Genomic DNA, 56,393 nt, shown 5'->3' on the forward strand with positions numbered 1-56,393 from the left:
CCGCCTGCCGGATTCGCTCGCGCCGTTCGTGCTGGGACACCGCTCCGCTGACCTGGCCCACACCCACCTCACCACCGACGTGTGCCGTCGGTGTGATTATCACACGCGGGACGTGGCGCTCAGGTCGCTCGGCGGTGCCGAGCGGATCACGGCCCGACGTTGCCGCAAGGGCGGGTGCGCAGCTTCGCCACGTAGTCCTCGGGTGCGCCCGCCGCCTCCGCGGCATCGGCCATCACGCCGAGGTAGCGGGCCGACGGCAGACCACCTTCGTAGGCGTCCAGCACGTACAGCCAGGCGAGCACCGGGCCGTCCAGGGTCTGCACCCGAAGCCGCAGCTTCTTGTGCATCGCCAGCTCGGCGCCCTCCCAGCGGTCGAGCTGCCGTTCGTCCTCGGGGCTGACGTCATACAGCACGGTGAAGACCTGCTCGCCGGGGTGCTCGACGATCGTCGCCAGCGCACCTTCCCAGCCGTAGTCCTCACCACCGAAGGTCAGCCGCCAGTCCATCAGCCAGCCCGTTCCCGCCAGCGGGGAGTGCGGGGCTCGCTCGGTCATCTGGGCCGGATCCATGTTGGACCCGTACGCGGCGTACAGCGGCACGCCCCACAGGGTAGCGATCGATGGGCCCGATGTCGGAGTGGACCGCGTCACCGCGGCGGGCGAGTCGCGGGCCGAACGCCGCGAACCGGCGGGTACCGCCCGAATCGCCGCGAGCGGACGAGACATAGGGTGGTGGCGCCCACGAGGCTCGGAGTACGGAGGGACCGCGAAGTGACCCGCATCGTGATCATGGGAGGTGGGCCTGCCGGTTACGAGGCGGCCCTGGTCGCAGCGCAGAACGGCGCCGACGTGACGCTGGTGGAGCCGGACGGGCTCGGCGGCGCGTGCGTGCTCTACGACTGCGTCCCGTCCAAGACCTTCATCGCCTCGGCCGGCGCGCGGTCCGCGGCTCGCGACGTCCGCGAACTGGGCATCCGCAGCGACCCGGACGGCGTCGAGGTGGACACCGCCGTGGTGCACGGCCGGGTGAAGGGCCTCGCGCTGGCGCAGTCCGCCGACATCCGCGCCCGGGTGCGCCGCGAAGGCGTCAAGATCATCGCCGGGCGGGCGCGGTTCACCAACCCCGCGCACGGCATGGCCCAGCACCGCATCGGGGTGGACCGGGCCGACGGCGGCACCGAGGAGCTCGTCGGCGACGTGGTGCTCATCGCCACCGGAGCCACCCCGCGGGTGTTGCCGGGTGCGGTGCCGGACGGGGAGCGGATCCTCAGCTGGCGCCAGCTCTACGACCTCCCCGAACTGCCCGAACACCTGGCCGTGATCGGCTCCGGCGTCACCGGGGTGGAGTTCGCCTCCGCTTACACCGAGATGGGCGTCAAGGTCACGCTGGTCTCCAGCCGGGACCGGGTGCTGCCGCACGAGGACGCGGACGCCGCGGGCGTGCTGGAGGAGGTCTTCGCCGAGCGCGGGACCGAGGTCGTCAAGCACGCCAGGGCCGAACGGGTCGAGCGCACCGAGAAGGGCGTCGTCGTGCACCTCGCCGACGGCAGGCGAGTCGAGGCCAGCCACGCCCTGATGACCGTCGGCTCGGTGCCCAACACCGAGGACATCGGGCTGGACCGGGTCGGCCTGGAGACCGGCCGCGGCGGCTACGTCAAGGTGGACCGGGTGTCCCGCACCCAGGTCCCCGGCGTCTACGCCGCGGGCGACTGCACCGGGCTGCTGCTGCTCGCGTCCGTCGCGGCCATGCAGGGCCGGATCGCCATGTGGCACGCGCTCGGCGAAGGCGTCAGCCCGATCAAGCTCAAGACCGTCGCGGGCAACGTGTTCACCCACCCCGAGATCGCCACCGTCGGCATCAGCGCGCAGGCCATCGACAGCGGCGAAGTGCCCGCGCGGACCGTGACGCTGCCGCTCGCGACCAACCCGCGGGCGAAGATGGAAGGCCTGCGCCGCGGGTTCATCAAGATGTTCTGCCGCCCGCAGACCGGTGTGGTCATCGGTGGCGTGGTCGTCGCGCCGAACGCGAGCGAACTGGTGCTGCCGATCGCGTTGGCGGTGCAGAACCAGGTGACGGTGGAGAACCTGGCGAACACCTTCTCCGTGTACCCGTCGCTGTCCGGATCGCTCACCGAGGCGGGGCGCCAGCTCATGCGCCACGACGATCTGGACTGAGCGGTCGCCCCCGCCCGCTCCCGCGGCCTCGACGGCGGCGGGGCGGGCGCGGACCCTGGGAACGGGAGGCATCGTCATGCGGACACCGGTGCTGGTCTACGACGGGGACTGCGGCTTCTGCACCCGGAGCGTGCGGATCGCCGAGAAGCTGCCGCTGCGCGCGCGGATCGTGCCGTGGCAGGAAGCGGACCTGGCCGCGCTGCGCACCACCGAGCAGCGCGCCCGGCACGAGGTGCTCTGGGTGGGCGAAACCGGCCGGGTCTCCGGCGGCGCGGACGCGGTGGCCGCGCTGCTGCGGCACTGCGGGCTCCCGTGGTCGGTGCCGGGGGTGCTGCTGTCGCTGCCGGTGCTGCGCGCGATCGCCCGCTTCGGCTACCGCCGCATCGCCGCCAACCGGCACCGCCTGCCCGGCTCGACCCCCGCCTGCGCCCTCCCCGCAGACCAACGGCCTGGGACTTGATCGGGGCGGGGGCCGTCCCGTCCCGCGTGGGGGTCGGGTGGCGGAACCGCACTGCCTGTCTCGCTGCTTCTGCCGCGTAGTGCTCGGGTGGCGGAACCGCAGCGACTTCCTCGCTGCGGGATCGATGTCTGATGTGTGTCCGGCATGCGGCGACATCGCTGTCCTCGCGAGGAAGTCGCTGGGAACCCGCGGCGGTGCGAGTTGCTCGGGTGGTGGCTGCTCAGCGGCTGCGCCGCTGACGGGAAACCGACGAGACCCGCCGGGCAGGTTCAGCGATGGGCAGTCAGCGGTTCCCCCGCTGCGGGATCGATTGCGCAGGTGGCTCCCCATGCGATTTCGCTGTCCTCGTGAGGGAACCGCTGAGAACCCGCGGCGGGGCCGGTTGCTCGGGTGGTCCCGGCTCAGCGGCTTCGCCGCTGACAGGAAGACGACACGACTCGCCGCGGGGCCGCGGCTGATCAGGCCTGTCCGAGCCTGGATTCGACGATGTCGGCGGCCGTGCGGGCGCCGCCCGCTTCGTCGATCTCGCGGCGCATCGCCGCGGACCGGGCCAGCACGTCCGGATCGGTGGACACCCGGTGCAGCGCCGCCCGCAGGGCGTCCGGCGTGGCCTCCTCCTTCGGCAGGTGCACGCCGAGGCCGAGCTCGGCGATCCGCGCCGCGTTCGCGAACTGGTCCGCGGCCTGCGGGATCGCGATCATCGGCACCCCCGAGTGCAGTGCCTCCATCGTGCCGCCCATGCCCGCGTGCGTGATGAACGCGTCGGCCTGGGACAGGACGTCGAGCTGCGGTACCCACCGGTGCACCTCGACGTTCGACGGCACTTCGCCGAGCACCGCCGGATCGACGACCTTCCCGATGCTCAGCACCACCTGCCAGTCGAGCCCGCCGAACGCCGCGAGGCAGTCCCGGTACAGCTGCGGCTGGTCGGTGAAGGCCGAGCCCATCGAGATGAGCAGCACCGGGCGCTCGCCGGTCCGCCGCCACGTCCCCTGGAAGTCCCGGCCGGTCAGCATCGGCCCGACGAACGTGTGATTCGCCGCCACCGATTCGGCGTGGTACTGGAACGAGCGCGGAATGGTGACCACGCTGCACTCCCGGTCCATGGTCGCGAACGTCAGCGGCGCACCGTGCTCGGCGAAGAACGCGTCGGCCTTCGCGTGCACCGCCTGCAGCTCGGGGGATTCGTCGAAGCCGAAGAGGTCCTCGATCCCCTCGAACCGCACGTGCGTCGGCGACAGGCAGATCGCCGGGACGCCCCACTCGTGGGCGAGCACCGGTGCCTGCAGGGCCCCGATGTCGTAGACGACCAGGTCCGGGCGGTCCGCGTCGTAGGCGGCGGTCAGCTGCGGGTGCACCGAGACCATCTCGTCGACGAACAGCAGCACGGCGGCCGCCTGGTCCTCCGGCCATTCCTGCTGGGTCGCCGCCGACGGCAGCGTCGAGGTGTAGCGGACCGGTTCGGCACCGGCCTCCGCGACCTGCGGCGCGAAGTCGTCCGTGACCGCGTAGGTGACGCGGTGTCCCCGCGCGGTCAGCTCGGCGACGAGGCCGAGACCGGGGTTGATGTGGCCGTGCGCGGGGACGGCCATGAAGGCGATGTGGGCGGATTCGGACACGGAGGTGCTCCGTTCGAGTTGACCCGGCATTCGAGCAGTCGAGCCCGGGCTCGAGTTGACCCGGGAGTCGAGTCGAGCTGGGAGTCGAGTCGAGCCGGGGAGGCGAGCTCAGCCCCTGGGTGCGAGCTCAGCCGAGGGGCTGAGCCGAGCAGGCCTGGAGCCGAGCCGGGATTCGCGGCCGGACGGGCGCCCGCTGCTGCGAGCGCGTGGGCGCGGGAGCGCGCGGCCGCGCACCACCGGGAACGGTGGTGCGGCGCGCGGCGGCGCGGATCAGAGGTAGTGCTGGTGCCCGAACATGGCGCCACGGTAGCCCGCTACCCGCGGTGCGGTCCTCCCTTTTTTCGCCCGCCCGGCCGACCGCCGCGGCCCGGCAGTCCGCCGCCCCGGTTGACAGCGGCCACTGCTGACTGCGGCTCCGGTGACTGCGGCTCCGGCTGACCGCGGCCGCTGCCGACCGCGGCTCTGGACCCGTCCCGGCGGGACCGCGCCACCCGCCGACCGGCGAGGTCGTGCAGCGGAACGAGTCCCCGGTAACAGCCACCGACCACGGATCGCCACCGAAAGCGCAACGCCTCCGACAGCGGAACGGCCCGCCCGACCGGCGCGAACCGGTCGAGCGGGCCGCGCCCCCTGGCGCTCAGGCGGTGCGTTCCGCGATCGCGTTCTCCACCATCGTGCGGGTCTGCCACAGCTCGTTCCCGTTGACCTCGTCGCGCAGCGCCACGAGGTCCGCCATCGTCGCTTCCGCGGGACGCCCCAGCGCATCGAGGCTCTTGAGCAGCCCCAGCCGGGCGAGCGCCATGCCGCGCGGCTCGCGCAGCGCGCGGAACTTGTCGTGCGCGTCCCGGTAGGTGCGGGCGGCCTCCTGGTGGCGCCCGGCGCGGAACTGGACGTTGCCGCGCATCTTGCGGTTGTAGGCGAGCGCGCTGGACAGGTCCATTCGCCGGCAGGTCCGCTCGGCGGCGGAGAGCAGTTCGAGCGCCTGGTCGGCCTCGCCGCGCAGCGAGAGCACGTCGGCCTGCCCGCGCAGCGCCCACGCGTGGCCGCGGTCGTCGCCGGAGTCCTCGGCGACCTGGGCGGCTTCGGCGAACCGGGCCGCCGCCGAGCCGAGATCACCGGTGTTGCGCTCGATCTGGGCGAGGCCTTCCAGCGCCCACACGATGTGCCGGGACTCCTCGCGCTTGCGGGCCTCGGTGAGCACGTGCTCGTGCAGGCCGCGCGCCTGTTCGAAGTCCCCTTGGATGCGCAGCGTCTCGGCGACCCCGGCGAACGCGTACCCGTAGGCGGTGATGTCCCCGGCCTGCCACGACAGGTCCCGGCCCCAAGCGAGCAGCCGCAGCGCCAGGTTGAGCTCGCCGCGCTGGCGGGCCAGGGTGCCGCCGCTCCACAGCGCCCAGCCGCGGACGCCGTCGTCGCTCGCGGTGCGGGCCGCGCGGTAGGCGGCCTTCCACGACCCGTCGGCCTCTTCCAGGTGGCCGAGCCTGCGGCAGGCTTCGGCGACGGCGAGCTCGGCCTGCGCGAGCTCCAGGGCGGTGCCCTGGGCGGCCGCCCACCGGGACCGGTCGCGCGCCTGCTCCAGGACATCCTCGTACGCCGTGTTCACGGACATGTCCCGCAGCGCGCCCTGGTACTCGGGGGCGAAAGCCTTGTTGCCGTTCATCGAACCTGCCTCACTCGCCGCGCACCGCTGCCCGGCCGTCGTTCCTCGCTGATGCGGGTGGCCGCCGCCCGATGCCCCGTGGCGGTGGCCACCCGCGTTCCCCCGAACCCCCGTACCCCTGACCCGAGATGAATCTAGGTGAGCGAGCGGCTGCTCCGGATCGGCCGATGCGTCGCGGGCCGCTCGATCGATAGGCCGCGGAATCCCCGGCTCCTCGTACTTTCGGCCGGACCCGGCCGACCGGTCGATCGGTCCGCGGGCGCGCCAGATAGGTCTCCGCGGCGCCGGTCAACGTGATGATCCGAATGCCCGAGACGCGTGCTCAGGGCTGTGACCTGCGCGTACGGTCGCGGATCGGGAAGGCGGGGGAGACCCGTCCGCGAGCTGCTGGGGGATGTCATGACGGTGCTGGTGACCGGGGCGACGGGGTCGGTCGGCCGGGAGGTGGTGCGCGGGTTGCTGGCGGCCGGCGCGCCGGTGCGGGCGGTGACCCGTGATCCGCGCCGGGCGGAGCTGCCCGCGCGGGCGGAGGTGGTGGCCGGTGATCTGCAGCGCCCGGCGGAGCTGCGCGCGGCGTTGGACGGCGTGTCGGCGGTGTACCTGTTCCCGGTGCCGGACGGCGCGCGGGAGTTCGCCGAGCTGGCGGTGCGGGCGGGCGTGCGGCGGATCGTGGTGCTGTCCTCGGCCGTGGTTCGTGCGCCGCGGCGAGCAGCCGTCGGCGGCGGCGGACCTGGAGTCGGCGCTGGCCGAGCGCGTCGAGTGGCACCGGCTGCTGTCGGGGGAGGAGCTGCCGTTCGACGCCGCCGAGTTCCGCCGCATCGAGCTGCGGGACGTCGAGCACACCGGCTCCTGGCGCAGCCGGGAACCGCACCCGCACGCGCTCCTGCCGCAGGTCCTCGTCGAGCGCGGCGCGGGCCTGGCGCGGATCAGCACTCCGACGCTGGTGCTGCAGGCGCCGCTGGACCCGATCAACCCGCCGCCGCACGGCAGGCTGCTGGCCGCCGCGATCCCCGGGGCGCGGTGCGCGGAGATCGCGGGCATGGGTCACGCGTTGCCGGGCGCGGTGCACCGGCCGCTGGTGCGGCACCTCCTCGACCAGGTGCGGCGGGTCGAGCAGCGGAGGCCGTCAGATCAGGAGGAACCGGACGAGGGCGGGACGGGGACCTGAAATTCGGTACCGCCGGGGTGCGGAGTGCAGCAGACTCCCGCGCATGGAGCCGAGCGAGCAGTTGCACCACGACGGAGTGGACCTGCGCCGGTGGCGGCTGGAGGACGCGGGCACGGCGCTGCGGGTCGTGACCGAATCCCTCCGGCACCTGGGGCCGTGGATGCCGTGGGCGACACCGGGCTACGGGATGAAGGAAGCCACCGATTTCGTCGGCAAGGCCGACCGCGAGTGGGTGGACGGCAAGGCCTACACCTACGCGGTGCTGGACCCGCTCGGGCAGGTGATCGGTTCGGCGGGCCTGATGGACCGGATCGGCCCGGGCGGCCTGGAGATCGGCTACTGGCTGCACCCGGATTTCGAAGGCCGCGGCATCGCCCGCCGCGCGACGCTGGCGCTGGTCGACGAGGCGTTCCGGCTGGGCGCCGGGCACGTGGAGATCTGGCACGACGAGGCGAACGAGCGCAGCGGCGCCATCCCGAAGGCGTTGGGCTTCGTCGAGGTGGGTCGCTCGCCGGCCGCACCGGAGCAGGTCTGCCCGGCGGGAACCGGGGTCCTCGTCGTCTGGCGCCTCGCCCGGTCATGACGCCATCCGGCTGGTCCGCAACGGGATCCGATCACCGGGTCGGCGTGGGACCGGGCGGTCGGGGCGGTGGTGCCGCAGAATGCCGGAGCCGGTGGGCCGCCGGGGGACGGTGGCCGGGGGCGAAGCCGTCGTCGGGCGGCACCCGCACCGGCCGGGACGAGGGGGACGCATGCCGAAGGTGTCGGCGTCGTGGGCGTTGGCGGTCGCCGCGCTGATCGGGGTGGTGCTGGTGGTGCTCTCCGGCGGGGAACCCATCGAACCCCGCCACGCCGAGTTCACCGGCGTCCCGGCAGCGGAACGAACGGCCCCCTGACCCAACCGCTGACCGCCCGTCTCCGAACCCGCCCGGCGGGTCGTGTCGGTGTCCTGTCAGCGGCGAAGCCGCTGAGCCGACGACCACCTGATCAACCGGCACCGCAGCGGGTTCTCAGCGGCTTCCTCACGAGGACGGCGTTGTCGCCTGTGGCGGAGCCACCGGTGAAAACGGTCCCGCAGCGAGGAAGCCGCTGAGGTCCCGCCACCCGAGCACTAGACGGCAGAAGTAGCGACAGGCAGCGGGATCAAGCCCAGTCGAAGGTCTTGGTGACCGCCTTCTGCCACTGGGCGTACTCGTGCACCCGGCGCTCCTCCGGCATGACGGGGTCCCACTGCTTGTCCTTGGCCCAGTTGGACCGGATGTCGTCCTCGCCGGCCCAGAACCCGACGGCGAGCCCGGCGGCGTAGGCGGCGCCGAGCGCGGTGGTCTCGCTGACGACCGGCCGGATCACCGGGACGCCGAGGATGTCGGCCTGGAACTGCATGAGCAGTTCGTTGCCGACCATGCCGCCGTCGACCTTGAGCGATTTCAGCGGGACGCCGGAGTCGGCGTTCATGGCCTCGATGACCTCGCGGGTCTGGAAGGCGGTGGCTTCGAGCACGGCACGGGCGAGGTGGCCGCGGTTGACGAAGCGGGTGAGCCCGACGATGGCGCCGCGGGCGTCGGACCGCCAGTGCGGGGCGAACAGCCCGGAGAAGGCGGGCACGAAGTAGGCGCCGCCGTTGTCGTCGACGCTGCGCGCGATCTGCTCGATCTCGGGGGCGCTGCCGATGAGCCCGAGGTTGTCCCGCAGCCACTGCACGAGCGAGCCGGTGACGGCGATGGAGCCTTCGAGGCAGTAGACCGTGTCCTTGGACCCGATCTTGTAGCCGACGGTGGTGAGCAGCCCGTTGTCGCTCAGCACGGGCTCGGTGCCGGTGTTGAGCAGCAGGAAGTTGCCGGTGCCGTAGGTGTTCTTGGCTTCACCGGGCGACAGGCAGGCCTGGCCGAAGGTGGCGGCCTGCTGGTCGCCGAGGATGCCCGCGATGGGGAGCCCGCCGAACACGCCGCGCTCGCGGAAGTGCCCGTACACCTCGGAGGAGGAGCGGATCTCCGGCAGCATCGAGGTGGGGACGCCGATCTGGCGGCAGATGTCCTCGTCCCACTCCAGCTTCTCCAGGTCCATCAGCAGGGTCCGGGAGGCGTTGGTGGGGTCGGTGACGTGCAGTCCGCCGTCGGGCCCGCCGGTGCTGTTCCACAGCACCCAGGTGTCCATGTTGCCGAACAGCAGCTCGCCCTTCTCGGCGCGGGCGCGGACCCCGTCGACGTTGTCCAGGATCCAGCGGATCTTGGTGCCGGAGAAGTAGGGGGAGAGGGTGAGGCCGGTCTTGGCGTGGAACCGGTTCTGCCCGCCTTCGTCGGCGAGTTCGCCGACGATGGTGTCGGTGCGGGTGTCCTGCCAGACGATGGCGTTGTAGACGGGTTTGCCGGTGGCCTTGTCCCACACGACGGTCGTCTCGCGCTGGTTGGTGATGCCGACGGCGGCGATCTCGGAGGTCACCAGGTCGGCTTTCGCGAGCGCGCCCGCGCACACCTGGCGGGTGTTGCTCCAGATCTCCTCCGGGTCGTGCTCCACCCAGCCGGCCTTGGGGAAGATCTGCCGGTGCTCGACCTGGTCGACGGCCACCACGCGCCCGCCGTGGTCGAAGATCATGCAGCGGGTGGAGGTGGTGCCCTGGTCGATCGCGGCGACGTAGGAGGCCATGATGTCGTCCTTTTCGATGGGTTCCGAGATGTGCGTGGGCTCGGGGTGAGTGTCGCCCGTCCGGCCCGGCCGGGCAGCCCCCCGGTGCGGGAATCGCGCGGGGGGGGGGCGGGCCGGGGGGGCGGCCCCCCACCGCGGGGGACGTGACCGCGGCTCAGGTGGCGGGCAGCACCAGGGCGACCGCGCCCGCGAGCATTCCGCCGATGATCGGCCCGGCGACGGGGATCCACGAGTAGCCCCAGTCCGCGGAGCCCTTGCCGCGGATCGGCAGCAGCGCGTAGGCGATGCGCGGTCCGAGGTCGCGGGCCGGGTTGATGGCGTACCCGGTGGGCCCGCCGAGGGAGGCGCCGATGCCGATGACGATGAACGCGACGGCGGCGTAGCCGAGCGCGTCGTTGCCGAAGCTGAAGGCGCCGTCGTCGCCGCGGCCGGAGCCGGGCGTCTGGATGATCCACAGCACCAGCACGAAGGTGCCGATGATCTCGGTGACCAGGTTCCACGGCGCGTTGCGCACGGTGGGGGCGGTGCTGAAGATCCCGAGGGTGCCCGCCGGGTCGTCGTGGGTGTCGAACTGCAGCTTGTAGGCCGCCCAGCACAGCGCCGCGCCGAGCGTGCCGCCGATGATCTGGGCGACGATGTAGACGGGCACCTGGCTCCACGGCACCTGGCCGTCCACGGCGAGGCCGAGGGTGACGGCGGGGTTGATGTGCGCCCCGGTGGGTTCGGCGATGCTGGCGCCCGCGAACACGGCGAAGCCCCAGCCGAAGTTCACCAGCAGCCAGCCGCCGTTGTTGCCGAGCGCCTTGCGCAGTGTCACGTTGGCGACGACGCCGCACCCCATCAGGGTCAGCACGGCCGTGCCCATCAATTCCCAGAGGAAGATCTCACCCAGACTCATGTCCCAGGTCCCCTCGTCGCGGCGCCATCGGCGCGGTCGGGTGTGCGTTGCGGGTCCGGCTGGGCGGGTGGTGCCGGTGGCACGCCGCGCTGGTCCGCCTCCGGTGAGCGCGTCGGGCGTCGTCTCGCGGGCCTGCGGGCCGAAGGGCGGCCGCGGGTGTCGCGAGCACGGGCACGTCGATCTCCTCCGTTGGAGCCGCTTCGGTGGCCGGACGCACCGAAGAACACGGTCACATTAGGCATGTGAAAACAAACATTGCAATAGCTATGCGATGGTGTTTTTATCGCGATGTACGGTGAACTCGCTGTGGTCGAGGTTCGTGCGGCGAGGCACGACCGGCGGGCAGGGGTTCGGCTAGGAGGATGGGCACCCAATGGTGGAAGTCCCCGCAGGGGATGTGGCGGTGAGGGGGACGACGATGTCCGCTACGTCGGGTCGGCGCCCGTCCGGCAAGCAGCAGGACCGGCGGCGCAAGATCACCGAGCTGGTGATGGCGGAAGGTTCGCTGCGCATCGACGACCTGGTCTCGACGGTCGGCGCCAGCGCCATGACCGTGTACCGGGACCTGGCCGACCTGGAGTCGCAGGGCCTCGTGCACCGCAACCGCGGTTACGTCTCCGCGGCCTCCTCGCTGCTCTACGAGGCGGCCTCGGAATACCGGATGCAGCAGAACGAGGCGGAGAAGGACGAACTCGCGAGCGCCGCCGCCGAACTGGTCGAACCCGGCCAGGCGCTGGTGCTCGACGACTCCACCACCGGGGTCTACCTGGCTCGGCGGCTGCCGGAGCGCGCGCCGCTGACCGTGGTGACCAACCACCGCGGGGTGTTCGGCGAGCTCGCCGGGCAGCAGGGCGTGCACCTGATCTCCATCGGCGGCGACTACCTGCCGTGGGCCGACGCGTTCGTCGGCGGCATGGCGCTGGACGCGCTGCGGGGCCTGCGGGTGGACCTGGCGATCATGTCCGTCTCCGCGGTGACCGGCGGCATCTGCTGCTACCCGCAGCAGGAGATGGTGCAGATCAAGAAGGCGATGCTGGCCGCGGCCAGCCGCCGGGTGCTCTACGTGGACCACACGAAGTTCCGCAGGCGCGCGCTGCACGCGGTCGCGCCGGCCGAGGACTTCGACATGGTGATCGTCGACTCCGCCACGTCGGACGCCGACATCGAGGTCCTCGTCGAGCGCGGTGCGACGGTCCGGCGCACCGGTGAGATCCAGTCGGAACAGGCCAAGAAGGACCTCGCCACGGCAGGTCAGAGCAGCAACGGCGCGGCAGGCGTGCAAGGCGCAGGCCGGGCATGATGACCACCGCGGAACGCGCCGGCGAGGTGCGGGTCGGCGGTGATCGGGATTCGAGCGAGGAGGACGCCAGGTGTCCCACGACGAGAGAACGACCGCGACGACCGGTGCCACCGATGCCACCCGGGCTTCGGAGGAGGCGCAGGGCAGGCTGGGGCCGGGCGACCGCGAACGCAACTGGAACAGGCTGGGCTCGGAGGAGTTCGACGTCGTCGTGATCGGCGGCGGCGTCACCGGCGCCGGAGCCGCGCTCGACGCGGCCACCCGCGGGCTGCGGGTCGCCCTCGTGGAGGCGCGAGACCTCGCCGCCGGCACGTCGAGCCGCTCCAGCAAGCTCTTCCACGGTGGCCTGCGCTACCTGGAGCAGCTGGAGTTCTCCCTGGTCCGCGAGGCCCTGCGGGAGCGGGAGCTGATGCTGACCCGCCTCGCGCCGCACCTGGTGAAGCCGGTGCCGTTCCTCTACCCGCTCAGCCACCGCGTGTGGGAGCGGCCGTACACCGCGGCCGGGCTGCTGATGTACGACACGATGGGCGGCGCCCGCTCGGTTCCCGGGCAGAAGCACCTGTCCCGGGCGGGTGCGCTGCGGATGGTGCCCGCGCTCAAGCGGAACGCGCTGATCGGCGGCATCCGCTACTACGACGCGCAGTCCGACGACGCGCGCCACACCATGACCGTCGCCCGCACCGCGGCCCGCTACGGCGCCGTCGTCGCGACGTCCACCCAGGTCACCGGGTTCCTGCGGGAGGCCGACCGGGTCGCGGGCGTGCGGCTGCGCGACGTGGAGACCGGCGCCGAGACCGAGGTCCGCGCGCAGACCGTGATCAACGCGACCGGGGTGTGGACCGACGAGCTGCAGCGCCTGTCCGGCAGCCGCGGGCAGTTCCGGGTCCGCGCCAGCAAGGGCGTGCACATCGTCGTCCCGCGGGACCGCATCGTCTCCGAGGTCGGGATGATCCTGCGCACCGAGAAGTCCGTGCTGTTCGTCGTGCCGTGGGGCGGCCACTGGATCGTGGGCACCACCGACACCGACTGGAACCTGGACCTCGCGCACCCGGCGGCGACGAAGAAGGACATCGACTACATCCTGGAGCACGTCAACACGGTGCTGGCCACGCCGCTGACGCACGCCGACATCGAGGGCGTGTACGCGGGGCTGCGCCCGCTGCTGGCGGGGGAGAGCGACGAGAGCTCCAAGCTGTCCCGGGAGCACGCGGTCGCCCGCGTCGCCCCCGGTCTGGTCGCCATCGCCGGTGGCAAGTACACGACCTACCGGGTGATGGCCGCCGACGCGGTGGACGCGGTGGCGCCGGACCTGTCCGGCCGGGTCGCGTCCTCCATCACCGACCGGGTGCCGCTGCTCGGCGCCGACGGTTACCACGCGCTGGTGAACCAGGCCGACCAGATCGCGTCCGCGCACGGCGTGCACCCGTACCGGATCCGGCACCTGCTGGACCGCTACGGCTCGCAGGTCCACGAGGTCCTCGCGCCCACCGCGGACCGGCCGGAGCTGCTCAAGCCCGTCCCCGGTGCTTCGGCCTACCTGCTGGCCGAGGTGGCGTACGCGTGCACCCACGAGGGCGCGCTGCACCTGGAGGACGTGCTGACCCGGCGCACCCGCATCTCCATCGAGTACCCGCACCGCGGGGTGGAGTCGGCGGAGCCGGTGGCGCGGCTGATGGCCGAGGTGCTCGGCTGGGACGAGGAGCGCATCGCCCGCGAGATCGAGGTGTACACCGCCCGCGTCGAGGCCGAGCGGGACTCGCAGACGCAGCCCGACGACGAGGCGGCGGACGCGAAGCGCTCCGCGGCCCCCGAGGTGCGCGACCGCATCGAAGAACCCATCGCCTGATCGCACCGAGCAGGTGACCGCGGGCCGCTCGTCCACTCCGGACGGGCGGCCCGTCCGCGTCAGCGGGCCAGGTCGGTGAGCAGCTCGTCGACGTGGGCGATCAAGCGGCGGCCGTCGGCGGGCGCGACGGTGCTCCACGAATCACCGGACGGCGAGTCCCGGCGCAGCTGCGCGTACCGGCCGTGCGGGGTGTCGAAGAACCCGACGACCCGCGGCGCCCGCACCCGGCGCCCCAGCCGGTCACGCGCGGCGGCGCCGAACTGCCCGCGCGCCCCGGCTTCGCGGACCATCGAGGTGAGCATCTCCGCGTCGTCGCCGCGCACCCCGCGGCGCACCAGCTCGCCCTCCAGGGCTTCGGCGTTCCCGGCGGTCGCGCTCGCGGCTTCGTCCAGGTCGACGCTGCGCACCGTCACCGACCGGCCCGGCCCGGCGCCGAGCGCGGGCAGCACCGAGGTCGCCTCGCGCACCAGCCCGGTGGCCGAGACCGGACGCAGCGTCAGCGCGTCCTCGTTCTTGACCACCAGCACCGCGTCCGCCCCGCTGCCGTCCGGCACGCCGGAGGCGGCGAGCACCCGGACGCTGCGGTCGAACCAGGTCCTCCCGTCCACTTCGGACTCGGGATGGGCGAGCAGCCGCAGCATCCGGTCCAGCGCCGGATCCAGCCGCCGCCGGTCGCCGAGCTGCTTGGCGCCCATCGACCGCCAGGCCGAATCCGCCAGCTCCGCCCGCTCGCTCCAGGTGCGCCCCGGCGACGGGACCCGCAGCACCAGCGGCAGCGTGTCCAGCCCCAAGTGCTCGGCGAGCACGTCGAACTCCAGCGCGGACAGCCGGACCGGGCCTGCCCCCGCCAGGGCGGAACCGCCGATCATCAACCGGGATCTCCGCCGATGACCGGGCGGGACAGGGTCTGCGGCGCGTCGAAGAAGCCGTTGCCGCCGCCGACCTGCTCGGTCACCGAACGGTCCACCGGGTCGTCGTCGCGGCGCCGGGTCCGGCCCCCACCGGAACCGGTCGTGCCGCGGCCGCGTTCCCCGTCGCGGCCCGCCGAACCGCGCGCCTGCTGCCTGCGGGCGCCGCCCGGTCCGGTCGGCGAACCGGCACCGCCGCGCGGCGCGGGCACCGGCGCGCCCGCCCAGCTGATCGTGATGTTCGGCTGCTGCAGGCCCTTCGCCGCGCCCGGCGGGGGGACGTGGGCGTCCACGACCACCTGCGGCGGCGGTGCGAAGGAAGCCAGCGACGTCGTGTTGGCCCGGGTCGAGGACTCGTAGGTGCGCATCACCTCGAACGCGCGCTGCTCGGCGGCGTCCCGGCGGGACTCCTGCACCTCGTAGTCGGTCTGCCCGCCGAACAGGTGCACCAGGCCGGTGATCGCGGTGCCCGGGTCCTCGGTGGTCAGCGGCTGCGGCTGCGGCATGTCGGCGCGGGCCTTGCCGACGAACGCGGCCTGCTGCTCGGTGCGGTCCCGCATCAGCTCGGCGGCCTGCTGCGCCTGCACGGCCCACTCGCCCAGCGGGCGGATGCCGCCGTGGGCGTTGTCGGCGGCGGCGCCCTGCCAGCCGGACATCGCGGAGTTCAGCGCGGCGGCGAGATCACCGTCGATCTCCCCGAGGGTGCGGGTCAGCTCGCTCCAGCGGCGCACCGAATCGGTCGACGCGTCCGCGCCGGGGCCCTGGTGGATCTGCTCGTAGAGCTCCTCGTGGCGGTACCCCTGCCAGCGGTGGTCGCTCATCGGGTCGCGCCTCCCGTCGCACCGGTCACGGTCAGCACCCTCCGCCGAGCCGCACCGCGTTCACGTCGTCGGTGTCCTGGTAGTGCTGGTTGGCCAGCTGCAGGGACTCGGCCGCCGACTGCAGCTGGTCGCGGTAGCCGCACAGCGCGGTCAGCGCGTCCTGGTCGCCGCCGACCGAGCGCTCGTTGAACTGCTCGGCGGCGGTGCTGCTGATCGGGTCACCCGCCCACGGCCGGATGCGCAGCTCGGTGATCGCGTGCTCGATCTCCACGCCCACCTGGTCCAGCGAGGACTGTAAGGCGTTCACGAGGCTCGGGATGGCGGTGGGTTCGACGCGCATGGAGCCACCGGAACCGGAGATTCCCGGTAGATCGGTGGAATCCGGCGCGCCGTCCCCCGACGGTGAGTGCAGCGGCACGGGGTTTCCCTCCCACGGGTAAGACGTCCGCGCTCACTCTAATCACTATTCGTCACGGTGGGGAGTGCTCCAAACGCGGTGAGTATCAACGGGGTTGGGCCGCGAGGCCCAGCCGCACTGCACCGTACGCCGTCGATCACTCCGTCGGACGGGGGCTCATCAACGGCTCCGAGGAGCCGCTCGTGGACTCTTCCGCGGTGGGATCCGCGGACGTGGTGGCGGATTCGGAGGTCTCCGGTGCGGGGTCGGCGAGCGAGGCCACCGCGTTCTCCGCGACCAGCTGCGCCCCTTCGCAGAGGGCGTCCAGCGGCGGTGCGGGCTGCCCGCCGTCGTCGCGGTAGAGCACGTCGAGGTGCTGGCCCTCGGCGACGTCCACCGCCACGTTGCAGGACAGGTCCAGGTCCGGCGTCTTGATCACCAGCGCGGGGAAGCCGTGCACCACCACCGGCGTCGCCTGCACCTGCGCGGTGTCGTCGGTCCACACGCTCATCGATTCGGTGGTGATCAGCGACAACCGGGCGCCGACCTTCGCGGTGGTGTTGCGGAAGCTGCACGTGGGCGCGTCGCCGAAGCCGCCTTCGGTGTCGGCCAGCGGGTCGCGGTCGAAGCCGAGCTGGCCGCGCTGGGCGGCGGTGAGCAGTCCGCACGGTTCCACATCGGACATGCTCAGCTCGTACGGGCGCGGCGGTGGCGGAGGCGGGGTGCTGGTGGTCGGAGGTGCCGGCGGCGGTGGCGCGGGCGTCTCCGCCGCGGGCTCGGAGCGGAGGAAACCGCATCCGGAGAGGGTGAGCAGCGCCGCCGCGCACATCCCGCCCAGCCGCATGGCCGACGTCCGGCCGTTCCGCGCCGAGGCGGTCCGCGAGCTCTGCATGTCCCTCACCGTAACGAAGGCGGCGGCCGGTCCGGGGCAACTCCGGGGCGCGCCGCGCGGTCGTCGCCCGGGTGAACGGCCCATCGGCCCAACTCGCTCGGTCGAACGGGCCCGTCGCCTCGTCCGGAGCCGGGCGGGGGAACGGGGTGCTGCTGTTCGGGTGCCGGGTGCGGGAGACCGGGATCGGGGCGGGAGGTGGCTGGTTCTCGCCATTCGGCGCAGCCGGTCACCGCCGCCGGACCACCCAGGCGATCAGGAAGATCGCGAGGAGGCCGAGCAGCCACAGGTCCCTCGTCACCACGGTCAGCACGAGCAGCAGGACGGCGCCGCCGACCCCGAGCAGCACCTCGGTCCGGGGCCGGGCGCGGGCCGGCCTCCTGCCGGGGGCCCAGGTCGCGCCGCCGGTCTTCGCGGTGTCGGGCAGATCGCTGAACAGCGCGTCCAGGTCGGCTCCGCTGCGGGCCGCGACCACCTCGGCGCACCGCTCGTCGTACTCGACGAGGTCCAGCCTGCCGGAGGTGAGGTGTTCGCCCAGCAGCGCGATCGCGGCTTCGCGTTCGGCATCACCGATCCGCAGCTTCCGTTCCCTCGCGCGCACTCCGCCATCCTAGGACGCGTCCCGCCCGAAGCCGACGTCCCGGACCGGACGGACCGGGCGAACGGCCCATCCGACCGGGCGGACCGGTCGAACGGGCCGTGGGCCTCACGCCCGGGCGGCGAGGAGCGGCGGGTCGGTGGGCGAGTTGAGCTTCTCGTCGTCGATGAGCCCTTCGCCGCGGGCGACGACGGTCGGCACCACGATCTGCCCCGCCACGTTCGTCGCGGTCCGCGCCATGTCCATGATCGGGTCGACGGCGTAGGCGACGGCGATGCCGGTGGCCACCACTTCCGGCGGGAAGCCGAGCGCGCTCACCGTGAGGGTGAGCATGGTGAACCAGCCGGTGACCCCGGCGGTGGCGATGGCGCCGAACACGGCGACCGCGATGATCGTCAGGTACTGCACGATGCCCAGCTGGATGCCGAACAGGTTCGCGATGAAGATCGCGCCGACCGCCGGGTAGATCGCCGCGCAGCCGTCCATCTTGGTCGTGGTGGCCAGCGGCACCGCGAAGTTCGCGTACGAGCTGCTGACGCCCAGGTTCTCCGCGGTCTGCCTGCTCAGCGGCAGGCTGGCGCCGGAGGAGCGGGACACGAACGCGAACTGCAGCACCGTCCACGCCTTCGCGAAGAACGTCGCGGGGCTCACCTTCGCCACGAACCGCAGCAGCACCGGGTACACCACGAACAGCACCAGCGCGCAGCCCAGGTAGGTGGCGCCGATCAGCTTCAGCAGCGGCGCGAAGAACTCGTTGCCGTAGGTGGCGACCGCGTTGCCGATCAGGCCGAGGGTGCCGATGGGGGCGAGCTTGATGATCCAGCCGAGCACCCGCTGGATCACCTCGAACAGCGAGCGGTTGAAGTCCACGAACGGCTGCGCGGTGTCGCCGAGGCTGTAGGCGGCGGCGCCGATGATGAGCGACACGAACACCACCTGCAGCGTCTCGCCCTCGGAGAAGGCCTGCACCAGGTTGCTCGGGATCAGCCCGTTGATCAGGTCCAGCCAGGAGCCCTGCGTCTTCTCCCCGATGGACTTCAGCCGCTCCGGGTCGGGTTCGAGCACCAGGCCCTGCCCGGGCTGCACGAGCCTGCCCACCGCGATGCCGATGACCACCGCGATCAGCGAGGTGATCGCGAACCACAGCGCGGTCTTGCCGCCGAGCCGGGCCGCGGTCCGCCCGCCGCCGACCGAGCGCAGGCTGGTGATGCCCACGACGATCGCCGTGAAGATCAGCGGTAGCACGGTGAACGTGAGCAGGCTGGTGAACGTGGATCCGATCGTGTCCAGCGTCGTGATCAGCCACTGCGCGCCGGTCGCCTTCGCGATCCAGCCCAGCAGCGCGCCGACGACGAGGGAGGCGACGACCGCGACGGCGAACAGCCGCGGGTTGAACACGAACCGTCGCCGAGCGGGTTCGGGGGAGGTGGACACGGGATCTCCTGACTGCGTGGTCCGGGAAGGTGGTCCGGAAGGCGCGGGACGCGGGGAGGCGCGGTCGCGCCGGGGGAGGACCGCTCGCGGGCTGCGCCCGGGCGGGACGTGCGCGGGCGGTGCGGATCGGCCGGGACCGGCGCGGATCAGCGCGGAGCCGGTGCGCGCGGTGCGCGCGGGGCCGGGGTTCGCCGCCCGCTCAGGGACAGGTGCTGCTGGCCTGCCGTCGCAGATCGACGTGCAGGCGTGACGTCAGGTACCGCCGCTGAGCTCCCATCGCGGACAGTTCTAACCCGCGGTTCGGTCCAGACCATCCCGTCTTGACCGAATTGTGTTCGCGTTCACCTGCGCGATCGCGGAATCCGGCGCACGCGGCGGAATTCGGCCACGAAGCGCGCCGGAGCGATCACTCCCGGAGGTCAGGAACGGTTCCACAGCTCCGTCACACCGACACCCACCTCGGCGAGCAGGGTGCGGGTCAGCGGCAGGCTGATGCCGATCACGCTCGACGGGTCGCCGTCCACGCCCTCCACGAACCAGCCGCCGAGGCCGTCCAGGGTGAACCCGCCCGCGACCCGCAGCGGCTCGCCGGAGTCCACGTAGGCCGCCAGCTCCGCCTCGGTCGGTTCGGCGAAGCGCACCACCGTCGTCTTGTGCGCGTGCGCGCGGGCCACCACGTCGCCGTCGCGCAGCCGCAGCACCGCGTGCCCGGTGAGCAGTTCCCCGGTGCCGCCCGCCATCGCGCGCCAGCGCTTCAGCGCGATCTCCGGCTCGTGCGGCTTGCCGACGACCTCGCCGTGGATGGACAGCATCGAGTCGCAGCCGACGACCACCGCGTCGCCGCCGATCTCCGGCAGCACCGCCTCGGCCTTCGCCAGCGCCAGCGCGGTCACCAGCTCGGCGGGGGACGGGTCGGGCAGCGCGGCGGCCACCGCGTCCTCGTCCACTCCGGACACCTGCACGGCGGGATCGATCCCGGCGGCGCGCAGCACGGCGAGTCGGGCGGGGGACGCGGAGGCGAGGACGAAGCGCACGCGGCGACTGTAGCCGCGGCCCGGTGCGGGCCCGGAGGGCGGCCCGTTGCCCTTTTCGGCGTCGCCCGCACGGGCCGAACGGCCGAGCCACAAGCCTGTGCGGTGCGGTTTCGTGCGTTCACAGGGAATGCCATAGCTCTAATGGCGGTGCCTGGTTCAGGTGGAAGATTCCTAATGTCCTTCTCGCGGACACCTCCGGCGACGGCCGGCCGAGACCGCGGGCGAGGGGCTCCTCTCGCCGGTTCCACCCCTTGGCAGTGGATCCACTCCTCTTCCCGGCCCGCGGGCCGGACACCGCTCTCCTCCAGCCCGGACGCCCCCTGTCCGGCTGGCCCCGCGCGTCCCGGAGCGCCGATCACGCCCGGCCGCGCTGCTCGCTCCATTCCGCAAGCACCGGATATCGAGGGAGATCGACAGATGAGCCGGAAGCGAACCCTTCGCCTGGCCAGCGCCGCGCTGCTCGTCGCGGGCACCGCGACCGCCGCGGTGAGCCCCGCGGTCGCGGCCACGCCGCTGGACCCCGACATGCTCGCCGCCGTGCAGCGCGACCTGGGCCTCACCGAGCAGCAGGCCCGCACCCGCCTCGCGCAGGAGGACACCGCCCGGCGGCTCGACGAGACGTTGAGCCGCTCGCTGGGCGACAGCTTCGGCGGCGCCCACTTCGACGCGGCGAGCGGTGCGCTCGTCGTCGGCGTCACCGACGCCGCGAAGCTCGCCGAAGTGGAGGACGCCGGGGCCACCGCCCGGCTGGTGCGGCACAGCAGCGCCGAGCTCGACGCCGCCGTCGCCGCCCTCGACCGCGCCGAGGCGTCCGCCCCGGCGTCCATCACCGGCTGGTACGTGGACGAACGGGCCAACACCGTCGTCGTCGACGTGCAGGCCGCGCTGCGCGACGCCGCCACCGACGGCTACCTCGCCGAGACCACCGGTGACGCGCCGGTGCGGGTCGACGAGGTCACCGAGGCGCCGCGCACGCTCTACGACCTCGTCGGCGGCGACGCCTTCTACATGGGCGGCGGGCGCTGCTCGGTCGGTTTCCCGGTGCGCAGCTCCAGCGGCGCGTCCGGCATGGTCACCGCCGGGCACTGCGGGACCGCGGGCACCTCGGCGTCCGGTTACAACCAGGCCGCGCTCGGTTCGTTCCAGGGATCGTCGTTCCCCGGCAACGACTACGCGTGGGTCTCGGCGAACGGCAACTGGACCCCGCGCGGGCTGGTGAACATGTACAACGGCAGCGGCCGCGCCGTGTCCGGGCACAGCGTCGCGCCGACCGGTTCGTCCGTCTGCCGGTCCGGGTCGACCACCGGCTGGCACTGCGGTTCGGTGCAGGCGCTGAACCAGACCGTCCGCTACGCGGAGGGCACGGTCAGCGGGCTCACCCAGACCAACGTGTGCGCGGAGCCCGGTGACTCCGGTGGGTCGTTCATCAGCGGGAACTCCGCCCAGGGCACGACTTCGGGCGGCTCCGGCAACTGCTCGTCCGGTGGCACCACGTACTTCCAGCCGGTCGGGGAAGCGCTCAGCGCCTACGGCCTGAGCCTCGTCACGAACTGATCCGGCAGGTGCACGGCCCGTTCGTCCGCGTACACCGGACGAACGGGCCGCTCACCAGATCAGGCGCCGTCGCGGTTGAGCAGCACCCGCGGCTCCGCCGGGAGGCGGTCCGGGCGGACGGTGGCCGTGCCGGTCGGGGTGCGGTCGAGGCCCGCGTCCCTTGCCGCGGCGTCCCCGCCGACGACCGGCAGCGACACCGAGGTGCCCGCCAGCCCCAGCTCGACGCGGCCCGGCTCGGCCGGTGGCCGGATGAACGCGGCGTCGGTCCCGCCGATGAGCAGGCCCAGCCGGTGCCCGGCGGGGAGCACGTGATCGGTGGTGGCCAGCCGGAACGTCATCTCGTACGGCGTGCCCGGCGTCAGCGGCGATTCCTGGGACAGCGACTCGTGGTTGGCCAGATCGGCCCAGCCGCGGGACAGCACCTGGTAGTCGACGTCGGTGGTGGTGGCCTCGGTGTCGCGGTAGCAGGCGTCGTCGCCGTCGCGGCTCTCGCCCCAGCAGGACTCCGAGTCCAGGGTGCGGATGCCTTCGCCCGCGCCGAGCGCGTCCCGCGTGGTGGCCGGGCCGTAGTCGACGAGCATCGCGGACAGGTGCGCGGTCGGCGTCGCGGGCGTCGCCGTCACCGAGATCGAACCGGTGCCCGCCAGCCGCAGGTCCTGCTCCAGCGGGGCGCTGGTGAACAGGGTGCGGGCCGAGGATGCCTGGTCGGGTTCGCGCGCCCAGTCGTACTCGTCCTGCGCCGGGTCGTCGGTGAACGCGGCGCGCGCGTCGGCCGGGGCCGGTTCGGCGGTGAGCCCGCCGAGCCCGTCGGTACCGCCCGGCACCGGGTGCAGGGTGGTCGCGGTCGCGGACTCGCCGGACCAGGAGGCCTCGTCGGACCACTCGTCCGGGGCGCGTTCGACGCTGGCGGCCGGTTCGGCGTCGATGCCGTTGTCCATGCCGAGCAGCTCGTGGTCGAACCAGCGCTGCAAGGTGTCCACCCACTCCTCGCGGCGGAAGTCGAACGGGTCGACGTGGCCGGTCTGGCTCAGCCACACCTTGCGCGGCACGTCGTTCGCGGCCAGCGCGTCCCACCACTGCCCGAACTGGACGGTCTTCACGTTGAGGTCGTTGAGGCCGTGCACGGCGAACACGCTGGCCCGCACGTTCGCGGCGTCGGCCACGTGGTCCCGCTCGGTCCACATGCCGGTGACGTCGCCGTTCGCGGGCGAGCCCTCGTCGAGCCGCCGCTTGGCGTCGGCGCACTCCGGGCGGCCGCCCTCCTCGACGGTCTCGGCGAGCCCGCTCGGGTCCGCGCCGAAGGACACGCCGTCGGAGCGGTAGTAGTCGTACCAGGAGCTGATCGCCCCGATCGGCACGATCGTGCGCAGCCCGTCCACCCCGGTCGCGGCGACCCCGTTGGCGATCGTCCCGTCGTAGGACTTGCCGATCATGCCGACGGCACCGGTGGACCAGCCCGCGTCGACCTCGGCGCCGCCGGTGGCCGCGTCGTAGCCCTTGGCGCGGCCGTTCAACCAGTCGATCACGGCCTTGGCCGAGCCCACGTCGGACGGCCCGCCCACGTCCACGCAGCCCTGCGAGCGGTTCGTGCCCGCCAGGTCCACCAGCACCGTCGCGTAACCGCGCGGCACGAAGTAGTTGTCGTAGAACAGCGGGAAGCCGACCGGCCGGCCCTCGTCGTCGTAGGTCTTGAGCTCGTTCTCGTTGCCGCGGCCGCAGCACGAGTAGTACGGGCTCGCATCCATGATCACCGGGACGGGCCCGTCGGCCCGCGGTCGCGCGATGTCCACCGCGACCCGGTCGGTGGCGCCGTCGCCGTCGCCGTCCAGGCCGGTGTCCACCCACGTGGTCTCGCGCACGGGTTCGGCGGCGAACACCGGCTCGCTGCGCGGTGCCGCGGCCGGGTCCGCTGCTGCTGGTGGCGGGGCCGCGACGGCGGGCGTGGCGGCCAGCGCGGGCAGCGCAGCGCAGAGCACGGCCGCCAGGGCGCGCCACCCGCGGATTCCGCGGTGCAGGGAACGGGAAGTCGGCACGGTCACCTCCGATGATCTCGCGGAACCCTAAGCGCCGAGATCAACGCCGTGCCACGGCCGAAAGTGTGGCGCCGCGAGGACCGTCCGGCGGGACGCCGCCCGGGTCCGCCGGAGGCCGGGTGGGCTCACCGGGAGGCACGTCGTCCCGCCGCCCGCCGCGGGCCGGGGTTCGGCCGGTCCTCTCGCGCGGTGCCGTTCGACGCGGCTGCGGCGCACTCCGCCGCGGCTCCACCGGTGTGCGCTCGTAACCTGGGGTCATGGTTGCTCTGCTCGACGCGGCGGAGCTGCGCAGGCGGCTCGTCGACGACGGTCCGTACGCGAAGCTCGACGTGGTCACCGTGACCGGCTCCACCAACACCGACCTGTCCGCGGCCGCCGCGGCCGGTGCGCCGGACCGCACCGTGCTGTTCGCCGAGGAGCAGCAGTCCGGGCGCGGCCGGATGCGGCGCACCTGGATCTCGCCGCGCGGCTACGGCCTGCACGTGAGCACCGTGCTGCGGCCGGGGCCGGTGCCGCAGGAGGCGCTGGGCTGGTTGCCGCTGCTGGCCGGGATCGCGCTCGCCGAGACGGTCCGCGACGCGTGCGGGGTGCCCGCCGCGCTGAAGTGGCCGAACGACCTGCTGCTCGGCGACGGCGACACCTGGCGCAAGGGCGCGGGCATCCTCGCCGAGGCCGTCAGCACCGCCGACGGGTTGGCGATCGTCGTCGGCATCGGCGTGAACGTGCACCACGGCCCCGGTGAGCTGCCCACCGGCGCGGGCGGGCTGCCCGCCACCTCGCTCGCCGAGCAGGGGGCGGACGTGGACCGGCAGGATTTCGCGGTGCGGCTGCTGACCGCGCTCGCCGCCGTCGACGACCTGTGGCGGGAGCACGGCGGCGACGTGCTGGCCAGCGGCCTGCTGGACCGCTACCAGCGGCTGTGCGGCACCGTCGGCCGGCAGGTCCGGGTGGAGCTCGGCGGGAACGACCTGCTGGGCACCGCCACCGGCGTCGACGCGGACGGCAGGCTGGTGGTGCGCGGCGCCGACGGCGCGGGAACCCCGGTCTCGGCGGGCGACGTGGTGCACCTGCGCCCGCGCTGAACCGCGGCTCGCCTGATCGAGGGACGCTCGGCGGGGTGGTCGGGCGGGTAGCGTGATCAGCGCCTGGTGATCGAGGGAGGGATTCTCCGGTGGCGTATCCGGACGGTTTGCTGAGCGAGGACGAGTACGTGGTGGTGCACACCCACCCGCACTGGAAGATGCTCGTCCTGCCGGTGGTGCTGTTCCTCGTGGTGGTCGGCGCCGGTTCGTACGCCGCCGCGCTGGCCGCCCCGCTGGCCTGGAACGTGCCGGTGTGGATCGCACTCGCCGCCGTCGGCGCGGTGCTGGTCATCTGGTGGACGCTGGCCCCGCTGATCCGCTGGCGCACCACCCACTTCGTGGTCACCTCGCGGCGGCTGATGGTCCGCGAGGGCGTGTTCACCCGCACCGGCGTGGACATCCCGATGTGGCGGATCAACAGCGTGCGGTTCAGCCACGGCCTGGTGGACCGGTTCTTCGGCTGCGGGACGCTGATCGTCGAGTCCGCCTCCGACGAGCCGCTGGAGTTCGACGACATCCCCAAGGTCGAGCGGGTGCACACCATGCTCTACCGCGAGGTCAACGACGAATCCGAGCACGACGACCAGGACCGGTGGGAGCGGGGATGAGCGCGCTGGAGGTCGGCCTGCCGGACCGGGTGCCGTCGCCGGAACCCGGAGAGCTGCCGGCCGCGGTCACCATCTGGGAGGTCGGGCCGCGCGACGGGCTGCAGAACGAGCAGGCCGTGGTGCCGGTCGAGGTGAAGCTGGAGTTCCTGCGCAGGCTCGCCGACGCCGGGCTGCGGATCGTGGAGACCACCAGCTTCGTCCGCCCGGAGTGGGTGCCGCAGCTGGCCGACGCAGCCGAGGTGCTCGCCGGGCTGGACCGGCGGGACGGCGTGCGCTACCCGGTGCTGGTGCCGAACGCCCGCGGCCTCGACCGGGCCCTCGACGCGGGGGTCGCCGACATCGCCGTGTTCGCCGCCGCCACCGAGTCGTTCACCCGCCGCAACCTCAACCGCGGGCTGGACGAGCAGTTCGCCATGTTCGAGCCGGTGGTGCGCCGCGCCACCGACGAGGGCCTCGCCGTGCGCGGGTACCTGTCGATGGTCTTCGGCGACCCGTGGGAAGGCCCGGTGCCGGTCGAGCAGGTCGTGGCGGCCGGGCGCAGGCTGCTGGAGATGGGCTGCGGGCAGCTCTCGCTCGGCGACACGATCGGCGTGGCGACGCCCGGCCAGGTGGAGTCGGTGCTGCGCGCGTTCACCGCGGCCGGGGTGCCGGTGGAGTCGCTGGCGGTGCACTTCCACGACACCTACGGGCAGGCGCTGGCCAACACCTGGACGGCCCTGCGGCACGGAGTGTCCACTGTGGATTCCTCGGCAGGCGGGCTGGGCGGCTGCCCCTACGCGAAGTCCGCCACCGGGAACCTCGCCACCGAAGACCTCGTGTGGATGCTGGACGGGCTCGGCGTCGACCACGGCGTGGACCTCGCGGCGCTCGCCGAGACCAGCGCCTGGATGGCCGAACGGCTCGGCCGCCCCAGCCCCTCCCGCGTGGTCAAGGCGCTGACCGGCGCCTAGGACTGCTCGCGGGTGCCGAACATGGCCAGGAACGTGAAGCGCATGATGCGGTCGGCATCGCGGTCCGCGGTACCGGTGATCTCCACCAGGCCCAGGTTCGGCCTGCTCTTCGACAGCCGCCTGCTGTTGACCGTCATGCCGAACCGGAGCTCGTCGTCCGGGAACACCGGCGCCGCCCAGGACAGCTCGTTGCCGCCGGGCGAACCCTGCGACGTGGAACCGGACAGCACGCCGTCCACGTAGGCCCGCATCCACAGCGACGAGGTGTACCAGCCCGACGCGCACAACCCGCCGAGCACCGACCGCGCCCCGGCCTCCTCGTCCAGGTGGAACGGCTGCGGGTCGAAGCGGCGCGCGAACTCCACCATCTCGTCCCGGTCGATCCGCACCGAACCCAGGTCGAACACCCGGCCCGGTTCGAGGTCCTCGTACGCGATCCCCACCATGCCCGGATCATCGCAGGCCGTCCCCGCCGGACGACGGGCGGTGCCCGGTCCGCCTCGGGTGCGGCAGGATCGACGTGGAACCATCGAACACCGGAGCGCGTCCCGGGGAGCGGGACGCGCCGACGCGTCCGCCGATGCCTCGACCGCGGAAGGGGGAGTGGCGGTGGCCACCGAAAGCCGCGCGCACGCCGAGGAGCTCGCCGCTCGACATCGGCGCCTGCGAGGACGGCCCGAACTCCCCGGAACGGCGAGGCGGAACCGGCTATGAGCGCAGACCACGACGACGCCCGGGACCACGACTCCCCGGCGCAGGACGAGCACGCGGGCTCCCGCGACCGCGCGCCGTGGCGCGGCGACGCCGAGCACACCGGTCCGGTCACGGTCGAGACGACCGGAACCGGCGGCGCCGCGAGCTGGGTCCCGGACGGGGTCGACCCCGCCTCGGTGACCGCGCCGCACCCGGTGCGCCAGGCCTGGTCCGCCACGACCGCTCGGCCGCAGAGCCCGGCGCGCGGCGAGCCGTTCGCCCGCGGCCCGCGGTCCGACGGGTTCCGCGCGCACCCCGGCCAGGCCGGTGGCTCCCACCCGGAGACCACCCGGCACGGGCAGCAGCCGGGCCGGCCGGGGCCCGCGCAGCAGGGCCAGGAGGCGCGCGCGGGACGGCCGGAGCAGCGGTCGCAGCAGGGCGGGCAGGCGCAGCACGGGCCCGCGCCGCAGCACGGCCAGAACCAGCAGGCGCCGCAAGGCCAGCAGGGCCAGCAGGGCAAGCAACCTCAGCAGGGCCAGCAAGCTCAACAAGGCCAGCAGGCCCAGCAAAACCAGCACGGGCAGCAAAACCAGCAGGGCCAGCAACACCAGCAAGGCCAGCAACACCAGCAAGGCCAGCAGGCTCGCCAGGGCCAGCAGGGCCAGCAGGCCCAGCAGAGTCGGCAACCCCGGCAGGGCCACCCGAACCACCGGCCCGATCAGCGAGGCCCGCAGCAACCCCAGCAGGGCAGGCGCGGCACCCCGCCGGACGGCGGTCACCGCCCGCACCAGCAAGGCGAGCCGGGCGCTCGGCAGGCCCGCCGACCCGCCGATCCCGTCCGCCCGCGCCAGGGCGACCGCAAGGAAGCGGTCGCGTTCATGCTCCACCAGTTCCCGATCGGCTACCTCCCGGTGGCCGCGGCCAGCGCCAGCCGCCAGCTGCCGATGCCCGCGGACGGCGTGGATCCGCTGGCCGGACGCCGGTTCCCGCCGCTCGACCACCCCCGTGCGGATCTCGTCGACGACCGGGACGCCCTCGCCAGGGCGCGCTCCGGCGAGCCGGTGGCCGATCCGGCCGACTCCGACGGGGTGGAGCGGCCCGCCGAGTTCGCCGTCGGGCACGACCCGCTCGCCGAGCTCAGCGAGCTCGAATGGGAACGCCGCTACACCGGGCCCGCCGGGCACCGCTGGCCCGCCGCCGAAGCGGTGCCGGAGGGCTGCGCGGACCCGGGCGAGCCGATCGTGCTGGAACCGGACGTGGTGCTCGACGCGCTCGGCTCCGACGCGGGCCGGGTCGCCGCGCCCGACGGCACCGCGTTCACCCGCCGCAGCCTGCCGCCGGAGTACCTGGAGCTGCCGTACCACCGGTACCGGGTGCTGCGGCCGCTGCCGGTGTGGCGGGCGGTGTCCGCACCGTGGTTCGCGGGCAGCGGCGGTGGCGTGCGCTACCGGCTCACGCACTCGCTGGCGGAACTGGTGGCGCTGGGCCACCTCGTGGAGCTCACCGCGGTCCGGGTCGCCGCCGAAGCGGGCACCCTGCGGCTGGATCCCGCGGTGATCGAGGCGGCCGACCGGGCGTCCCGGCGAGCGGCGGACGAGGACGCGGACCAGGACGGCACCACCGGCGACGCCGCACCGGAACCCCGCCGCACCGACCGGCCCGAGGCCACGGAGGAGATCGCGAAGTGAACACCGAATCGATGCTCGGCTGGCTCGCGGCGCTCGGGGTCCCCGCCGAGCTGGTGTCGATCGGGAGCGAGGCCGACCACACCTGGTGCCTCGTCCGCGAGGAGCTCGACGGCGCGGCGGGCTGGGAGGTGTTCTGGCGCGAGCAGGGCAACCGCTACGACTGGGCGCGGTTCAGCAGCGAGCAGGTCGCCTGCTTCTACCTGTTCGGCAGGCTCAGCTGGACGCAGGCGTTGCGCGGCGCCATTGGCCCCGTCGACCAGGAGCGCCCGCGCACCCCGCAGGCGCCCGCCGAGCCCGCGACCCCGCCGCACGGGACCCCGGCACCGTGACCGCCTGAACGTCGAACTCGGTTCGCGCAGTGCTCGGGTGGCGGAACCTCAGCGGTTCCCTCGCTGCGGGATCGATTTCTCAGGTACCGAGCCTGTGCGCAGCGACATCGCCGTCCTCGCGAGGGAACCGCTGAGAACCCGCCGGTGGTCGTTCCGCGTGCGTGGTCGGTGGCTCAGCGGCTCCGCCGCTGACCGGAAACCGACACGACCCGCCGGGCAGGTTCGACGACAGACGGTCAGCGGGTCCCGCGCGATCAGCGCCGCAGCAGGTCCAGCGCGGTCGCGTGCAGGTGGCCGTTGGTGCTCAGCGCCGAGCCGCCCTGGAAACCGCGCTGCCCGCCCAGATCGGTGAACTCGCCCCCGGCTTCGCGCACGATCACCTGCACCGCGGCCACGTCCCACGGGTTCACGATCGCCTCGGCCGCCACGTCGATGGCGCCCTCCGCGACCAGGCAGTGCTGCCAGAAGTCGCCGAACGCCCGGTTCTCCCAGCACGCGTCCACCAGCCGCAGGTATGACTCCCGCGAGTGGTGCTCCACCCAGCTGCCCAGGTGCGTGGTGGACAGGTAGGCGTCGGAGATCTCCCGCACCCCGGACACCGAGATCCGCTCGGCCGCGCCCCCGGAACCGGCCCACGCGCCGCGTCCCGCGGCCGCCCACCAGCGGCGGCCCAGCGCCGGTGCGCTGATCACGCCGACCGTCGGCGTGCCGTCCTCCACCAGCGCGATCAGCGTCGCCCAGGCGGGCACGCCGCGCAGGAAGTTCTTCGTGCCGTCGATGGGGTCCAGCACCCAGGTGCGGGCGGCGGTGACCTCGCCACCGCGCTCCTCGCCGGCGATCTCGTCGGCGGGGCGCTGCTCGGCGAGCACCGCGCGCACCCCGTCCTCCACGGCCAGGTCGGCATCGGTGACGGGAGTGCGGTCCGGCTTGCGGTCCACCGCGAGGTCCAGCGCGCGGAACCGGTCCGCGGTGATCCCGTCCGCGGTGTCCGCGAGGTGCAGGGCCAGGTCCAGGTCATCGGCGATCGTCACGGCCGCGACTCTACTTCCGCGCCCCGGGAAGCCCTGCCGAGGTGCGGCTACCAGATCGGTCGGGCGGGCCTAACCGCCTCGGAGCCGGACCTGATCATCTCGGACCTCTAGGGTGGAGGCGTGAGCGTAGTGCTGCTGGCCGAGGACGACCCAGCCATTGCTGTGCCGTTGTCGAGGGCATTGCAGCGGGAGGGCTACTCGGTCCGAGTCATCGACGACGGCCCTTCGGCGTTGCAGGAGGCGTCCTCCGGCGGAATCGACCTGATGGTGCTGGACCTCGGCCTGCCCGGGATGGACGGGCTGGAAGTGTGCAGGCGGCTGCGCGCGCAGGGCCGCGGCATCCCCGTGCTGATGCTCACCGCGCGCACCGACGAGGTGGACTTCGTGGTGGGCCTCGATGCGGGAGCCGACGACTACGTGGCGAAGCCGTTCCGGCTCGCGGAGCTGATGGCCCGCATCCGGGCGCTGCTGCGCCGCGGCTCCCCGGAGACGCTGGAGGCGTCCGGGGTGCGGCTGGAGTTGACCGCCCGCCGCGTCCTCGTCGACGAGCACGAGGTGGGGCTGGCGAACAAGGAGTTCGAGCTGCTGCGGGTGCTCATGCAGCACGCCGGCCAGGTCGTCACCCGCGAAGAGATCCTCGACGAGGTGTGGCCCGAAGCCAGCCGCAAGGGCAGCAAGACGCTGGACATGCACATCTCCTGGCTGCGCCGGAAGCTCGGCGACGGCAACGGCCGGGCCGACGAGCAGCGGATCGCGACGGTCCGCGGCGTCGGCTTCCGGTTCAACGCGGACTGACGGGGCGGCCCGGTGCACAGGCGGATCCTGGTCGCGACGCTGCTGGCGGTGGCGGTGACGGCGGTCGTGCTGGGCCTGCCGCTGGGCGTGACCGCGCTGAAGCTGGTGGAGGACTTCACCCGCACCGACCTGTCCACCCGCTCCCAGCAGATCGCGACCTCGCTGGACGAGCAGGTCGCGTCCCGCCACCCGATCGACGTGGAATCGGTGCTGCTGGCGGTGCCGCGGGACGCGCGGCTCGTCGTGCGCACCAGGGACCACGAGTACGTGTACGGCACCGACCCCGGCAAGTCGCCGCTGACCGAGAGCGTGCCGATGGTGCAGAGCGGCACGGTGACGCTGTCCGCGCCGAGCGCCCCGGTCCGCACCCAGCAGTTCCAGGTCGCGGGGCTGGTGCTGCTGCTGGTGGTGCTCTCCGCGGGCACCGGCATGGTGGTGGCGGGGCTGACCGCGCGGCGGCTGGCCGATCCGCTGCGGCACGTGGCGGCCCGCGCGGCCCGGCTCGGCGCCGGTGACTTCCGGGCCGATCCGCGGCGGCACGAGGTGCCCGAGCTGGACCGGGTCGCCGACGCGCTCGACGCCTCCGGGGCGGCGCTGTCCCAGCTGGTGCAGCGGGAGCGGGAACTCGTCGGGGACGTCTCGCACCAGCTGCGCAGCAGGCTCACCGCGCTGCAGCTGCGGCTGGAGGCGCTCTCCGACGTGCCCGACCCGGAGGTCGCCGAGGAGGCCACCGCGGCGCTGGAGCAGGCCGAACGGCTCTCCAGCGTGCTCGACGACCTGCTGGCCGCCGCGACCGCCGCCCGAGCCAGGGACGCCGAACCGCTCGACGTGTCCGAAGCGCTCGCCGAAGCCGCCGCCGAATGGCGCGAACCGCTGCGCAACCAGGGCCGGACGCTGCGCCAGCGGGTGCCGGACGGCCTGCTCGCCAGGGCCACGCCCGGCCGGTTGCGGGAGGCCATCGGGGTGCTGCTGGACAACGCGGTCCGCCACGGCAAGGGAACGGTGACGCTGACCGCGCGCAACGGCGGCGGCACCGTCGTCGTCGAGGTCGGCGACGCGGGGCCCGGGGTGCCGGACCAGCTGGTGCCCTACGTGTTCGAGCGCGGGTTCTCCGCGGGCGGCTCCACCGGGGTGGGCCTGGCCTTGGCGCGGGCGCTGGTGGAGGCCGACGGCGGGCGCCTGGAGCTCAGCAAGGCGCGGCCCGCGCTGTTCGAGATCTTCCTGCCGGTGGCGCGGGCCGACGACGTGCTCGGCGTGCCGTGGAAGATCGAGTCCCGGCCGCGCTGAGCAGGCTCCGGGGCCTCGTCCGGGTCTCCGCCGGGGGGCTCGTCGTCCGAGTCGTCGGCCGGGAACACCCACTTCCGGAACGCCCACCAGCGGAACACCATGCCCAGCACCAGTCCCACCACCTGCGCGGCGGTGAAGTCGGCGATCTCCTCGACGAACCTGCTGGTGTACGGCGTCTGCAGGTGCAGCGCGTACCGGGAGAACCACAGCGGCGCCACGTACAGCGCCACCCCGATGCCGCTGAACAGGAAGTACAGCGTGGCCTCGTGGTGGCGTTCCCGGCCGCCCCGGGTGCGGAACGACCACTCCCGGTTCAGCACGTAGGACACGATCGTCGCCACCAGCACCGCGATCACCTTCGCGGTGACCGGCTTCGGCACCAGGATCGTCAGCTTCAGCGCGTAGAAGATCGCCGAGTCGATGAAGAACGTGCTGGCGCCGACGATCGCGAACTTCACCAGTTCGCGATGGCGCACCGCGCGGTCCCGCAGCAGGCGCGGGACGCGGGCCAGCACGGCTTCCACGACGGACACCCCAACGATGTTAACCGCCCCGATCCGGGCGTCCGGACCTCGTGCGCCCGGGACGGTTCCGGGACCGGCCGGGGCGGTCCTCCATCAGCGCGGGAGCCACCACCACGGCGGTGGGGTGGCGGGCGGCAACAGCGGTTCGAGGATCGGCAGCCGCCGCTCGCTCGGGACCGGTTCCGCGGACTCCGGTGGCCGGGTCGGGTCGGACGGGTCCGGCGGCGCGGAGGTGCCCGGCTCGGTCGGCGTCGGGCTGGGCGTCGGTTCCGGGCTCGGCGCGGGGGTCGTGCTCGGCGGCCTCGGGAGGTCGGGCAGGCCCGGCACGTCGGGCGGACCGGGCATCTCCGGCCCACCCGGTTCACCGGGCTCGTCGGGACGGCCGGGCACGTCCGGCAGGCCGGGCACATCCGGGAAGTCGGGCACGTCGGGGAAGCCGGGCAGGCCCGGCACCTCCGGCAACCAGCACGGCCGCTCCGCGCCGTCCAGCGGGCGCAGCGGCCACAGCGGCGGCAGCGGGCAGTCCGGCTCCGGCCGCGGCTGCCACGGGAACCAGAGCAGGGTGGTCACCGCGGCGCTGTCGCTCGCGGTGCCCAGCCGGGCGTGCACCGGGATGGTCACGCGGCGGTCCTCGCCGTCCGAGCCGTCGCGCGGCTCCACCGGCAGCCCGGCCAGCCACAGGTGGCCCCGGTAGGACTCGCCGGGATCCAGTTCCGCCGAGCAGCGCAGCCGGTCGTCCGTCGGCAGCACGTCGCATTCCGGCGGGATGCCCACCGCGTGCGAACCGGCGGGCAGCTCGGTGACCGCCTCGGCCCGGCCCCGGGTCACGCCGGTGTTGCGCACGTCCAGGTTCAGCCGCAGCGGCGGGCCCGCCGGGATCTGCTCCCCGAGCAGCAGGTCGTGCACCGGGCGCGGCGCCGCCTGCACCGACACGTCCACTCCGTCCCCGGAGCGCATCCGCACCTGGATGCGGGACAGCGGCAGGTCCAGGTCGGTGCCCGCCACGATGCGCGCCCCGATCTCGCCGCCGATGGCGGCCGCCCCGGCGGCCACGTGCAGGTCGAAGGTCAGCTGCTCACCCGGTTCGAGGCCCCGTTCCGAGGAGCACTGCAGCCCGCCGCCCCAGCTCTGGCAGCGCACCCCCGGACTCCCGGCGGCCCGCGCGGTCCCGGCGGCCTGCGCGGTGCGGGCGGACGCGGGCGCGGTGCCCGCGGGGCCCGACGGCTGCTGGGAGGTCGACCCGGGGATCTCGGCGGAGACGTGCGGCGGCAGCGACAGGATCGCGGTCACCGGATCGGACGGCCCGGTGCCGTCGTTGCGGACCGTGATCGGCAGGCTCGCCGGATCGCCGCCCGGCACCAGCGTCAACGGGTCCGTCGGGCCGTGCGCGTCCAGCTTCGGCGCGGGAGCGGGCGGGGCGGGCGCGGGCGCCGGGGCGGGGGCCTGCGGCGCGGGCCGCTGCGGAGCCTGCGGGCTCGGCGCGGGCGGGTTCGGTGCCGGTGGCGGCGCGACCGCGGGCTCCGGCGCGGGCGGGGGCGCGGACGCCGACGGCAGCGGCGCCGTGCCCGACGTCAGGGCCAGCGCCAGTGCCAGGCACAGCGCGGCGGAGGCGGCGACCCCGGACACCGCCTGGCGCGGCACCGAACTCGCCGCACCCGTCGCCGAACCGGCGCTCGCGCCCGCCGACGCGGCCGCCGCCGTCGCCGTGGCACCTCCGCCGGAGAGCAGGTAGGCCGCGGCACCGGTACCGATCACCAGCGGTGCGATCACCGCGCGCAGGCCGCCGTTGACGTCGGCGAGCTCAGCCGCCAGCCCGCGGCACCGGTCGCAGCCGTCGAGGTGGTTGTCCACCTGCGCGGTCTCCCGCTTCGACAGCCCGCCGCGGGTCCACGCGCCCAGCCGGTCGGCCGCCGCCCGGCAGGAGGCGATCCCCGGTTCGTCGTCGGACAGCGAACTCAGGTGCACCTGCAGGTACGCCTGGCGCAGGCCTTCCCGCGCCCGGTACGCCAGCGCCGACACCCCGTTCGGGGTGAGCCCTAACAGCGGCCCGACCTGGGCGGGCGTCTCGCCCTCCACCTCGATGTGCCACAGCACGGTCTTCCAGCGCTCCGGCAGCCGCGCGAACGCCCGCGCCGCCAGCGACCGCTCCAGCCCGGCGACCGCGGTGTCGGTGAACGGCACGCTCGCCTCGGCGCCGGAGACCTCGGTGACGTCCTCGGCCAGCTGCAGCTTCCGGTCCCGGCGCGTCCGGTCGTAGGCGACGTGGCGCAGCGCCGTCAGCAGGTAGGCGCGGAACGCGGTCGTCGGGCCGCGGCCGCCGCGCAACGTGGCGAGCACCTTCGCGAACGCCTCGGACACCAGGTCGTCGGCCTCGGCCTGGGATCTGGAGACCTGCCGGGCCATGTTCTGCGCGGCGGCGACGTGGCGTTCGTAGAGCGTCCCGTAGGCCTCCGTCGAACCGTGCCGGACGGCCTCGATCAGTTCGCCGTCGCTGGGGCCCTGCGCTTCGGCCGGGGCTGTGGCCACGCCGCACCTTCCTCTGTGTGGTCCGCTGTCCGGGGTGTGCCGTTGGTCGGGATCCGGGGTCCCGGGGTTCCGGCGCGACCGACCGACCGGGTGCGTCCGGATGCCGCCGATCGGAGCAGATCCGCTTCATGGAACCATCCGCGCGATCGCCAGTCGATCCGCCAACGTGATGCGAATTCGCGTCGAACACCATTGTGATCGACGACTCCCCGCGCCCTGCACGCAGTCTTCCGTCATGGTCGAACGCGCAGGTCGTCTCCACGGTGAAAGGGGGTCGGGATGAGCAACTGGATTCAGGGGTGCACGGGGATCGACCGCTCGTTGCGGAGGCGGTGGCGCACCGCGAGCCTCGCGGCGGGATGGCCGTTCCCCAGCGACTGGGGAGTGCGGGCGGTCGACGCGGTGTGCCGGGCGGTCGCGAACGAGGCGGACCTCGCCGAACCGCTGGGCAGGCTCGGCGCGGCCCGCGCGGAAGCCGGGGTCGGGCTGGCCGAGGCGCTGCTGGACGTGGCCGCGCTGCACGCGGCGCACACCGGTACCGGCGACGGGCTCGTCTCGCCGGACCAGGACTCGGTGCCCGCGTGGATGCTGCGGCCGCTGGTGCTCGGCTGGGCCGAGGTGCAGGCCGAGTACGCCGTGGGCCGCGAGGTGCAGGACCCGCTCACCGGGCTCACCACCGCGTCCTACCTGCGGACCCGGCTGCACGAGGTGTACCGCGGCGCGCTGGCGGCCGGCCGCACCGCGGACGAGGACCACGCGCTGATCACCGTGTCGCTGGACATCCCGCCGGACACCGGCGGATATCCGATGATGATGGCGATGGTGCTGGCCGCCGACGTGCTGCGGGAGGTGTTCGACGCGGGCGAGACGGTGTCGCTGCTGCGGCCGGACACCGCCGCGGTGCTCGCGACCCGGCGCCCCTGCCTGGAGGAGCGGTGCGAGCGGGTGCGCGCGCAGGTGCGGAGCAGCATCGCGGGCGACCCGGCGCTGCGGCCGGTCGGCCCGGTGCGGATCAGGCAGGAACCGCTGCCCGGCGACCCGGCCGCGGCCTGCGCGATGCTCGGCGCGCTGGACTGAGCGTTCCCGGTGGTCCGGGAGCCGGAGGGCGGGAAGTAGGCTCTCCTGCTCGTGGACCACCGCACACGCATCCCCGTCGTTGGCATGATCGGTGGTGGGCAGCTCGCACGGATGACCCACCAGGCCGCGATCCCGCTGGGCCAGTCCCTCAAGGTGCTGGCCGTCTCACCGCAGGACCCGGCGGCGCTGGTCGCGCCGGACGTGCAGCTCGGCGAGCACACCGACCTCGAGGCGCTGCGCACCTTCGCCGAAGGCTGCGACGCCGTCACCTTCGACCACGAGCACGTCCCGGGCGAGCACCTGCGCGCCCTCGTCGCCGCCGGGGTCGCCGTGCACCCCGGCCCGGACGCGCTGTCGCACGCCCAGGACAAGCTGGTGATGCGCCGCAAGCTCGCCGAGCTCGGCCTGCCGGTGCCGCCGTACGCCGAGGTCACCGAGGTCGCCCAGGCGCTGGAGTTCGGCGCCGAGCACGGCTGGCCCTGCGTGCTCAAGACCGCCCGCGGTGGCTACGACGGCCGCGGCGTGTGGATGCTGAACACGCCGGAGAGCGCGGAGCGCGTCGTCGGCGAACTCCTCGACGGCGGCGCCCCGCTGCTCGTCGAGCAGCGGGTGCCGCTGCGCCGCGAGCTCGCCGCGCTCGTCGCGCGCTCCCCGTTCGGCCAGGGCGCCGCGTGGCCGCTGGTGGAGACCGTCCAGCAGGACGGCATCTGCGTGCAGGTGCTCGCCCCCGCCCCGGACGCCTCCGAGGCGCTGCGGAACGAGGCGCAGAACATGGCGCTGCACATCGCCGAGGCGCTCGGCGTCGTCGGCGTGCTCGCGGTGGAGCTGTTCGAGACCGAGGACGGGCTCGTGATCAACGAGCTGGCGATGCGGCCGCACAACTCCGGGCACTTCAGCATCGAAGGCGCCCGCACCTCGCAGTTCGAGCAGCACCTGCGCGCCGTGCTGGACTACCCGCTGGGCAGCACCGAGCTCACCGCGCCCGCCGTGGTGATGGCGAACGTGCTCGGCGCGCCCACCGAACCGGCGATGGGCGTGGACGAGCGGATGCACCACCTGTTCGCGCGGTTCCCGCACGCCAAGGTGCACCTCTACGGCAAGGCGGAGCGGCCCGGCCGCAAGGTCGGCCACGTCACCGTCCTCGGCGACGACATGGCCCCCACCCGCCGCGAGGCGGAGCTGGCCGCGCACTTCCTGTCCACCGGCGAATGGGCCGACGGGCACCCCGTGCACTGACCGCACCGCAGGTGGACGGCCCGCTGGACCGGGTACGCCGGTCTGGTGGGCCGCTCACCTGGACGGATGATGGGATGGGCGGGTCGCGCCGCGGGCGCGGCGGCGGGCGGGCGCCCGCGGAGGACGAGCAGCGACACCGGGCGCGGACGCCCGGCGGGGAGGAACCGGAGATGGCGCAGGAACGGCCGCTGGTCGGCGTGGTCATGGGCAGCGACTCGGACTGGCCGGTGATGGAGGCCGCGGGACAGGCCCTCGCCGAGTTCGACGTGCCGTTCGAGGCGGGCGTGTACTCCGCGCACCGCACTCCGCAGCGGATGCTGGACTACGCCCGCGACGCCGCGGACCGCGGCCTGCGCGTGATCATCGCCGGGGCCGGGGGAGCGGCGCACCTGCCCGGCATGGTGGCCTCCGCGACGGTGCTGCCGGTGATCGGCGTGCCGGTGCCGCTGAAGTACCTGGACGGCATGGACTCGCTGCTGTCGATCGTGCAGATGCCCGCGGGCGTGCCGGTCGCGACCGTCTCGGTCGGCGGGGCGCGCAACGCGGGGCTGCTCGCGGTGCGCACCCTCGCCGCGGACTCCGGTGAGCTGGGCACCCGGCTGCGCGCCGCGATGGCGAGCTTCCAGGAAGGCCTGGAGTCGATGGTCCACGACAAGCACGAGGCGCTGCAGGCGCGCCTCTGACGTCAGCCGGAGGATTCGAGCAGCGCCGCGCCGCGCAGCCGCTCGACGATGGTGGTCACGTCGTGCCGGGCCACCGCCGCCGGGATCCGGTGGCGGTCGGCGAGCTCGCCCGCGATCCGGTCCGCGTCCTGCCCGATCAGCAGGCCGCGCAGCACCTGGGTGCCGGTGCGGTTGAGCAGCCAGCGCCGCCCGGTGCGCTCGTCGCGCAGCACGGTCTCCTCGCCGACGTCGGTCGGGTCGACGTCAGGACGCAGTCGCAGGGGCATCGGTCCTCCCGGTGGAACCTCGGGTCACGCCGCGCAGCCACGCCTCGCAGCCCAGCAGGTGCTCCAGCGCGACCAGGGTGCGCGGTTCCACGTGCGGCGCGAGCAGGTGCCTGCGCAGCACGCCGGTGTCGACGAGCCCGTGCGCGGCGAGCTCCGAGTCGGTGAACAGCGCCAGGACCGCGCCGCGGTTGCGGCGGAACCCGATGTGCGCGTGCGCCCCGATCCCGGCGTCCGGCCGGGCCGCGGGAACGGGCCGGTGCAGCACCGCGTCCGGTGCGGCGCCGCGGACGGCCTCGGCCAGCAGCGGTTTGTACCGCCAGGGTGACGCCCGTTCGGCCGGGCGTACCGCGATCGCGGCCTCCACCACCCGGTCGTCGTAGTAGGGCAGCTCCAGCCGCACCCCGGCCGCCGCGTACCGCCGGACCAGCCGCCGGTATCCGGGGGCGGCGGTGCGCAGCGCGGTGAGTAGCTGGTGCTGCCCGCGGTCGGCGGCCAGCGGTTCGGCGTCGGCGGCCGCGGTGCGCAGCGCGGTGCGGGCGGCGGCCACCGCGTCCGCGCTCGCCCACGGCGCCGCGCGCAGCGGGGCGATGCCCCAGTCCAGCGGGTTCCAGCCCGGCCCGGCCCGGTCCAGCCCGGTCCAGCCCGGCGCCGCCCCGTCCGGCGCGATCCCGCCCGGGAGGTTCCGGCCCAGCACCGAGGTGGCCGGCGCGGGCTCGGTGAGCCGGTCGGACTGCTCCCGCCACCAGTGCGCCACGTCGTGCGCGGCGAGCAGCGCCGAGACCGTCGGCAGCAGCGGCCAGTGGTGCAGCGCGCGATATCCGCGCAGCTGCCGGATCGCTTTCACCGGGCTCCTGCGCAGCAGCGAATGCAGATATCCCGGTGGCCCGCCGAATACCGCGTCCCCGCCGAATCCGGCGAGGTGCCGGCGCACTCCGCGTTCGCCGAGCAGTTCCGCGCACCGTCCCGCCGCCGCCATCCCGCGAAAGAGCGGAATGGGTTCTTCGTGGTCGGTGAGCCTGCCCGGATCGTCGAATGCGGCGGGAAGTTCGCGTGGGTCGAGCGCGATGTGCGCGCCGTCCGGAAATTGTCGCAGGTATTCGTCGACGAACCGGTTCGGCGATTTCTCGTCCGCGCTTTCCACGCGGGTCAGCGTGAGCAGTTCCGGTTCGTCCCGCGCGGCGAGGAAGCACAGCGCGGTCGAATCCATCCCGCCGGAGAGGTCCGCGCCGGTGCGCCCGTCCCCGGTGCGGACCGCGCCGTCGAGCGCCTCCCGGGTGCCGCGGGCGCCGCGGCGCAGCGCCACGTCCGGTTCCGGTGGCCGCCACCACCGCACCTCGCGGGCCCGGTCGGCATCGATCCGCAGGTACGAGTCCGGGGGCAGGGCCCGCACCCCGGACCACGCGGTGCGCCGGTCCAGCGGCGGCCCGGTCGGACCGACCGCCACCCGCAGCGCCAGCGCCCGCTCGTCGATGCCCGTGCCGGCCAGCTCGGCGAGCAGGTCGGCACGGTCACCGGCGATCGGGACGCCGCCGATCCGGGTGTGGAACACCTGGCGCAGCCCGGAGATCCCGCCCTGCACCCGCACCTCGCCGCGCACCGAGGCGGCCAGGTGCACCCCGCCGGGCAGCCGGTGCAGCACGGCGTCCAGGTCGGCGACGGAGCGCAGCCCGTGCACGATCGACGCGAGCCGGGTGGCGTCGATCGGGCAGGATCCCAGCAGCGCCACCCGGACCGGCCCGAGCGCCACCGGCACCAGGTCGTCGGTGCGGAAGCGGCCGACCAGCCACGGGTTCCCGGAGTCGTGCCGGAGCACGATCCGGCCTTGTGCGGGGAATCGGTCCACGACGTTCTTCAGGGCCGGTACGTCGGGCAGCACGACCCAGCCGGAGTGGTGTGCGAACATGCTCATTCCGCTCTCGAATCGGCCCGGGATGCGGCGTAGGGGGAAAACGGCGCCGTGGCCGGTTCCGGTAATTCCACGATTTCCACGAGCGCGGGGGTTTCGTAGCCGTCGGCAGTCGTCTGCTCGTCCATGAATTCCTCCACGGTGCGGTGCAGGCATGGATTCATGCCGATGATCACACTGCTAGGCGATCAGGTGAGGCACAATGCTTCCGGGGGGATGATGACCCCATTCGGTGAAATAAGTACTAGTCACGTAACGAATGCGCCGCGAAAAACTGCGTCGGGACCGTCTCGGCGGTGTCGCGACCGCGCTGCGCGGTCTCAGCCCAGCCGGTGCGCCAGCACCGCTTCGTGGGCCGTCCCGACCGGCCCGCGCTCGTCGAAGAGCCGGGCGCGGGCCACGCCGAGACCGGTGGGTTCGACGTCGCGCGCCATCTCCATGCCGAGCCACTCGCCCGCGGGCTCCCGGTGCAGGTACAGCGTGATGTCGCTGTTGATCCACGGGCCGAACAGCGAGCCGACGGGGCTGCCCGCGCTGATGCAGTCGACGAGGACGGCGACCTGGCTGAGCCTGCTGGTCGGTTCGTCGGGCAGCAGCGGCAGCGGCATCCGCATCCAGGCCTGGGTGGGGCCGCCCGCGAGCTGGTCGCGGACCCAGCGGACCTGCACGACGTCGTGCACTCCCCAGCGCAGCCCGAGCTCGGCGGGCAGCAGCGAGGAGTCCGGCACGCCCTGCGGTCCCGGGAACGGGGTGGGTTCGGCGGCCGGGTCGCCGTCGACCTCGCTGCGGCGCAGCACCTGCGCGGTGGCGCGGGTGACCTCGGTGCCGTGCTGGCTGAGGGTGACTTCGAGGACGCGCAGCCGCTTGCCGGCCCGCACGGTGCGGGTGCCGACGGCGATCCCGGTGCGGGGGACGGGCCGGTGCAGGTCGACGGTGAGCCGGGCGACGAACAGCTCGGGTTCGTCGAGGGCTTCTTCGACGGCGCGGGCGACGAGCCCGGCGACGGGGCCGCCGCCGGTGAGCTCGCCCCACGGGTTGCCTGCGGCTTCGGTGGGCACGAACAGGTCGCCTTCGCGGCGGAAGAGGCTCTCGTCTCGGCGCACGCCCGGATATTACTTGCCGGTATCTTACTTTGGGTAGGCCCGGTGGCCCGTCCCGTGGTGGCGCGGCGGCTGCGGCGTTCGGGTGCGTTCGGGCCGAGGCGTTCGGGGTGAAACCGGTGCGGGATCCGTGACCAGTTTCCCAGTTGAACTTTATTTGAAGGTTCACGTATATGCTGGGCGGCCGGAACCTCCCGAGCCCCCGAAAGGTGAGCCGATGCAGCACCGTCTCCGCGACCTCACGATCCTGCTGGCCAGGCTGGTGGTCGGCGTGACCTTCGTCTTGCACGCCTACCAGAAGTTCGTGCTCAACGGCATCTCCGGCGTCGGCGCCGGTTTCGAGCAGATGGGCATCCCGATGCCCGTCGTCGCCGCCGGGTTCACCGCCACCGTCGAACTGCTCGGCGGGCTCGCGCTCATCCTCGGCGTGCTGATGCCGGTGGCCGGTGTGCTGCTCGCCGCCGTGATGCTCGGCGCGCTCGTCACCGCGCACGCCAGCGCGGGCTTCTTCGCCACCGACGGCGGCTTCGAGTACGTGCTGGTGCTCGCCGCGACGGCCCTCGCGCTCGGCTTCAGCGGACCGAAGTACACCGTGCAGGCCCTGTTCACCGGCGGCGCGCAGGCCGAACGCGCCAAGGTCGACGCCTGACCGGTGCGCACCACCGCGCGGGCCGGTCGCCCGGCCCGCGCGGAGAGCTCCGGCGGGGGAGGCCGGACGGATCGTGCTCCGCGGCCGGGGCGGCACCGCTCGGTGGTGGCGCCGCCCGGGAGGGCCGCGGAGCACGGCCGGTCAGCCCGCCAGCTCGACCGTGACCTTCTCGTCCGCGCGCCGCCGCTCCGCCTTCGCCGGGTCCGGATTGCTCACCTGCACCAGGGAGCCCTGCGCGGACAGCACCGACAGCAGGCCGTCCAGCACCCCCTGCGGCAGCGTCCAGTTCCGCGCCGACAGCACCCGGGCCCCGCGGTCCACCCCCTGCTCGGCGGCGCGCCGCGACGCCAGCCCCAGCACCTCGTCCACGCTGAACTCCAGCAGCGCGGGCGCACCGCCCGGCACCGGGTCGCGCGGCACGAAGTCGTCGCCGTGCACCCGCACGTCCGTGGCGTAGTCCACGACCTCCGCGGGCAGCCCGCGCACCGGACCGCCCATCGCGTCCAGGCCGACCGCGGCCACCACGTGCGCGCCCGCGCCCGCATCCAGGGCCGAGCCCGGCACGAACGCCACCTCGGCGCCCTTCGGATCGGCGACCACGTGCGCCCCGCACCACCAGGCGCCCAGCAGCACCCCCAGCGTCTGCCAGTGCGCGGGCAGCGCCACCGCCACCGGGGCGCCCGGTTCCAGGTCGATCTCGTCGACCAGCCAGTTCGCCGTCTTCGCCGCCCAGTTCGCGGTGGTGGCCCTGGACAGCTCCACCCGCGCGCCGGTCGCGTCGTCGTAGTGCGTGATCAGCGGCCGCGGTGATCCGGCGGCCACCATCGGGGCCAGCAACGCCTGCGTGATGCTCATGCCGGGACCCTAGAACCCGCCGCGGCGGCCCGGCGAAGCGAGGTGAGCGGGCCCGTGCTCCGGGCTCAGTTGACGCAGGGGACGCCCGCGGAGCTGATCGCGGGCGACGGCGGGCCCTGCCGCCGCGCCGAACCGTCCAGGTCCAGCGCGGGACCCGCGCCGAAACCGGCGGTGGGCACCAGGTCCGCGACGAACCCCCGCACCTGCGCCGGATCCACCGTCACCACGCTCTGCCCGTGCTCGTCGCGGTCGCCGACCGAGCGCACCGGCAGCGTCACGAACCGCACGCTGCCGGAGGCCAGGCCCTGCATCCGCGCGGCGAACTCGGTGACGTCCCAGCTCTGGTCCAGCACCACCGAGCGCCGCGCCGCCTCCTGCAGCTCGCCGAGCTTCACCGGATCGGTGAGCGTCCCGGTGGACAGCAGCTTGTCCGTCACCGCCGCCAGGAACGCCTGCTGCCGCACGATCCGGTCCAGGTCGCCGCGCGGCAGCCCGTGCCGCTGGCGGACGAACGCGAGCGCGTCGCCGCCGGAGACGGTCTGGCGGCCCGCCGCGAAGTCCGCGCCCGAATCCTTGTCGCTGGTGGCGTGCCGCAGGCACACCTCGACGCCGCCGAGCGCGTCGGTCACCTCGTAGAACCCCAGCAGGTTCACCTCGGCGTAGCGGTCCACCCGGATCCCGGCGAGGCCCTGCACGCTCTGCACCAGCGCGCGCTGCCCGGCCAGCTGCGCGCGCCGCTCGGCGGCGGCGCCCGATCCGGGGTCCTGCCGGGACGCGGCCGCCTTCGCCAGCCCGTACACCGCGTTGATCTTCTGGGTGCCGCCGCCGGGCACCGGCACCGAGGTGTCCCTGGGCAGCGATACCGCCGTCGGCTGCGCGCCGTCGTGCGGGATCCGCAGCAGGATCAGCGTGTCCGTGTTGAGCCCGCTGGTGCTCTCGGTGCGCAGCTCGCGCAGCACGCTCAGCGGCAGCGGATCGCCCTGCGCGTCGGTGCGGCTGTCGTTGCCGACCAGCAGCACGTCGGTGGCGCCGTCGTCGGCGGGCGGCGCGTCGGGCGTCTCGGTGAGCACCTGGGAACCGCCGACCTCGTCGCTGAGCCGGTCCAGCGCGGTCCACCCGGCCGCGACGACCGCGAGCACGCACGCCGACAGCAGCGCGATCGCCGCCCGGCCGAAGATCCGCAGCGCGCGGCCCCCGCGCCTCCCCGGCGTCCCGGGGGAGTCCTGTTCGCCGGCCACGGTTCCTCCCCGATACTGCGGCCTGCCCGGCGGTCCGCCCCGACAGCGGCCCGATCCCGGAATTGATCCACTCTAACCGGATCACCCCGCCGGACGGGCCCGTTCCGGGCGCGTGGCGGGGTGATCGGCGGTGCGAGGAGGGATCAGTTCACGCAGGGCACTCCGCCCGCGTTGATCGGGCCGTCCGGTCCGTTCGGGTTCTGCTGGGCGGGCAGCGGCCGGGCCTGCGCGGGCCCGTCGAGCCGGATCTGCTTGCCACCGGCGAAGTTCTGCGTGCCCGGGCCCGCGTAGTCCGAGCCCAGGTAGACCTCCACCGCACCGGCGCTCAGGTTGCTGCTCTCCTTCAGCGGCAGCCCGCCGAGGGAGTCGGCGACCTGCTGCGCGGCGGCCTCGTCGCCGGACGCGTGGTAGACCAGCGAGGACGGCATCGAGTCCGCGTTGGAGCTGCCGCCCTGGGTGAAGCCCTCCTGGCTGAGGGTGCTGAGCACGTCGGCGGCCAGCCCCGTCTTGCCGGAGGCGTTGAAGACGCTGACCGTGGTGCCGCTGCGCTGCTCCTCGGCGGCCTTCTCCTCCTGCTCCTTCGCCTGGCGTTCCGCGGGCGGCAGCAGCAGGTTGTCCACGAACTGCTTGACCTCGCGCGGGTTCGCCTCGACGTCCTCGGCGCCGGATTCGCCGACCAGCTCGATCGGGATGGTCTGGAAGTCGATGTCGCCACCGGCGATGCCGGACATCTGCTGGGCGAAGTCCACCACGTCCCAGCCCTGGTCCAGCACCACGGACTTCTCCAGCGCCTGCATCAGCGCGCCGAGCTTGCTCGGGTTGCTCAGGGTGCCGGAGGACAGCATCTTGCCCGCGAGCCCGGACATGAACACCTGCTGGCGCACCACGCGGTCCAGGTCGCCCCGCGGCAGGCCGTGCCGCTGGCGGACGAAGGCCAGCGCGTCGGCGCCGGCGATCGTCTGCGGACCGGCGTTGAACACCGCGCCGGAGTAGGAGCTGTCGTCGACGTCGTCGAGCAGGCACACGTCCACGCCGCCGACGGCCTTGGTGATGTCGTGGAAGCCCAGCAGGTTCACTTCGGCGTAGTGGTCGATGCTGGCACCGGAGAGCTCTTCGATCGTTTTGATCAGGAACTTCTGGCCCTCGGCCTTGGACTGCAGCTCCAGCTGCCTGGGGTCGGTGACGCCCTCCTGCTCCAGCCGGTGGTGGGCCTCGCTCTTCGCGCGGCCGAGGGCGGAGTTGAGCTTCTGCTCTCCGAATCCGTTGCCGAGCTGGACCATGGTGTCGCGGGGGAAGGAGACCGCGCTGGCGCGTTGTCCGCCGTTGGGGATGCGCACCAGGATCATGGTGTCGGTGAGGTCGCCGCCCTCGTCGTCGGTGGTGCGCAGTTCCTTGAGCACTTCTTCGGGCAGCGGGTTCCCGTCGGCGTCGGTGCGGCTGTCGTTGCCGACCAGCAGCACGTCGGTGGCCCCGTCGGGCGAGTTCAGCCCGCTGCCGATCACATCGCTGCCGGAGAGGCCGTTGTTCAGGTTGCGCAGCGTTCCCCACGCGTAGCCGGTGGTGCCGAGCACCAGCACCGACAGCAGCGCGGCCACGGTGCGGCCGATGTTCCCGCCGGTGCGGCGCGCGGGGCGCGCGTGCTCGTCGGGTGGCGGGGGTGCGGGCGGTGCCGCGGGGTTGCGGTGACCGGCGGCGGCCGCCGCGGCCCGGCGGCTCGATCGGGACGGCCGGTCGGGTGCCGCGTGATCGCCGCGGGGGCGATCGGGCTTGGCGCGGTCCTTGGCCCGATCCGACTTGGCGCGATCGGGTGTGGCCCGCTCGGGCTTGGGACGGTCGGCCGGGGTCGGTCGACCGGGCTCGCCGCCTGCGGGTCGTCCGGCCGGTGCGCCGCCGGGGCGGGGCCTGCCGGGAGTGCCGCCGGCCGGGCCGCCCTTCGGCCCGCGCGGGGGGACGGGCCTGCCCGGCTGCCCTGGTGGGCCACCTGGCCGTCGCGACCGGTCGTCCACGCCGAATCCTCCTTGGGGCCTGCCTTGCGAGCGTTGCTCCTCGCCGGGGTGATGTCGGCGGGGTCACCGTGCAGGCTAACGGTGATCTGTCGCCGGGGTTGCGCGCGGGCGGGACCATCGACGTCACTCGAACGATGGACAGGGCTGATCACGCAGAGCACTGTCCGACCTCATTCTGCGTGGCGATCCGCGGCGCCCCACGAGCCCCTCCCGGCACTCCGGTAGCGGCCGGGAAACCCCCCACAACCGGTGCGCACGAGATCCGCGCCGGTACCGTGATCCGGCCGGTCGCGCGCGTGGCAGACTGCGGGCGACGCCAGCCCGGCCCGGATCATCGTCCGGTCCGGTCGCCTCTTTCGGGAAGGTGCCATGCGAGTTCTGATCACCGGCGGTGCCGGTTTCATCGGGTCGCACTTCGTGCGGCAATCGCTCGGCGGTGCCTATCCGGACCTCGCGGACGCCGAAGTCGTGGTGCTCGACAAGCTCACCTACGCGGGGAACAGGGAGAACCTGCGCCCCGTCGCGGAAGACCCGCGGCTGCGGTTCGTGCAGGGCGACATCTGCGATCCGGAGCTCGTCGCCGACCTGATGCGCGGGGTCGACCTGGTGGTGCACTTCGCCGCCGAGTCCCACGTGGACAGGTCGATCCTCGGCGCCTCCGACTTCGTGCGCACCAACGTCCTCGGCACCGACGTGCTGCTGCAGGCCGCGCTCGCCGCCGAGGTCGGCAAGTTCGTGCACGTCTCCACCGACGAGGTGTACGGCTCCATCGACGAGGGCTCCTGGCCCGAAGCGGATCCGCTCGAACCGAACTCGCCGTACTCCGCCGCGAAGGCGGGCTCGGACCTGCTGGCCCGCGCCTACTTCCGGACCCACGGCCTGCCGGTGTGCGTGACCCGGTGCTCCAACAACTACGGGCCGTACCAGTTCCCGGAGAAGATGCTGCCGCTGTTCATCACGAACCTGCTGGACGGGCGGCAGGTGCCGCTCTACGGCGACGGCGGCAACGTGCGGGACTGGCTGCACGTCACCGACCACTGCCGCGGCATCCGGCTCGTGGCCGAATCCGGGCGGCCGGGCGAGGTGTACAACATCGGCGGCGGCACCGAGCTGACCAACCGACGGCTCACCGACCGGCTGCTGGCCGAACTCGGCGCCGACGAGTCGATGGTGCGGCCCGTCGAGGACCGCAAGGGCCACGACCGCCGCTACTCGGTGGACCACACCAAGATCAGCACCGAGCTGGGCTACCGGCCCGTCGTCGACTTCGACGAGGGCCTCGCCGACACCATCCGCTGGTACCGGGAGAACCGGGCCTGGTGGGAACCGCTGAAGCAGGCGGCGACGATCAGCCGATGACGGAACGGGAAGCGGGCCCGATCACCGGCCCGGACGAGATCGCGCTGCTGATCCCCGGCGGCCGCGGCCAGCTGGGCCGCGAACTGCGCCGCCGCGCGCAGGGCAGGCTCGGCCTCGTGCACGCGCCCGGCTCCGGCGAGCTCGACGTCCGCGACGAGCAGGACGTCACCGACGAGGTGGACGCGTTCGCCGAGACCGCGCGGGACAACGACCTGCGGCCCGTCGTCATCAACGCCGCCGCGCACACCGCGGTCGACGCGGCCGAAGGCGAACCGGACCGGGCCGCGGCGATCAACGAGGCCGGGGCCGCGGCGCTGGCCCGCGCCTGCGCGGTGCGCCGGGTGCCGCTGGTGCACCTGTCCACCGACTACGTCTTCGACGGCACCGCGGACGCGCCCTACGAACCGTCGGACGAGACCGGGCCGCGCACGGTGTACGGGCGCACCAAGCTCGCCGGGGAGCGCGCGGTCCTCGCCGCCGCCGAGCGGGCCTGGGTGGTGCGCACCTCCTGGGTGTACGGCGCCGGGGGCGGGAACTTCGTCAAGACGATGGTGCGGCTCGCCGGCGAGCGCGAGCAGGTGACCGTGGTCGAGGACCAGATCGGCGGACCCACCTGGACCGGTGACCTGGCCGCGGGCCTGCTGGAGCTGGCCGGGCTGCTCGTCGAGCGGCGCGACCCGGCGGATCGGGTGCTGCACTGCACGAACTCCGGGCAGGCCAGCTGGTACGAGTTCGCCCGCGCCGTGTTCGCCGAGATCGGCGCCGACCCGGACCGGGTGCTGCCGTGCGGCACCGCCGACTTCCCGCGGCCGGCGCCGCGGCCCGCCTACTCGGTGCTGTCCCCGCGCGCGTGGCGCGCGGCCGGGCTGGGCCCGCTGCGGGATTGGCGTTCGGCGCTGGCGGCGGCGTTCGAGGTGGACGGCGCGGCGCTGCGCGGCGAGGACTGACGCGGGCTCGGTGCCCGTTCCCGGCCCGCCCACCGTTCTCCTGGTCCGCCCACCGTTCTCCCGGTCCGGCCGCGGTTCTCCCGGTTCGGCCCTTCGTCCCGGCTCGAATCCGGTCCGGGCTTGCGGCCGACGGCCTCGCGCGCCGCGTTCGCGCATTCGCCCGGCCGTTTCGTTGCTCCTGCATTCGATTCGAGCCGTTCGGTTTCCGATTCACCATTACCGCTGCCAGCGACCGTGTTACAGGCGAACGGGTGATCGTTGCTCCGGATCGGCGCGAGAACCGCTGCGGTACTTAGCGGTAACGATACCGAAGTAGTCACTCTTCGAGCCTAGTGCGATCACTTGTTCGGCGGGTTGGCAGCGAGTTCCCGGCATGAGGAAATTTCACCGCGGCCGGTGAAGTATCGGGCCGACTGGAATGTCGCGGAAATCGCATGATCTGCGCTCGGAGAAAGGTATGCCATGGACTTCCGGTACGAAGCATTCTGCTTCGCCGATCCGCTGTTCTTCGACGAGCAGAACGGCGCTTCCGGTGGTCCCGGCGAATACGCGCGGCTGCTCGAACTCCCGGAGGTCCCCAGCTGGTCGGACGCCACCGCGGGCGGGTGGCGGATGCTGCGGCCGCGCGGCGTCGACCTGCCGTCCCAGGGCTGGAAGGTGCACGTGTCGGCGACCCTGGAGAACGCGGAACGCGTGCTGCGCATCGTCGGCGGACATTGCCTGCGCAATCGGATCGCGTTCAAGCACCTGACCGGTCGCGAAGTGCTCCTCGCCCGCAACTCCAAATACGCGTCGCGCTCGTCGAGCGGGAAGTTCATGACGCTCTACCCGGTCGACGACAATCATCTCGAACGCATTCTGCTCGAACTGTCCGGGCCGCTGGGCGGTGAATCCGGGCCCTACGTGCTGAGCGATCTCCGCTGCGGTGCGGGCCCGCTGTACGTGCGCTACGGCGGATTCGAACAGCGCTGGGTGGAAGTCGACGGAACCCGGGTGCTCGCCGTCGAACGACCCGATGGCGCCCTCGTTCCCGATGCGCGCGGACCCGGGTTCTCGGTGCCCGACTGGGTGCGGCTGCCCGCATTCCTCGAACCGCACCTGGCCGCCCGCCGGGGCGACGGATCGACCCGGTTCCCGTACCGGGTGACGTCCTCGATGCACTTCTCCAACGGCGGCGGCGTGTACCGCGCCACCCGGGAATCCGACGGGCTCGACGTGGTGCTCAAGGAGGCCCGGCCGCACGCCGGGCTGGACCGCGACGGCACCGACGCCGAAGTCCGGCTGCGCCGGGAGCACCAGGTGCTGCGGCACCTCGACGGCGTTCCCGGCGTGCCCGCGGTGCACGAGCTGTTCACCGCGTGGGAACACACCTTCCTCGCGCTCGAACCGGTCCCCGGTCGCAACCTCGGCTCCTGGCTGGCCCGGAACTACCCGCTGACCCGCAGCGGCACCACCGCGGAAGACCTCGCCGACTACGCCGACCGCGCGCTCGCCCTGCTCGACCGGGTGCGCGACCTGATCGACCGGGTGCACGCGCGGGGCGTCGTGTTCGGCGACCTGCACCCGCTGAACGTGCTGGTCGACGAGGACGATTCGGTGGCGCTCGTCGACTTCGAGATGGCCGAGCCGGACCCGGACGCGCCGCGGCCCGCGCTCGGTGCGCCCGGCTTCCGCGCCCCGCCCGGCTGCAGCGGCACCGAGGTGGACGGGCACGCGCTCGCCGCCCTCGCGCTGTGGATGTTCCTGCCGCTGAACGCGCTGCTGGAACTGGCGCCCGGCAAGCTCGACGCGCTCGTCGACGTGGCGCGGCGCCGCTTCCGGCTGCCCGCCGAGTACGGCGGGGCGCTGCGGGACCGCCTGCTGCCCGCCGGCGCCGCACCCGCCACCACCGAACTGGACCAGCCCGCGCCGGACTGGGGCATCGTCCGCAAAGGACTCGCCGAAGGCGTGCTCGGCAGCGCCACCCCGGCACGCGCGGACCGGCTGTTCCCCGGCGACATCGAGCAGTTCCGGGTCGGGGGCACCGGCATCGCCCACGGCGCCGCGGGCGTGCTGCTCGCGCTGGACGTCGCAGGCGCGGGCCGCTACCCGGAGCACGAGCAGTGGCTGCTCGACGCGGTGCGCCGCACCCCGCCGCAGCGGCCCGGCCTGCTCGACGGCGCGCACGGCACCGCGCACGTCCTCGACCACTTCGGGCACCGCGAAGCCGCGCGAGAACTGGTCGACTCCGCCGCCGGGCTCACCGCGCAGACCACCGGCCACGGCTACGGCGCCGGACGGGCGGGCATCGCGCTGAACCTGCTGCACCTGGCGCACCGCTGGGACGACGGGGAGCTGCTGCGGCGCGCGGTGCACCTGGGCAGCAGGCTCGCCGACGAACTTCCCGCCGCCGCACCACCCGGCGAGGTGGGCCGGGCCGGGCTGCTCGACGGCTGGTCCGGGCCCGCGCTGCTGTTCGCGCACCTGCACGACGTCACCGGGGAGCGCGCCTGGTTGGACCTGGCCGACCGGGCGCTGCTGCGCGACCTCGACGAGTGCACCCACCTCGACGGCGGCGGCCTCCAGGTGCGCGACGGCGGCGCCCGAACCCTGCCGTACGCGGGAGTCGGCAGCGCGGGCATCGCGCTCGTCGCCGAAGAGCTCGCGCTGCGCCACCCCGATGCCGAATGCCTGCGGCGGCAACCGGAACTGCTGACCGCCTGCCTCGGCGAATTCGTCATCCACCCGGGACTGCTGCACGGCCGCTGCGGGTTGCTCGCGGCGCTGGCCGCGGCGAACCGGCGGCTCCCCGACCCGGAGCGGACCGCGGCGATCGGCACCCACCTCGCCGCGCTCGGCTGGCACGCGCTGCCGATCGGTGACGGCGGCATCGCCATGCCCGGCAACCAGCTGCTGCGGCTGTCGATGGACGTCGCCACCGGCGGCGCCGGAGTGCTCGCCACCGTCGCCGCCGTCCTCGACGGGCACGGCAGGGTCCTGCCGTTCCTCGGCACCGCGCCGTGAGCACCGCCGTGAACAGCGCGGCGAACACCGCTGTGAACCGCGCCGTGAGCACCGCCGTGAGCACCGCGCACCGGCCGGGCGACCGGCACCACGAACTCCGGGCGGAATCCCGCCCGGTCAACGAAGGAAACGACGGAAGGAACGACCATGGAGATGGTCCTGCAGCTCCAGGAGCTCGAAGCCCAGCACGACGCCTCGTTCGGCGGTGGCGGCGGTGGCGGCGACAACGGCAGCAACCTGAGCCTGCTCGCGAGCTGTGCCAACAGCACGGTGAGCCTGCTCACCTGCCACTGATCGCGGCGTCGCCCGCCTCGTACCGCGCGGGGGTCAGGTGGCGGAGCTCCGACGACCCGCTCGAACCAGTGCGGCGAGCCCACGTCCGGCGGCCCACCCGCCGGACGGCGGGACCGCCTCCGGGAGCAGGTCGTCGCGGAACCGCGACGGTGCCGGTCGCGACCGGTGGGCACCGGTCGGCGCACGCGCCGGCCGAGCGACGGCACCACGCGGAGCACGATCCCGAGGCAGGCGACGGGTGAGGAGCAGCCCCGGCACCCCACACGGTGCCGGGGCTTTTCCCTGCTGTGCCGGGGGTTCTTCTTCCTCGGTGGTCGGGTGGTGGAACCTCGGCGGTTCCCTCGCTGCGGGATCGCCGACGGGTGCTGGGACGTCGCGGGTGATCGGGGGTGTTCGCCGCGGTGGTGGGGATCGGGATGGAGGAGGACGGCGGATGGTGGACGACGAGCGGGTGCTGCGGGACGCGGTGCGCGCGCAGCGGGGGCCGGTGCTGCTGCTGGTGCTGACCGCGCTGGCGGCGGCGGGCTGCGCGCTGCTGGTGCCCGCGGCACTGGCGCGGACCGTCGACGCGGCCGTCGCCGCCGCGGGGAGCGGTACCGCCGGACCGCTGCTGGTCCTGCTGCTGCTCGGCTGCGGCGGGATCGCCGCCCAGGTGCTGGCCGTGCTGCTGTCGGCGCGGATCACCGCCGCCACCACGGCCCGGCTGCGCACCGGCCTGGCCGAGCGGCTGGTGCTCCTCGGGCACCGCGGCGGGTTCGCCGCCGGGGACGCGGTCAGCAGGCTCACCGGGGACTGCGCGGGCGCGGGCGCGATCACCGCGACGTTGGTGGAGCTCACGACCTCGGTGCTGCTGTCCGCGGGAGCGCTCGGCGCGCTGGTGCTGCTGGACTGGCGGGTGGCGCTGGTGTTCGTGGTGCTGCTGCCGCTCGTGGTCCTGCTGGCCCGGTCGCACCTGCGCAGCACGGCCGCGGACCTGCTCGACTACCAGGAGGCGTCCGGCGAGCTGGGCGCCCGGCTGCTCGACGCGGTCACCGGGCTGCGCACCATCGCCGCCGCCGGGGTCGCCGAGCAGGAGGCGCAGCGGGTGCTGCGGCCGCTGGCGCGGCTCGGCGCGGCGGGCGCGGGCACTTGGCGCACCCAGGCCCGGTTGATGTGGCGGGCCGGGTTGTTGCTGCCGCTGGTGCAGATCGCGGTGCTGGGCGCGGCCGGGATCGGCGTGTTCGCGGGCAGGCTCAGCGTCGGCGAGGTGCTCGCCGCGTTCGGCTACGCCACCGCGGGCATGGCGGTCGTGCGGCAGTCGGCGCTGTTCACCGCCCTGTCGCGCGCCCGCTCCTGCGCGCGGCGGATCGCGGAGGTGCGCGGGAGCGCACCGGATCCGACCGGCACCCGGGTGCTGCCGCCGGGGCCGGGGGAGCTGCGCGTCCGCGGTGCCGCGGTCGACGAGGTGCTCGACGGGCTCGACCTGGTGGTGCCCGCGGGCACGATCGTCGCCGTCGTCGGGCGTTCCGGTGCGGGCAAGTCCACCTTCGCCGAACTGCTCGCCGGGCTGCGCCCGCCGGACCGGGGCCGGGTGCTGCTGGACGGGGTGCCGGTGGCGGAGCTGGACCCGGCGGCGGCGCACGTCGGGGTGGCCTTCGCCCGGCCGGCGCTGCTCGGGAGCACGGTGGCGACCGCGGTGTCCTACGGGGCCGTCGAAGCCGACGTGGCCGCCGCCTGCCGCGCCGCCCAGGTGCACGACCTGGTGACGCGGCTGCCCGACGGCTACCTCACCCCGCTCGCCGACGTCCCGCTCTCCGGCGGGGAGGCGCAGCGGCTCGGGCTGGCCCGCGCGCTGGCCAGGACGCCGCGGCTGCTGGTGCTCGACGACGCCACCGCCAGCCTGGACACCATCACCGAGGACCGCGTGGAGCGCGCCATCACCACCGCGCTGCCCGGCCGCACCCGCGTCGTGGTCACCCACCGCGCGGGCACCGCGCGCCGCGCCGACCTCGTGGTGTGGCTCGACGAGGGCCGGATCCGGCGCGCCGCCCCGCACGCGGAGCTGTGGGCCGACCCGGACTACCGCGCCCTGTTCACCGAGGAGGCGCCGTGCTGATCGGCGAATACCGGCGGGCCCTGACCGGGCACCGGCGCGGCTGGGCGGTGCTGCTGGCCTGCTCCGCGCTGGAGGCCGCGCCCGCGCTGCTGTCCGGGACGTTCGTGCGCAACGCCGTCGACCGCGGGTTCGCCGCCGGCCGGTTCGACGTCGGCGCGGCCTGGCTGCTCGCGTTCGCCGCCGCCGCGGTGCTCGGCGCGACCGGGGTCCGGTTCGTGTGGCGGCGCATCGGCGCCATCGTGGAACCGCTGCGGGACGTGCTGGTGCGCCGCGTCGTGCGCGACGTGCTCGCCGACACCGTCCCGCCGCGCGGCGGACCGGACGCGGCGGGCGTCGCCCGGATCACCCAGCACGTGGAGGTGGTGCGGGACGCGACGGCGGGACTGCTCGTGCAGGCCAGAGGACTGCTGGTGTCGGTGGTCGCCGCGCTCGCCGGGGTGGCGGCGCTGGACCCGCTGCTGCTGTGGCCGGTGGCGCCGCCGGTGCTGCTGGCGATCGCGCTGTTCGGGTGCTCGCTGCCCGCGCTGGCCCGCAGGCAGCGCGGCCTCGCCCTCGCCGACGAGCGGGCCGCCACCCGGGCCGGGGCGGTGCTCACCGGGCTGCGCGACGTGGCGGCCTGCGGCGCGCAGCGGCAGGCGATCGGCGCGGTGCGCGCCGCGGTGGACGAGCAGGCCGCGGCCGCGGTGCGGATGTCCACCGCCGCCGCGCTGCGCACCCTGATCATCGGCGCCGGGGGACTGCTGCCGGTGCTGCTGGTGCTGGCCATCGCACCGTGGGCCGTCGACGCGGGACGGCTCACCGCGGGCGCGGTGCTCGGCGCGCTGGTGTACGTCACCGGCACCGTGCAGCCTGCGCTGCACGGGCTGGCCGCCACCACCGGATCGGTGCTGCTGCGGCTGCTGGTGGCGCTGCACCGGCTCGCCGAGATCGGCCGCGAGGAACCCGCGGACCGGCCGCGCGGCGTGCCGAACGGACCGGAGGTGCGGGCGCGCGGGCTCACCCACCGGTGGGGCGACCACGCCGAACCCGTGCTGTCCGAACTGGACCTGGACCTGGCCCCCGGCGATCACCTGGCGGTCGTCGGACCCAGCGGCATCGGCAAGTCCACCTTCGCCGGGCTGCTCACCGGCACCACCGCGCCCACCGGCGGCTCGGTGCGCATCGGGGGAGTGGAAGTCGCCGAGCTCGACCCGGCGCTGCGGCACCGGCTCATCGCGTTCACCCCGCAGGAGACGTACCTGTTCGCCGGTACGGTGCGGGAGAACCTGGCGCTGCTGGCGGCCGGGAGCACCGACGAGCACCTGCTGGCCGCGGCAGGCGAAGTCGGAGCCGCCGACCTGGTCGGCGCGCTCGGCGGGCTGGACGGCGCCGTGCGGCACGGCGGCACCGGCCTGTCGGCGGGGCAGCGGCAACTGCTCGCGCTGGCCAGGGTGCACGCGAGCGCGGCGCCGATCGTCGTGCTCGACGAGGCCACCGCGCACCTCGACGGCCCCGCCGAAGCCCGCGCCGAACGCGCCTTCGCCGCCCGCGGCGGGGTGCTGGTGGTGATCGCGCACCGGCTCGGCTCGGCGCGGCGCGCGAACCGCGTGCTGCTGCTCGACGGCGGCGGCGCCCGGCTCGGCGCACCCGACGAACTGCTCGCCGGCTCCGCGACCTACGCCGAGCTGGTGCGCGCCTGGGACGGCGTCCCGCCCGACCTCAGCGGACGGTGAGCAGGCAGTCCCGCAACCGGATCAGCCCGTCCCGCAACCGCGTCTTCACCGTCGCGGCCGGGGCGGCCAGCCGGTGCGCCGCCGCCCGGTAGTCGAGCCCGCAGTAGTAGGTCAGCGCCACCGCCTCCCGCTGCAACGCGGTCAACCCGGCCAGGCAGCCCCGCACCTCGCAGTGCTCGCCGCGGATCAGCACCGCCTCCACCACCGAGTCGTGCGCGATCTGGTGCGAGCGCGCCGCGAACCGCAGCTCCCGCGCCCGCGCCGCCCGCACCGAGCGCAGCCGGTCCACGGCCCGCCGGTGCGCGACGGTGAGGACCCAGCCGATCGCGCCGCCGCGCTCCGGCCGGTACCGGGCTGCGGTGCGCCACACCTCCACGAGCGCCTCCTGGGCGACCTCCTCCGCCTGCGCGTCGTCGTCGAGCACGTCGCGGGCCGCCGCGTGCACGAGCACCACGACCCGGTCGTAGAGCAGCTCGAACGCGCGCTGGTCGCCCGCGGCCACCCGGAGCAGCAGTGCGTCCGGTCCGTCCCGCGCCCCCGCGCCCTGGGGCTGCCGCATCCGATCTCCCGTCCCGTCGTCCGCCCGTACTCCCGGTGTTCGGTGCCGACCGGGGCGGCGACGGGCCGAAACGGTGATCCGGCCAGGAACGGCGCGAATCGGGCGCCCGCGAAGAAGGCCACCGGGCACTGCCCGGTGGCCTTCCCGCTGCGTCGGCCGGATCAGATGCCGAGGCCGCCGGTCAGGTCCTCGACGGTGCCCTCGACGCCGCCGACGGGGCCGTCGGCACCGGTCAGCGGGGCCGTCAGGTCCGCCATCGGGGCGACGCCGCCGACCACGTCGTCGACCGGCAGCTCACCGGTGACGTCCTGCACCGAACCCATGACGCCGCCGCCGTCGACGCCGCCGAGGTCCAGCCCGCCGGTCAGGTCACCGGCGCCGGTGAGGTCCGAGAGCTGACCGGTCAGGTCGCCGCCCTGGACGCCGCCGACGGTGTCCTCCAGGCCGCCGACCACGTCG

Annotated in this window: 52 protein-coding genes and 2 pseudogenes (2 of these 54 only partly in view); 26 read left to right on the forward strand and 28 right to left on the reverse strand. The window is 74.0% G+C overall.

Features of this window, described 5'->3' with window-relative positions; translation table 11 throughout:
- Positions 1-61: the 5' portion of a DeoR/GlpR family DNA-binding transcription regulator gene (locus AC29IT_RS25500; RefSeq protein WP_488220359.1), read on the reverse strand. It extends 725 nt beyond the left edge of the window; 61 of the gene's 786 nt are visible here — the first part of the coding sequence; it begins with the start codon at positions 59-61; the stop codon falls past the left edge of the window.
- 85 nt (positions 62-146) lie between these two features.
- Positions 147-599 carry a gamma-glutamylcyclotransferase gene (locus AC29IT_RS25505; protein ID WP_358439127.1) on the reverse strand — a complete coding sequence of 151 codons (453 nt, stop codon included), beginning with the start codon at positions 597-599 and terminating at the stop codon, positions 147-149.
- A 171-nt stretch (positions 600-770) separates the two neighbouring features.
- Here AC29IT_RS25505 and AC29IT_RS25510 point away from each other — a divergent pair, with 171 nt between their 5' ends.
- Together AC29IT_RS25510 and AC29IT_RS25515 are read left to right on the forward strand one after the other, a co-directional pair.
- The gene (locus AC29IT_RS25510) at positions 771-2,174 is read left to right on the forward strand and encodes an NAD(P)H-quinone dehydrogenase (RefSeq protein ID WP_358439124.1); all 1,404 of its coding nucleotides are present in this window, start codon (positions 771-773) and stop codon (positions 2,172-2,174) included.
- 76 nt (positions 2,175-2,250) lie between these two features.
- Positions 2,251-2,634: a thiol-disulfide oxidoreductase DCC family protein gene (locus AC29IT_RS25515; RefSeq protein ID WP_488220360.1), complete on the forward strand. Its 384-nt coding sequence runs from the start codon at positions 2,251-2,253 to the stop codon at positions 2,632-2,634.
- 458 nt (positions 2,635-3,092) lie between these two features.
- On the opposite strand, the gene AC29IT_RS25520 is transcribed toward AC29IT_RS25515, so the two are convergent.
- Entirely contained in the window at positions 3,093-4,283 is a 1,191-nt protein-coding gene (locus AC29IT_RS25520; protein WP_488220361.1) for a macrolide family glycosyltransferase, read from the reverse strand.
- A 607-nt stretch (positions 4,284-4,890) separates the two neighbouring features.
- Complete coding sequence (locus AC29IT_RS25525; RefSeq protein WP_358439114.1) at positions 4,891-5,913, reverse strand: tetratricopeptide repeat protein; 1,023 nt, start codon at positions 5,911-5,913, stop codon at positions 4,891-4,893.
- A gap of 399 nt (positions 5,914-6,312) precedes the next feature.
- Between AC29IT_RS25525 and AC29IT_RS25530 the strand changes: the two are divergent.
- From AC29IT_RS25530 to AC29IT_RS25545, 4 genes and pseudogenes are all read left to right on the forward strand, one after another.
- Positions 6,313-6,573: pseudogene (locus AC29IT_RS25530) on the forward strand (SDR family oxidoreductase); the annotation flags it as partial.
- Positions 6,574-6,607: 34 nt separating this feature from the next.
- Complete coding sequence (locus tag AC29IT_RS25535) at positions 6,608-7,081, forward strand: alpha/beta fold hydrolase (RefSeq protein WP_488220362.1); 474 nt, start codon at positions 6,608-6,610, stop codon at positions 7,079-7,081.
- Between the two features lie 43 nt (positions 7,082-7,124).
- The gene (locus AC29IT_RS25540; RefSeq protein WP_488220363.1) at positions 7,125-7,664 is read left to right on the forward strand and encodes a GNAT family N-acetyltransferase; all 540 of its coding nucleotides are present in this window, start codon (positions 7,125-7,127) and stop codon (positions 7,662-7,664) included.
- A 169-nt stretch (positions 7,665-7,833) separates the two neighbouring features.
- A complete protein-coding gene (locus AC29IT_RS25545; RefSeq protein WP_358439102.1) occupies positions 7,834-7,977 on the forward strand; it encodes a hypothetical protein in 144 nt (47 codons plus the stop codon).
- Between the two features lie 247 nt (positions 7,978-8,224).
- On the opposite strand, the gene glpK is transcribed toward AC29IT_RS25545, so the two are convergent.
- Entirely contained in the window at positions 8,225-9,724 is a 1,500-nt protein-coding gene (gene glpK / locus AC29IT_RS25550) for a glycerol kinase GlpK (protein ID WP_358439099.1), read from the reverse strand.
- A 154-nt stretch (positions 9,725-9,878) separates the two neighbouring features.
- The gene (locus tag AC29IT_RS25555) at positions 9,879-10,622 is read right to left on the reverse strand and encodes an MIP/aquaporin family protein (RefSeq protein WP_358447035.1); all 744 of its coding nucleotides are present in this window, start codon (positions 10,620-10,622) and stop codon (positions 9,879-9,881) included.
- Between the two features lie 418 nt (positions 10,623-11,040).
- Between AC29IT_RS25555 and AC29IT_RS25560 the strand changes: the two genes are divergently transcribed.
- Both AC29IT_RS25560 and AC29IT_RS25565 read left to right on the forward strand, forming a co-directional pair.
- Positions 11,041-11,922 carry a DeoR/GlpR family DNA-binding transcription regulator gene (locus AC29IT_RS25560; RefSeq protein ID WP_488220364.1) on the forward strand — a complete coding sequence of 294 codons (882 nt, stop codon included), beginning with the start codon at positions 11,041-11,043 and terminating at the stop codon, positions 11,920-11,922.
- 148 nt (positions 11,923-12,070) lie between these two features.
- Entirely contained in the window at positions 12,071-13,768 is a 1,698-nt protein-coding gene (locus AC29IT_RS25565; protein ID WP_358447043.1) for a glycerol-3-phosphate dehydrogenase/oxidase, read from the forward strand.
- Positions 13,769-13,827: 59 nt separating this feature from the next.
- Here the strand turns inward: AC29IT_RS25565 and AC29IT_RS25570 are convergent, their stop codons facing one another.
- From AC29IT_RS25570 to AC29IT_RS25605, 8 genes are all read right to left on the reverse strand, one after another.
- Positions 13,828-14,637 carry an ESX secretion-associated protein EspG gene (locus AC29IT_RS25570; protein WP_488220365.1) on the reverse strand — a complete coding sequence of 270 codons (810 nt, stop codon included), beginning with the start codon at positions 14,635-14,637 and terminating at the stop codon, positions 13,828-13,830.
- The gene (locus tag AC29IT_RS25575) at positions 14,637-15,497 is read right to left on the reverse strand and encodes a PPE domain-containing protein (RefSeq protein WP_488220366.1); all 861 of its coding nucleotides are present in this window, start codon (positions 15,495-15,497) and stop codon (positions 14,637-14,639) included. Before AC29IT_RS25575 ends, AC29IT_RS25570 begins: the two co-directional genes overlap by 1 nt.
- Positions 15,498-15,528: 31 nt before the next feature.
- Positions 15,529-15,837 (reverse strand): hypothetical protein, encoded by a 309-nt coding sequence (locus AC29IT_RS25580; RefSeq protein ID WP_358442958.1) that lies wholly within the window; start codon positions 15,835-15,837, stop codon positions 15,529-15,531.
- A gap of 214 nt (positions 15,838-16,051) precedes the next feature.
- Entirely contained in the window at positions 16,052-16,786 is a 735-nt protein-coding gene (locus AC29IT_RS25585) for a DUF3558 domain-containing protein (protein WP_358442955.1), read from the reverse strand.
- Positions 16,787-17,012: 226 nt separating this feature from the next.
- The gene (locus tag AC29IT_RS25590) at positions 17,013-17,384 is read right to left on the reverse strand and encodes a DUF1707 SHOCT-like domain-containing protein (RefSeq protein ID WP_488220367.1); all 372 of its coding nucleotides are present in this window, start codon (positions 17,382-17,384) and stop codon (positions 17,013-17,015) included.
- Positions 17,385-17,489: 105 nt separating this feature from the next.
- The gene (locus AC29IT_RS25595) at positions 17,490-18,815 is read right to left on the reverse strand and encodes a dicarboxylate/amino acid:cation symporter (protein ID WP_488220368.1); all 1,326 of its coding nucleotides are present in this window, start codon (positions 18,813-18,815) and stop codon (positions 17,490-17,492) included.
- Positions 18,816-19,014: 199 nt separating this feature from the next.
- Positions 19,015-19,092, reverse strand: coding sequence for a putative leader peptide (locus AC29IT_RS25600; protein WP_358442968.1), 78 nt, complete (start codon positions 19,090-19,092; stop codon positions 19,015-19,017).
- Positions 19,093-19,234: 142 nt separating this feature from the next.
- On the reverse strand, positions 19,235-19,849 hold the full coding sequence (locus tag AC29IT_RS25605) for a Maf family protein (RefSeq protein WP_488220369.1): 615 nt from the start codon (positions 19,847-19,849) through the stop codon (positions 19,235-19,237).
- A gap of 417 nt (positions 19,850-20,266) precedes the next feature.
- On the opposite strand from AC29IT_RS25605, the gene AC29IT_RS25610 reads away from it, so the two are divergent.
- Positions 20,267-21,403 (forward strand): S1 family peptidase, encoded by a 1,137-nt coding sequence (locus AC29IT_RS25610; RefSeq protein ID WP_358442944.1) that lies wholly within the window; start codon positions 20,267-20,269, stop codon positions 21,401-21,403.
- Between the two features lie 59 nt (positions 21,404-21,462).
- Here AC29IT_RS25610 and AC29IT_RS25615 read toward each other — a convergent pair whose 3' ends face one another.
- Positions 21,463-23,379 carry a Xaa-Pro dipeptidyl-peptidase gene (locus AC29IT_RS25615; protein ID WP_488220411.1) on the reverse strand — a complete coding sequence of 639 codons (1,917 nt, stop codon included), beginning with the start codon at positions 23,377-23,379 and terminating at the stop codon, positions 21,463-21,465.
- 314 nt (positions 23,380-23,693) lie between these two features.
- Here AC29IT_RS25615 and AC29IT_RS25620 point away from each other — a divergent pair, with 314 nt between their 5' ends.
- The 3 genes from AC29IT_RS25620 (at position 23,694) to AC29IT_RS25630 (ending at position 26,076) form a co-directional block, all read left to right on the forward strand.
- Positions 23,694-24,518: a biotin--[acetyl-CoA-carboxylase] ligase gene (locus tag AC29IT_RS25620; protein WP_358442942.1), complete on the forward strand. Its 825-nt coding sequence runs from the start codon at positions 23,694-23,696 to the stop codon at positions 24,516-24,518.
- Between the two features lie 89 nt (positions 24,519-24,607).
- Entirely contained in the window at positions 24,608-25,126 is a 519-nt protein-coding gene (locus AC29IT_RS25625; RefSeq protein ID WP_488220370.1) for a PH domain-containing protein, read from the forward strand.
- Complete coding sequence (locus AC29IT_RS25630; RefSeq protein ID WP_488220371.1) at positions 25,123-26,076, forward strand: hydroxymethylglutaryl-CoA lyase; 954 nt, start codon at positions 25,123-25,125, stop codon at positions 26,074-26,076. The genes AC29IT_RS25625 and AC29IT_RS25630 overlap by 4 nt, the downstream gene beginning before the upstream one ends.
- Here AC29IT_RS25630 and AC29IT_RS25635 read toward each other — a convergent pair.
- Positions 26,073-26,522, reverse strand: a complete 450-nt coding sequence (locus AC29IT_RS25635; RefSeq protein ID WP_358442934.1) for a MaoC family dehydratase — start codon at positions 26,520-26,522, stop codon at positions 26,073-26,075. The two genes, AC29IT_RS25630 and AC29IT_RS25635, sit on opposite strands and share 4 nt — an antisense overlap.
- Positions 26,523-26,786: 264 nt before the next feature.
- Here AC29IT_RS25635 and AC29IT_RS25640 point away from each other — a divergent pair, with 264 nt between their 5' ends.
- On the forward strand, positions 26,787-28,457 hold the full coding sequence (locus AC29IT_RS25640; protein WP_488220372.1) for a TNT domain-containing protein: 1,671 nt from the start codon (positions 26,787-26,789) through the stop codon (positions 28,455-28,457).
- The gene (locus tag AC29IT_RS25645; protein WP_358442930.1) at positions 28,454-28,786 is read left to right on the forward strand and encodes a hypothetical protein; all 333 of its coding nucleotides are present in this window, start codon (positions 28,454-28,456) and stop codon (positions 28,784-28,786) included. Before AC29IT_RS25640 ends, AC29IT_RS25645 begins: the two co-directional genes overlap by 4 nt.
- Before the next feature lie 254 nt (positions 28,787-29,040).
- Here AC29IT_RS25645 and hisN read toward each other — a convergent pair whose 3' ends face one another.
- Positions 29,041-29,811, reverse strand: coding sequence for a histidinol-phosphatase (gene hisN, locus AC29IT_RS25650; protein ID WP_358442963.1), 771 nt, complete (start codon positions 29,809-29,811; stop codon positions 29,041-29,043).
- A gap of 126 nt (positions 29,812-29,937) precedes the next feature.
- On the opposite strand from hisN, the gene AC29IT_RS25655 reads away from it, so the two are divergent.
- The gene (locus AC29IT_RS25655; RefSeq protein WP_224961839.1) at positions 29,938-30,612 is read left to right on the forward strand and encodes a response regulator transcription factor; all 675 of its coding nucleotides are present in this window, start codon (positions 29,938-29,940) and stop codon (positions 30,610-30,612) included.
- 12 nt (positions 30,613-30,624) lie between these two features.
- A complete protein-coding gene (locus tag AC29IT_RS25660) occupies positions 30,625-31,899 on the forward strand; it encodes an ATP-binding protein (protein ID WP_358442927.1) in 1,275 nt (424 codons plus the stop codon).
- 23 nt (positions 31,900-31,922) lie between these two features.
- Here the strand turns inward: AC29IT_RS25660 and AC29IT_RS25665 are convergent.
- Together AC29IT_RS25665 and AC29IT_RS25670 are read right to left on the reverse strand one after the other, a co-directional pair.
- A pseudogene (locus tag AC29IT_RS25665) lies at positions 31,923-32,432 on the reverse strand (GtrA family protein); the annotation flags it as partial.
- 84 nt (positions 32,433-32,516) lie between these two features.
- A complete protein-coding gene (locus AC29IT_RS25670) occupies positions 32,517-34,949 on the reverse strand; it encodes a sigma-70 family RNA polymerase sigma factor (protein ID WP_488220373.1) in 2,433 nt (810 codons plus the stop codon).
- A 279-nt stretch (positions 34,950-35,228) separates the two neighbouring features.
- On the opposite strand from AC29IT_RS25670, the gene AC29IT_RS25675 reads away from it, so the two are divergent.
- The 3 genes from AC29IT_RS25675 (at position 35,229) to purE (ending at position 37,945) form a co-directional block, all read left to right on the forward strand.
- A complete protein-coding gene (locus AC29IT_RS25675; protein WP_488220374.1) occupies positions 35,229-36,026 on the forward strand; it encodes a hypothetical protein in 798 nt (265 codons plus the stop codon).
- 51 nt (positions 36,027-36,077) lie between these two features.
- Positions 36,078-37,262 (forward strand): 5-(carboxyamino)imidazole ribonucleotide synthase, encoded by a 1,185-nt coding sequence (locus AC29IT_RS25680; RefSeq protein WP_488220375.1) that lies wholly within the window; start codon positions 36,078-36,080, stop codon positions 37,260-37,262.
- A 170-nt stretch (positions 37,263-37,432) separates the two neighbouring features.
- Positions 37,433-37,945, forward strand: coding sequence for a 5-(carboxyamino)imidazole ribonucleotide mutase (purE, locus tag AC29IT_RS25685; RefSeq protein WP_358442960.1), 513 nt, complete (start codon positions 37,433-37,435; stop codon positions 37,943-37,945).
- A 2-nt stretch (positions 37,946-37,947) separates the two neighbouring features.
- On the opposite strand, the gene AC29IT_RS25690 is transcribed toward purE, so the two are convergent.
- From AC29IT_RS25690 to AC29IT_RS25705, 4 genes are all read right to left on the reverse strand, one after another.
- On the reverse strand, positions 37,948-38,211 hold the full coding sequence (locus AC29IT_RS25690) for a PqqD family peptide modification chaperone (protein WP_358442917.1): 264 nt from the start codon (positions 38,209-38,211) through the stop codon (positions 37,948-37,950).
- Complete coding sequence (locus tag AC29IT_RS25695; RefSeq protein WP_488220376.1) at positions 38,189-40,114, reverse strand: asparagine synthase-related protein; 1,926 nt, start codon at positions 40,112-40,114, stop codon at positions 38,189-38,191. Before AC29IT_RS25695 ends, AC29IT_RS25690 begins: the two co-directional genes overlap by 23 nt.
- A gap of 2 nt (positions 40,115-40,116) precedes the next feature.
- A complete protein-coding gene (locus AC29IT_RS25700; RefSeq protein WP_488220377.1) occupies positions 40,117-40,293 on the reverse strand; it encodes a hypothetical protein in 177 nt (58 codons plus the stop codon).
- Positions 40,294-40,437: 144 nt separating this feature from the next.
- Positions 40,438-41,220, reverse strand: coding sequence for a thioesterase family protein (locus AC29IT_RS25705; RefSeq protein WP_358442909.1), 783 nt, complete (start codon positions 41,218-41,220; stop codon positions 40,438-40,440).
- A gap of 214 nt (positions 41,221-41,434) precedes the next feature.
- Here AC29IT_RS25705 and AC29IT_RS25710 point away from each other — a divergent pair, with 214 nt between their 5' ends.
- Positions 41,435-41,866, forward strand: a complete 432-nt coding sequence (locus tag AC29IT_RS25710; RefSeq protein ID WP_488220378.1) for a DoxX family protein — start codon at positions 41,435-41,437, stop codon at positions 41,864-41,866.
- A 141-nt stretch (positions 41,867-42,007) separates the two neighbouring features.
- Here AC29IT_RS25710 and AC29IT_RS25715 read toward each other — a convergent pair whose 3' ends face one another.
- The 3 genes from AC29IT_RS25715 to AC29IT_RS25725 form a co-directional block, all read right to left on the reverse strand.
- Positions 42,008-42,721 carry a TIGR03089 family protein gene (locus AC29IT_RS25715; RefSeq protein ID WP_358442904.1) on the reverse strand — a complete coding sequence of 238 codons (714 nt, stop codon included), beginning with the start codon at positions 42,719-42,721 and terminating at the stop codon, positions 42,008-42,010.
- Positions 42,722-42,786: 65 nt separating this feature from the next.
- Entirely contained in the window at positions 42,787-43,959 is a 1,173-nt protein-coding gene (locus AC29IT_RS25720; protein ID WP_358442901.1) for an LCP family protein, read from the reverse strand.
- A 143-nt stretch (positions 43,960-44,102) separates the two neighbouring features.
- Positions 44,103-45,554 (reverse strand): LCP family protein, encoded by a 1,452-nt coding sequence (locus AC29IT_RS25725; RefSeq protein WP_488220379.1) that lies wholly within the window; start codon positions 45,552-45,554, stop codon positions 44,103-44,105.
- Positions 45,555-46,334: 780 nt separating this feature from the next.
- Here AC29IT_RS25725 and rfbB point away from each other — a divergent pair.
- The 6 genes from rfbB (at position 46,335) to AC29IT_RS25755 (ending at position 55,375) form a co-directional block, all read left to right on the forward strand.
- Entirely contained in the window at positions 46,335-47,324 is a 990-nt protein-coding gene (gene rfbB, locus AC29IT_RS25730) for a dTDP-glucose 4,6-dehydratase (protein ID WP_488220380.1), read from the forward strand.
- Complete coding sequence (gene rfbD, locus AC29IT_RS25735) at positions 47,321-48,271, forward strand: dTDP-4-dehydrorhamnose reductase (RefSeq protein WP_488220381.1); 951 nt, start codon at positions 47,321-47,323, stop codon at positions 48,269-48,271. The genes rfbB and rfbD overlap by 4 nt, the downstream gene beginning before the upstream one ends.
- A 462-nt stretch (positions 48,272-48,733) precedes the next feature.
- Positions 48,734-51,274 carry a class III lanthionine synthetase LanKC gene (lanKC, locus tag AC29IT_RS25740; RefSeq protein WP_488220382.1) on the forward strand — a complete coding sequence of 847 codons (2,541 nt, stop codon included), beginning with the start codon at positions 48,734-48,736 and terminating at the stop codon, positions 51,272-51,274.
- 147 nt (positions 51,275-51,421) lie between these two features.
- A complete protein-coding gene (locus AC29IT_RS25745) occupies positions 51,422-51,568 on the forward strand; it encodes a SapB/AmfS family lanthipeptide (RefSeq protein ID WP_358442888.1) in 147 nt (48 codons plus the stop codon).
- A 433-nt stretch (positions 51,569-52,001) separates the two neighbouring features.
- Positions 52,002-53,663, forward strand: coding sequence for an ABC transporter ATP-binding protein (locus tag AC29IT_RS25750; RefSeq protein WP_488220383.1), 1,662 nt, complete (start codon positions 52,002-52,004; stop codon positions 53,661-53,663).
- Positions 53,657-55,375, forward strand: coding sequence for an ATP-binding cassette domain-containing protein (locus AC29IT_RS25755; protein WP_488220384.1), 1,719 nt, complete (start codon positions 53,657-53,659; stop codon positions 55,373-55,375). The genes AC29IT_RS25750 and AC29IT_RS25755 overlap by 7 nt, the downstream gene beginning before the upstream one ends.
- Here AC29IT_RS25755 and AC29IT_RS25760 read toward each other — a convergent pair.
- Both AC29IT_RS25760 and AC29IT_RS25765 read right to left on the reverse strand, forming a co-directional pair.
- Positions 55,362-55,934, reverse strand: coding sequence for a sigma-70 family RNA polymerase sigma factor (locus AC29IT_RS25760; protein ID WP_488220385.1), 573 nt, complete (start codon positions 55,932-55,934; stop codon positions 55,362-55,364). The two genes, AC29IT_RS25755 and AC29IT_RS25760, sit on opposite strands and share 14 nt — an antisense overlap.
- Before the next feature lie 161 nt (positions 55,935-56,095).
- Positions 56,096-56,393, reverse strand: partial view of a hypothetical protein gene (locus AC29IT_RS25765; RefSeq protein WP_358442879.1) — the 3' portion only. It continues 530 nt past the right edge of the window; the window shows 298 of its 828 coding nt (coding positions 531-828); its start codon lies off the right edge, out of view; it ends in the stop codon at positions 56,096-56,098.

The sequence above is a fragment of the Saccharopolyspora sp. MMCC62 genome, assembly GCF_057736575.1.

Coding starts and splice junctions, on each gene's coding strand:
- AC29IT_RS25515 (WP_488220360.1), top strand. CDS start 2,251: ATGCGGACACCGGTGCTGGTCTACGACGGGGACTGCGGCTTCTGCACC.
- AC29IT_RS25520 (WP_488220361.1), bottom strand. CDS start 4,283: ATGCCGGGTCAACTCGAACGGAGCACCTCCGTGTCCGAATCCGCCCAC.
- AC29IT_RS25525 (WP_358439114.1), bottom strand. CDS start 5,913: ATGAACGGCAACAAGGCTTTCGCCCCCGAGTACCAGGGCGCGCTGCGG.
- AC29IT_RS25540 (WP_488220363.1), top strand. CDS start 7,125: ATGGAGCCGAGCGAGCAGTTGCACCACGACGGAGTGGACCTGCGCCGG.
- AC29IT_RS25545 (WP_358439102.1), top strand. CDS start 7,834: ATGCCGAAGGTGTCGGCGTCGTGGGCGTTGGCGGTCGCCGCGCTGATC.
- glpK (WP_358439099.1), bottom strand. CDS start 9,724: ATGGCCTCCTACGTCGCCGCGATCGACCAGGGCACCACCTCCACCCGC.
- AC29IT_RS25555 (WP_358447035.1), bottom strand. CDS start 10,622: ATGAGTCTGGGTGAGATCTTCCTCTGGGAATTGATGGGCACGGCCGTG.
- AC29IT_RS25560 (WP_488220364.1), top strand. CDS start 11,041: ATGTCCGCTACGTCGGGTCGGCGCCCGTCCGGCAAGCAGCAGGACCGG.
- AC29IT_RS25570 (WP_488220365.1), bottom strand. CDS start 14,637: ATGATCGGCGGTTCCGCCCTGGCGGGGGCAGGCCCGGTCCGGCTGTCC.
- AC29IT_RS25575 (WP_488220366.1), bottom strand. CDS start 15,497: ATGAGCGACCACCGCTGGCAGGGGTACCGCCACGAGGAGCTCTACGAG.
- AC29IT_RS25580 (WP_358442958.1), bottom strand. CDS start 15,837: ATGCGCGTCGAACCCACCGCCATCCCGAGCCTCGTGAACGCCTTACAG.
- AC29IT_RS25585 (WP_358442955.1), bottom strand. CDS start 16,786: ATGCAGAGCTCGCGGACCGCCTCGGCGCGGAACGGCCGGACGTCGGCC.
- AC29IT_RS25600 (WP_358442968.1), bottom strand. CDS start 19,092: ATGGGAGCTCAGCGGCGGTACCTGACGTCACGCCTGCACGTCGATCTG.
- AC29IT_RS25610 (WP_358442944.1), top strand. CDS start 20,267: ATGAGCCGGAAGCGAACCCTTCGCCTGGCCAGCGCCGCGCTGCTCGTC.
- AC29IT_RS25620 (WP_358442942.1), top strand. CDS start 23,694: ATGGTTGCTCTGCTCGACGCGGCGGAGCTGCGCAGGCGGCTCGTCGAC.
- AC29IT_RS25630 (WP_488220371.1), top strand. CDS start 25,123: ATGAGCGCGCTGGAGGTCGGCCTGCCGGACCGGGTGCCGTCGCCGGAA.
- AC29IT_RS25635 (WP_358442934.1), bottom strand. CDS start 26,522: ATGGTGGGGATCGCGTACGAGGACCTCGAACCGGGCCGGGTGTTCGAC.
- AC29IT_RS25640 (WP_488220372.1), top strand. CDS start 26,787: ATGAGCGCAGACCACGACGACGCCCGGGACCACGACTCCCCGGCGCAG.
- AC29IT_RS25675 (WP_488220374.1), top strand. CDS start 35,229: ATGAGCAACTGGATTCAGGGGTGCACGGGGATCGACCGCTCGTTGCGG.
- purE (WP_358442960.1), top strand. CDS start 37,433: ATGGCGCAGGAACGGCCGCTGGTCGGCGTGGTCATGGGCAGCGACTCG.
- AC29IT_RS25690 (WP_358442917.1), bottom strand. CDS start 38,211: ATGCCCCTGCGACTGCGTCCTGACGTCGACCCGACCGACGTCGGCGAG.
- AC29IT_RS25695 (WP_488220376.1), bottom strand. CDS start 40,114: ATGTTCGCACACCACTCCGGCTGGGTCGTGCTGCCCGACGTACCGGCC.
- AC29IT_RS25710 (WP_488220378.1), top strand. CDS start 41,435: ATGCAGCACCGTCTCCGCGACCTCACGATCCTGCTGGCCAGGCTGGTG.
- AC29IT_RS25715 (WP_358442904.1), bottom strand. CDS start 42,721: ATGAGCATCACGCAGGCGTTGCTGGCCCCGATGGTGGCCGCCGGATCA.
- rfbB (WP_488220380.1), top strand. CDS start 46,335: ATGCGAGTTCTGATCACCGGCGGTGCCGGTTTCATCGGGTCGCACTTC.
- rfbD (WP_488220381.1), top strand. CDS start 47,321: ATGACGGAACGGGAAGCGGGCCCGATCACCGGCCCGGACGAGATCGCG.
- lanKC (WP_488220382.1), top strand. CDS start 48,734: ATGGACTTCCGGTACGAAGCATTCTGCTTCGCCGATCCGCTGTTCTTC.
- AC29IT_RS25745 (WP_358442888.1), top strand. CDS start 51,422: ATGGAGATGGTCCTGCAGCTCCAGGAGCTCGAAGCCCAGCACGACGCC.
- AC29IT_RS25750 (WP_488220383.1), top strand. CDS start 52,002: ATGGTGGACGACGAGCGGGTGCTGCGGGACGCGGTGCGCGCGCAGCGG.
- AC29IT_RS25760 (WP_488220385.1), bottom strand. CDS start 55,934: ATGCGGCAGCCCCAGGGCGCGGGGGCGCGGGACGGACCGGACGCACTG.